Raw genomic sequence first — 49,322 nt, 5'->3', positions numbered from 1 at the left:
ACCCATGGCAGCATAATTCAAGCCGAATGGCCTCCGGCAATCCCGGGGCGGTTCATTTCTTGCTGCCAGCGATCAGGTAAATCGCCTCAAGCCAAAGGTGCATCGCAACCTTGCTGTCCTCAATGATGGTGCCGATGTAAACGGTGAAGGGCTTGCGGCAGCGGTAGCACTTCCAAACGCTGACGCGGATTCTTTTGCCCTTCGGCTTGCCGACGCGATCAAGGCTGCCGCAATGCGGGCATACCCTCCGGGCCACATGCGCGCTTCAGCGTAGGCAAAGGCGGCTTCTTAGTTTCGGAAATGCGGGGCAGAAAGGGCAGACGACATGAGGTGAGTTCCAAGGGTGTGCTCACTCTTTGTTTTCAATTTAGGTACATAAAATTTAGTTGCGCCTCTTCAAAGGGGGGCCGGGAGTGGTGGTTCTCGGCAGGCACCGTACCAGCCTTATATCGCTTCGCGCAGCACCTCCCTGAGGCCGCTCGCCGCGATCAGAGCCTCTTGGCCCTGTGCCACGATCAGCCCGATCCGGCGGCGATAGTTGTAGTCCTTGAGCGGCACCGCCACCGTCCCCGGCCCGGCGAGCGATACCGGCCCCGTTGTCACTCCGGCGCCTGCCGCCACCAGCGAAAGGCAGCGGTCCTCGTTGGCGCTGCGCAAGGCAAAGTGCGGCCGCACCCCGCGCGCGGTGAAGAAGCGGCTGGTCTCGGCGAGGATCTCGCAGGATCGGCGCGCGATCATCGTCTCGTCCGCCAGTTCTTCGGGCAGAAGCAGCGGCTGCCCGGCCAAACGGTGTGCGGCGGGCAGGATCATCGCGTAGCCTTCCTCTCGCAGCAGTTCGCCTTCGTCCGCGCTGCGCAGCGTGGTGACGATGGCATCGAGTCGGTGCTCGGCAAGACGGCGGCGCAAGTCCGCATCGGGCGCATCGGTCAGCGTGAGCAGCGCCTTGCCCGCCGCCTCCCCGGCATAATGCGCCGCAATCGCCGCAGTGGTCCGCGTGGCGAGCGATGCCAGCACCCCCAGCCGCAGCGGCGGGGCAGGGGGCGGCGTTTCCAGAACACCGCGCTCGGCAAGGCTGAACTCGCGCTCGATCGCGCGGGCGTGGATGAGGAACCGGTTGCCCGCCTCGGTCAGCCGCAGCGCCCGCCGCTCGCGCAGGATCAGCGGCGTGCCGAGCGAGCGCTCCAGCTCGGCGATCCCCGCCGAAAGCGTCGGCTGCGAAACATGCAGCCTGGTCGCTGCCGCGGTGAACGAGCCGGTATCGACAAGCGCGATGAACTGGCGGACGAGGCGGCGGCTCAGCATAGGTTTTGCCTATACTACTGCCCGGCAAAATTCAATTTTTCCGAAGAGGCGCTTTCCCATAGACTGCCCCCGGGAATGAGGAGTCTGACCAGAAATGCGCGCCACGCCCGAGCTTGATTTCGCCCTGCCTGAAAGCGCCCTGATGATCCGCGAGGCAGCGGGCCGTTTCGCCGACGAGAAGATCGCGCCGCTTGCCGCCAAAGTGGATGCGCAGGACTGGTTCCCGCGCGATCTCTGGCCCGCGATGGGCGAGCTGGGCCTTCACGGCATTACCGTCGAGGAGGAATGGGGCGGGCTGGGCCTCGGCTATCTCGATCACGTGATCGCGGTCGAGGAAGTGAGCCGCGCCTCGGCTTCGGTCGGCCTCAGCTACGGCGCGCATTCCAACCTTTGCGTCAACCAGATCCGCCGTTGGGGGAATGACGAGCAGAAGGCCAAGTATCTGTCCAAATTGATTTCGGGCGAACACGTCGGCAGCCTTGCGATGTCGGAAGCGGGTGCTGGCTCGGATGTCGTCTCGATGAAGCTGCGCGCCGATGCGGTGCAGGGCGGCTTCCTCCTCAATGGCACCAAATTCTGGATCACCAACGCGGCCTATGCCGATACGCTGGTGGTCTATGCCAAGACCGCGCCCGAATCCGGCAGCCGGGGTATCACCGCGTTCCTGATCGAGAAGGACATGGCGGGGTTCAGTATCGGCCAGAAGATCGACAAGATGGGCATGCGCGGCTCGCCCACTGCAGAGCTCGTCTTCAACGATTGCTTCGTGCCGGAAGAGAACGTGATGGGCCCGCTTCACGGCGGTGTCGGCGTGCTGATGTCGGGCCTTGATTACGAGCGCGTGGTGCTCGCGGGCATCTCGCTCGGGATCATGCAGGCCTGCCTTGATACGGTCATCCCCTATGTCCGCGAGCGCAAGCAATTCGGCAAGCCGATCGGTGCGTTTCAGCTGATGCAGGGCAAAGTGGCGGACATGTATGTCGCGCTGCAATCGGCGCGGGCCTATACATACGCCGTGGCGCGCGCCGCGGATGCCGGGCAGACCACGCGCTTCGATGCGGCGGGCGTGATCCTGATGTCGAGCGAAAACGCCTTCCGCGTGGCGGGCGAGGCGGTGCAGGCACTGGGCGGCGCGGGCTATACCAAGGACTGGCCGGTGGAACGCTATCTGAGGGATGCCAAGCTGCTCGATATCGGCGCGGGGACGAACGAGATCCGCCGCATGCTGATCGGGCGCGAACTGATCGGGGCGGCGTGATGGGCAAGAAGATGACCCCTCCGTCAGCCGCTTCGCGCCTGCCACCTCCCCATTTGTGCTTCGCAAAAATGGGGAGGACCAAGACAGCTAAACCTTGTCGATCCTCTCCATTTTCACGAAGTGCAAATGGGGAGGTGGCGGCCCACAGGGCTGACGGAGGGGTATCCGGCGAAAGGGCACTGGTTGCATGAGCGCCCCCGTCCTTCCCACCAATCTCGACGTTTCCAGCCCCGAAGCGCAGGCCCGCGCCGCGCACAACCGTGCGCTCGCGGAAGAACTGCGCGCCCGTGTGGCCAAGGCCGCGCTAGGCGGTGATGAAAAGTCCCGCGCCCGCCATGTCGCGCGCGGCAAGCTGCTGCCGCGTGATCGGGTGGAGCGGCTGCTCGATCCGGGCTCGCCGCTTCTGGAACTCGGCCAGCTCGCGGCCAATGGCATGTATGGCGATGAAGTGCCCGGCGCCGGCATGATCACCGGCATCGGCCGCGTTTCGGGCCGACAATGCATGATCTTCGCCAACGACGCGACAGTGAAGGGCGGCACCTACTTCCCGATGACGGTGAAGAAGCACTTGCGCGCGCAGGAAATCGCTCGGGAAAATCGCCTGCCCTGCATCTATCTCGTCGACAGCGGCGGGGCGAACCTGCCCAACCAGTCCGAAGTCTTCCCCGATCGCGACCATTTCGGGCGGTTCTTCTTCAATCAGGCCAATATGAGCGCGCAAGGCATCCCGCAGATCGCCAGCGTGATGGGTAGCTGCACCGCGGGCGGCGCCTATGTGCCCGCCATGAGCGACGAGAGCGTGATCGTGCGCGAGCAGGGCACGATCTTCCTCGCGGGGCCGCCGCTGGTGAAGGCCGCGACGGGCGAGGAAATCAGCGCCGAGGCGCTTGGCGGCGGGGACCTCCACGCGCGCAAGTCCGGCGTGGTCGATCATCTGGCGGACAACGACGAACATGCGCTGACGATCGTGCGCGATATCGTCAGCCACCTCGGGACAAAAATAGGGACAGTCCCCATTTTTCAGACGCCGCGCCCGCCCAAGTATGACGCCGAGGACCTCTACAGCATCGTGCCCGAAGACGTGCGCGCGCCGTATGATGTGCACGAGGTGATCGCACGGATCGTCGACGGCAGCGAGTTTCACGAGTTCAAGGCGCTCTACGGCAGTACACTGGTCTGCGGCTTTGCGCATATCTGGGGCATGCCGGTGGCGATCCTTGCCAACAACGGCGTCCTCTTCAGCGAAAGCGCGCAGAAGGGCGCGCATTTCATCGAGCTTGCCTGCCAGCGGCGCATCCCGCTGCTGTTCCTGCAGAACATTTCGGGCTTCATGGTCGGCGGCAAGTATGAGGCCGAGGGCATTGCCAAGCATGGCGCCAAGCTGGTGACGGCCGTCGCCACCGCGCAAGTGCCCAAGCTGACGGTGCTGATCGGCGGCAGCTTCGGCGCGGGTAACTACGGCATGTGCGGCCGCGCCTACGATCCGCGCTTCCTCTTCACCTGGCCCAACGCGCGGATCAGCGTGATGGGCGGTGAGCAGGCGGCGAGCGTGCTGGCGACGGTCCACCGCGATGCGGAGAAGTGGACGCCGGAGGAAGCCGAAGCCTTCAAGGCCCCGATCCGGCAGAAGTATGAGGACGAGGGCAATCCCTATTACGCCACGGCGCGGCTGTGGGATGATGGGGTGATTGATCCGGTGCAGACAAGGGATGTGCTGGGGCTGGCTTTGGGCGTGTGTCTTGAGGCACCGATTGCGGAGGTGCCCCGGTTCGGGGTGTTCCGGATGTGATGCCCATGATCACCCTCCTCTCCGCCCTTGCGCTTGCCGCCCAGCCGCTCCCCAAGGCAGAGCGCCTGCCGCCGCCCGATTTCGGCGACAAGGAGATAACCGCCGTCGTTGATGCACTCCTCGCTACGCTCGAAACCGGCGATGCGCCGACGTTCCTCAAGCTCGTCTATCCCGAAGGCCGCGTCACCGGGCGCGGCACTTTTCCCGGCGGGGCGACGGGCCTGCGCAGCCGCAGCTTCACCGAATATGCCGCGCGGATGACGCCGGGCTCGGGCTTTATCGAGCGGATCACCAATCCTGTCATCGAGCAGGACGGCGATGTTGCGATGGTCTGGGCGCCGTTCACCATCACGATGGGCGGGAAGCTCGTCAGTTGCGGCTATGATCACTTCGATCTGGTGCGCGAAAATGGCGCGTGGAAGGTGATGAACCTTACCTTCTCCTCGCGCACGGAAGGGTGCGGCGCATGATCCGGTCTCTCCTCATTGCCAATCGCGGCGAGATTGCCTGCCGCATAATCCGCACCGCGCGCGCGATGGGCATTCGAACCGTGGCGGTCTATTCCGATGCCGATGCCAAGGCGCTTCATGTGCGGGCTGCGGACGAGGCGGTGCATATTGGCCCGTCCCCCGCGCGCGAAAGCTATCTGGTGGGCGAGAAGATCATCGCCGCCGCCAAGGCGACCGGTGCGGAGGCGATCCACCCCGGCTATGGCTTCCTTTCGGAAAACGCCGGGTTTGCGCAAGCCGTGATCGACGCTGGCCTCATCTGGGTCGGGCCGAAGCCTGCCAGCATCACCGCCATGGGCCTCAAGGACGCGGCCAAGCAGCTGATGGCGGCGGCGGGCGTGCCCGTCACCCCGGGCTATATGGGCGAGAACCAGGATCCGGCCTTCCTTGCGGAACGCGCTGCCGAGATCGGCTATCCGGTGCTGATCAAGGCCGTCGCGGGCGGGGGCGGCAAGGGGATGCGCAAGGTGGAGGCAGTGGCGGATTTTGCCGATGCGCTTGCTTCCTGCCAGCGCGAGGCGGCCGCCTCGTTCGGCAATGCGCATGTGCTGATCGAGAAGTACATCCAGCGCCCGCGCCATATCGAGGTGCAGGTCTTCGGCGATACGCATGGCAATGTGGTGCACCTGTTCGAGCGCGACTGCTCGCTCCAGCGCCGTCACCAGAAAGTGATCGAGGAAGCCCCCGCGCCGGGCATGGACGAAGCGACGCGCGAGGCGCTTTGCGCGGCGGCGGTGAAGGCGGCCAAGGCGGTCGATTATGTCGGTGCGGGCACGATCGAGTTCATCGCCGACGCTAGCGAGGGCCTGCGCGCGGACCGCATCTGGTTCATGGAAATGAACACGCGCCTGCAGGTGGAGCACCCCGTCACGGAGGAAATTACCGGCGTCGATCTGGTCGAATGGCAACTGCGCGTGGCGAGCGGGGAGCCGCTGCCGAAGCGGCAGGACGAGCTCAGCATCAACGGCTGGGCGATGGAAGCGCGGCTCTATGCGGAGGATCCGGGACGCGGGTTTTTGCCGAGCATTGGGCGGCTGGAGGTGTTGGACTTCTGCGGTGATGCGCGCATCGAAACGGGTGTCGAAGAAGGTTCGGATATCTCACCATTCTATGACCCGATGATCGCCAAACTCGTTACGCATGGGACTTCGCGCAATCAGGCAATTGATTTGCTTGTGGGTGAGCTTGAAGGCTCTGCGGTCTGGCCGGTCAGAACAAACCTGGGCTTCCTCGCAAGCTTGCTGCGTGATCCGCAATTTCGCGCGGCTGATCTTGATACCGGACTCATCGAGCGCAAGCAGGAAGTCTTGACGCAGCAACCCGAACTGAGCGACCGCGCGTTGAGCGATGCGTTGAACTGGTTCGTGCGCGACAGCACCGATTTCGACCGGAATGCGAAACCGTTTTTGGGTTTTCGTTTGAATCGTCCACGCCAAAGGGAATATCGGCTGGCCGTGAATGGCGAGGTGAAAGCATTCCAATATAGTCCGACACCCAAAGGCCAGTATTTCGAACACGGGTTCCGGGAAAGCAGCGAGCCGCACGCGCAGTTCGTTTCCATCGCTGCCCACATGCTCAAGATCACGCTCCCCCGTGTCGATGGCGGCGGTTCGCACCATGCCGGGGATGGCGCCATCCTCGCCCCCATGCCCGGCAAGGTCATCGCGGTGGACGTCTCGGCAGGCGACACCGTCACCAAGGGCCAGAAGCTGCTCGTGCTCGAAGCCATGAAGATGGAACACGCGCTCACCGCGCCGTTTGATGGCACGGTGGCGGAGCTGACCGTGGCGGTGGGCTCGCAAGTGCAGGTGGAAGCCTTGCTGGTGCGGGTGGAAAAGGCGGAATAACCGATTTCCGTTCGTGTCGAGCAAAGTCGAGACACCACACACCGCGCTTGGTGTCTCGACTTCGCTCGACACGAACGGTTTGGGGATGAAGGGATTGGGAAAATGGCCGGGCGCTACTTCGATGAATGGCAGGTGGGCGACAAGCTGACGCACGAAATCCGCCGCACCGTCACCGAGACCGACAACCTGCTGTTCTCGGTCATGACGCACAATCCCCAGCCGCTGCATATCGATGCCGAGGCCGCCCGGGCCAGCGAGTTCGGGCAGATCCTCGTCAACGGCACTTTCACGTTTGCGCTGATGGTGGGGCTCTCGGTAGGGGATACCACCGTGGGCACGCTCGTTGCCAATCTCGGCTACGACAAGCTGGTTATGCCGAAACCAGTGTTTCTGGGCGATACGCTGCGTGCGACCAGCGAGGTGGTGGAGCTGCGCGCCAGCAAGTCCCGCCCCGATGCAGGGGTCGTTACGTTTGCGCACGAGGCACTCAACCAGCGCGACGAAGTCGTCTGCCGGTGCCTGCGCATGGCCTTGCTGAAAAAGAAGCCCGCCTAGCTCGCCGCGAAGAGCAGGCGGCCGGGCCCCAGCGTCTCGAGCACTTCGCTAATCACCCGCGGGTTTACGGCAAAGCAGCCCTGACTGCGGCCGATGCGGCCTTGCACCGCGACGAGCGCGGGATCGACGTAGCTCGCCGCGTGGATCACGATGCCGCGCTCCAGTGCGCGGTCGTTCTCCGGGTCGAGCCCGATCAGGCGGCGCGAGCGGCCGTGGCGGCCATAATAGACTTCTCCCGTAACGAAGCTGCCGCAGGAGGAAGCGTCCGATCCGACGCGGTTGGAGAAGTGCTCTGCCCAGCCGCGGTTGGCCGGGTCCGAGCCCTTGCCATGAGCGACAAGGTGCGGGGCCGATGCCGTGCCGCCGGCGAGATCGACGATATGGAAGCGCGCTTCCTTCGAAGGCACGGAGAAATCGACAATGCCGATCCGGTCGCGGGCGGTGATCCACGCGCCGTGGCGATCGAGCGCGGCCAGCGCGCGCGGAACCAACGGCAGCACACCTGATGCGGCGATGCTGGCGCCGCCCTCTGCCGCTGCGGCGTCGGGCACGGGCACGGTACCCCAGAACGTACCGCCAGGAAGCTCGGCCTCCTGCGCATGCGCGCGCCCATGCGGCAGCACGAACGCGGCGGCGGTGGTTCCGGCAATGGCGCCGAGGAACTGGCGCCGTTTGATATCCATTGTTGTTGTCGACCCTGTTGATGTGGGCGGTCCTACTTGCAGCTAAGGCAGGCATTGGTTGATGATCCAAGCCCCGAAACGGCCGTGTTGCGACGAAGCGTGGCCTGCGTGCCACTGGCCGTTGTCAGCGCGGCGCAAAGGGCTCGCGGGGCACTGCCATCACCGGCACCGCGTCTTTCGCCAAACCTCCGTCACTGAGGATATATCGAAAGATAATGTCTTAACGCAGACTGACTGGCGCGCTGTGAAGACTAGATATTTCGTGTATTATATATTCTCGGGGATTTTACGCCACAGTATTGCGAACATCCCGGAAAAACGCGGATATTTGGTTACGCACCGTGTAAAAATGTCAAAAAAATGTCATTTCACATGCCTAGAGCGGCCTTATCCGGGACCAGGTCCCCCTATCCGAGGTTAGCCATGTCTTTCACATATACCCTTCGCACCGGCCTGCTGGCCGGGGTGGGCGCAGCCGCGCTCGTCGTGACTCCCGCCTTCGCCGCTGCGGCTCCACAGGCCGCCGAAGCCGCGCCTGCGCCTGCGCCTGCCGCCGGTCTGCCGGACGGCGTTCCCATCGAGGAAATCGTCGTCACCGCCACCAAGCGTGAAACCAACCTCCAGAAAACCCCGATCTCGATTTCGGTGGTCGGCGCCGCCGACGTCAAGAACCGCCACGTACAGAGCCTGATCGACCTCGCCGATGGCGCCGTGCCGAGCTTGCGCGTCGCCACATTCGAAGCGCGCCAGTCCGCGCTCACCATTGGCCTGCGCGGCATTGTCCCGGGCGATGCCAACCAGCCCGCGCGCGAGCAGGGCGTCGGCGTCTATCTCGACGGCGTCTATCTCGGCCGCCAGCACGGCCTCAATGCGGGCCTGTTCGATATCGAGCGCATCGAAGTGCTCAAGGGCCCGCAGGGCACGCTGTTTGGCCGCAACACCGAAGGCGGCGCGCTGAGCATGGTGCTGAAGGCCCCCACCGGTGAATTCGGTGGCCGCGCCACGGCGGGCTTTGGCAACTACGGTTCCTATACCGGCCAGGTCCACCTCGATCTCCCCGCGATCAACACCGGTCTCGGCAGCCTCGCGTTCAAGCTCGACGGTGTGATCATGCATCAGGACGCGACGACGAAGAACCCGCTGGCAGGCCAGGTCGGATGGAACCAGTTCCACCGCTACGGCGGCCGCGTCGCCGCGCGCTGGAAGCCGGTCGATGGCCTCACCGTCGATCTCGCATTCGACAAGAGCCGCGACGAGAACACTCCGTTCTACAGCCAGCTGCTGAACTACAACCCGCTCGGCAAGCCGGTCGGCACGGTCTACGACAGCACCAAGAAGGCCTGGTATACCGACAGCACGCTCACCACCAAGGGCATCGCCCCGCTGCCGGGCATGGTGAAGTACGGCTTCGACCGGCTTGATGTCGCCGATATCGGCGTGCCGCAGCAGGTCTCGATCGACAAGACGCAAGGGTTCAGCTCGACCATCAAGTACAAGGTCAGCCCCTCGCTCGAGCTGCGCTCGATCACCGCTTGGCGCACCGTGAGCGATGCCCAGTGGGACAATTCCGGCGGCGCGCACCGCACCCCGGTCTACGTGCCGAACGCCAACTTCAGCCGCTACAGCCTTGCCACGCTCGACCAGCGCCAGTTCAGCACCGAACTGCAGGCGGTGGGTTCGATCTCGAACATCGATTACGTGCTCGGTCTCTACTACTTCAGCGAGCGCGCCAACGACGCGGCGCGGACGCCGAACACCAACAAGTGGGTCTCCGATCCGGTGACGCAGCTTGCCACCGGCTACACGATCAATGACCCCAGCCAGTATCCGCTTGCGCCCACCGCGCGCGCCAGTATTGCCTATGCCAAGAGCTATGCCGCTTACGGCCAGGCAACCTGGACGCCGATCAGCCCGCTGCACCTTACGCTTGGCGGGCGCTACACCTCGGACCGCAAGAATGGCTCGCTGTTCACGGTCAACGGTGCGGCGACCGACTTCACCTTCAAGCAGAACAACGATCGCTTCGATCCGCTGGCGGTCATTGCCTACGACGTGGCGCCGGGCGTCAACGCATATGTCAAGTACGCCACCGGCTACCGCGCCGGTGGTGCCAGCTCGCGCAGCCTCAACTACCGCGCGTTCGGGCCGGAAGAGGTGAAGTCCTACGAACTGGGCCTCAAGACCGAGCTGTTCGACCGCAAGGTCCGCTTCAACCTCGCGGGCTACATCATGGACCGCAACAACAGCCAGGTCGATTTCAACTTCTTCGTGCCGCAGCCTGATGGCACCGTGCGCAACACGCTGGAAACCGTGAACGCGCTCGGCACCACCAAGATCCGCGGTGTGGAAGCAGACCTCAGCGTGCGCCCGGTCGATGGCCTCGCGCTCGGCCTGTCCTATGTCTACACCCACACCAAGGTGCCGCCGGCGCGGAACACGGTGCAGGAACAGCTCAACCAGCAGATCGATCCGACCAACACCGCGCAGGTGTTCCAGGATGTCTACATCGTCTACACGCCCGAGAACGCGCTTTCGGGCACGATCGACTACGACTACCCGATCGGCGGCGCCGGGACGACGCTCAAGCTGCACCTCGACGCCAACTACGCCGACGCGGCCTACACCTTCGACAACGAGCCGGTGAAGGCGGACAAGACCTTCGTCGTGAATGGCCGTATCGCTCTTGCCGATATTCGGATGAGCGACGCGGGCCAGAAGCTCACGATCTCGGGCTGGGCACGCAACCTGCTCAACAACAGCTTCGTCTATCGCCGCTCGAACGCGAACGAGGCGGTGCTGGGCGACTACGGCAACTTCAATGCGCCGCGCACCTACGGCATTGAGGCGACGATCAACTTCTGATCGCATTGCCCTGTCACAAAGACGGCGGCCGGGTCTTGTAACCGGCCGCCGCTTTTTTGTGCGCCTGCCGCGCGCTCAGCGGCGGTCGAAGCCAATCCTCCCCGCGCCGAAGGCCGCAACCTGCAGCAGGCCGCCGGCCATGGCGATGTTCTTGAAGAAGTGGACGAACTGGTTCTGGTCCGCGAGGTTCGCGTGGAAGCCGAGCGCGGCGACGACGCTGAAGCCTGCCAGCATCAGCGCCACGAAGCGCGTGCGAAAGCCCGCGATCAGTGCAAGGCCGCCGCCCACCTCGATCAGCGCGGCCGCAACCAGCGCGGCAGGAGCGAAGGGCAGGCCTGCGCTGGCGATATAGCCGATCGTGGCGGCGGGATTGGCGATCTTGTTGAGGCCGCTCATCACGAAGATCGCGGCAATCAGCACACGGCCAGTGACGGCGAGCAGGTTCTGCGCGGTGGCGGGTGAGGTGGGGGCGGCGGCGGTTGCAGTGGTGGTGGTCATGGCGTCTATCCTTTGTGTTCCGTGGCGAGCCGGGCGAGGGACCGTCGGGTCTTGCTGGGAGCGGGATAGACGCTGTGGTTCATCCGTAAAATCCGGATAAGATGAAACCATACATTCGATTTTATCGAATATCGCGGCGGACGCGCCAGTCAGGCCGCCGGGCGCTGGGTGCGAAAATCGGCGGGGATGGGGCAGTCGGTGCAGACGCTGTCGTCGCACAGACGGCACAGTGTGCAGCGCTCCAGATCGGTGTTCGGCAGGCCCGCCAGCATCTTGTGAAGCAGCCCTGCGAGTGCGTCCTGCTCTGCGCTCGTGAGCGGCGCGAGCAGGGGCTTGATCGCGGCGAGGCGGCCCTTGAGCAGCGTCTCGCGCAGGGCGCTGCCTTCAGGCGTAAGGTACAGCGCAATGGCCCGGCGGTCCTGCCCCGGCCGACGCTCGACAAGGCCATCGGCCACAAGACGGTCAACAAGCCGCACCGAGCCGGGGTGCGAAAGGCCAAGAGTACGGCGGAGCTGATCGTTGGAGGGGCCAAGACCGTAGCCGATGACTACCAGCGCGGCGGGTGTTTCGCCGGAACGGCGCAGGATGTCGCGTGCCGCTTCGCCGATGCGGTCGGCAACAGCTAGCCCCACGACGCCGAGAAGGTTGGCAGTCCGGTCAATCATGCAAAGGATGATATGTGCGCAGCGCACAAATTTCAACTTGACGATTATGTGCGCGCCGCACATATTTTCGGCCAGGCGACCCGACCTTTCCGAGACTCGCCATGGAGAGTGCCATGAAGCCCCAGACCCGGACCTCGCTCACACCCGAACACGCCGATTTCTACGCGCGCTTCCAGTCCTTCTGGCTTGCCCCTTCGGGCCCACGCGTGGCGGAACTGATCGCGCCGGAGGCCACCGTCCATTTTACCGGCATCGGCACGTTCTCTGGCGCCGAATACATCGACGTCATGTCCGGAATTCTGGGCTCGATGGTCGAATTCAGGCTTACGCCGCTCGATTGTGCGGGCGAGGGCGACATTCTTTATATATTCTGGCGGGCCTCCGCACAGATCGGTGATGAAACCCGGATCTGGCAAGGGGTCGACCGCATGCACATCGCGGGAGGCCTGGCGATCGAGGAGCACGTGATCTTCGATTCCGCCGTGCTCACGCCTGCAAGCTGACGTAGCAACGCCTGGCCGCCGCGCGCCTCAGGCCGCGCGGCGCGGGCCGGGCCTGGTATTGTTGTCGCGCACCAGGCGCTCGTAAGTCGCGAAGAGTTCCGCGAAATGGTCGTCCATCGTGCGGGGCGGGGGGATGTCCGCGCGCGGGCCGTCCAGCCCGGTTTCGCGGGCGATGCAGTATTCGACGATTGTTTCGGCTGCCGCCGCTGCATTGGCGGATTCGTAGATCCATCCGCCTGAAGCGCGCGCCTGGTCTGCAGCGCCGCCTTCGTCCGGCGCGATCAGCGGCAGGCCGCTGGCCCGCGCTTCGGCGGCGACCATGCAGAAGGTCTCCGCCTCGCAGCCGTGCACCAGCGCGTCGGCGCTCGCCATCACGCGGGCAAGCTCGGCGCGATCGGTGATCGGGGCGAGGATGCGGATATGCGGGTTGCCCGCGATGCGCTTCTCGATGTTCTTGTGGTCTCGGCCTTGACCGGCGAGGACCAGCCCGACCGGACGGCGCGTGCCGGCGGCAGTGACTGCATCGACCAGCATCGGCCAGCGCTTTTCCGGCGCGAAGCGGCCCACGCCCATCAGCAACGTTGCGTCTTCGGGCAGTTCGCAAAGCTCGAGCAGACCCTTGCGCAAGCGCGCGTCACGCGAGGCGGGCGAGAACACACCCGGATCGACGCCCATCGGATTGGTGGTGACACCCGCGAGCCCGCCTTTGGTGAGCCGGTCCGAAAGCCCCTGACTTGCGCTCACGATCATGTCGAATTGCGTATCGAGCTTGCGCAAGTGGCGCCAGTAGCGGTCGAACGCCTTGTCGATCACCGGGCGCGGCGCCACGCCGTCGAACCAACGGTAGGCATAGGCGGAGAGCGGATCGGCGTGCATGATCAGCGCGCGCGGCGCTGGCCCCGGCCATTCGCCGACCAGGCTCGCGCTGCGCCAGGGCGAGGAGGCCTCGACCATATCGGGCGCCTCGCGGTCGAGCGCTTCGTAAAGCGCAGGCACGTCGTTGAAATAGCGGTAATTGAAGTCGAGCGGGAAGACCGTGCTTTTCAGCCAGACGATCCGGGCGTTGGGCCCGCGCTCTTCCACGCGGGTTTCCTCGCCCGGCGCGATGACCACGACCTCGTGGCCCATTGCCGAGCCAGCCTTGAGCTTGCGATCAACGTAAGTGCGGACACCGCCGCCCTTGGGCGCGTAAAAAGCGCAGACATCGACGAGCTTCATCACGACCTCTTGAGCGGCCCGAACGAGAACAGGCCGGTACGGTAATTCATGACAATGCGCAATGTGGTAAGACCGCCCCCCGCATTGACCGCAACCGATGCCGCCCGCGGCTTGGACCAGCCGAGCTTGGGATTGGCGGAAAAACCAAAGCCGTCGTGGCTGAGGCTGAACTTGCGGTCGGCATTGCGATCATGCAGCACGGTGACGGCATAGGTTCCCGGCCCGGGCAGGCGCACGCACAGGCGCGGCGTCGGTTCGGACGGCACCGCCACTTCGACGCGGCGGAACGTCTTGCCAGCCATCACGAGCACGTTGTCATCGGCCAGGAAATCCGCGTCGTTGGCCGGATACACCTCAAGCTTGAGTTTGCCGGCGCGGTCCTTGAGGCCGATCAGATCGACAAGGAGTGCCGGACCGCTCTCGCCCGGGCGGCATTGGCCCTCGGCCTTGCCGAGGTCGGGACTGGATGGGATCGGTGCCGCTGCCGTAAGCAGCGCAAATGCACCGCCAAGGAAGATGACCCTATTCAAGCGTTCTTCTCCTTCTGCACCAGATCAAGCAGCATCAAACCAATGAACAACACTACATGGGTTGCCACGATGAGAAGCGATATCATGGCAATCATGTCGCTTGTCTGAACCTGACTGCCGACGAGCAGCGTAGAGATTCCGGCAAACGCAATGTCTTTATTGGGAATGAGCGGCAGGCGGGACAAGAGGAGCCGAACAGTTGCAAACAGAAGCCACGAACCCATGCCAACGCTCGGCAGGATGAGGTGCCAGGCCAGAGCCGAAAGGCCGGTATTGGCGACGATGCGCAAGGTGTGGACGACGAACACGAAGCCGAGATCGGCCTTGGGAAGGCTGAGCAGGCCGTTGCGGAAGAACATGATGACCAGCGAGGTGACCAGCACTACGCCGATCGAGGTGGCCAGCACGTGGCCATCGGCGGAGCCGCCCCCGCCGAGCCCAAGCTTGCTGATGATCGGCCAGGTGAAGATCAGCAGCAGCACGGTCATGATATTGCCCGCAAGCGCCGAAAGGATCGCCACGTCCTTGACCGCGCCGAATGGCGAGCCTTCCATCTTCACATGGCGGCGCGCCCAGTCGTAGAAATAGACCTCGCCGACGTAGCCCAGCAGCAATTCGTTGCCGATCAGCTTCTTCAGCAGCGGGAAAATGCCCGAAAGCGGAATGCCCCAAAGTTTGCGGAAGATGATCCAGTCCGCCACCGGCCCCGCGAAATAGCTCGCGGCGAGCACCAGCCAGATCCATGGGCTCGTCGGCACGATCGACCAGACTTGGCCCCAGTCGATCTTGCGCAGTTGCCACAGCACCGCGACAAGAATGGCGAGCGAGATCGCCGGACCCACCCAGCCGCTCCACTTGCGCAGGCTGCTTTCGAGTGGCGCTGTGCTCGGCAGCGCCGTGGGCAGCATGCTGGGCAGCTCTGGAGACAGGGCAGCTTCGGTCAGGGCTTCGGGAGGAACCATTGCGGAAATATCCTTCGGTGGGCCCGCATCGCCATCGGGGTTAAGCACGGGCGAGGCCCTCCATCAGCGCGCGATAGCGATGCGAAGCTATCTCCACGGTGAACCGCCGTGCTTGCTCGCGTGCCTCGCGCTCGTCAAATTGCAACTTGGCAATGCTCGCCATGGCTGCGGCAAGCGCGGCGGCATCGCCCACCGGCACCAGCGTGCCGAAGCGGCCATTCCCCAGCATGTCGTCCATGCTCACGCTGCAGCGCGTGGCGACTACGGGCAGGCCGGCAGCGAGCGCTTCGGCCACGACTGCGGGAACCCCTTCATAATCCGAGGAAAGTACCAGCGCATCGGCTGCGGCAAGTTCGCTGTCGAGCGGACTGACATGCCCCGGCAGGCGCACCTTGCCGGCAAGGCCCAGCCGCGCGATCTGCCCCTCGAGCAGGCGGCGCGCGGACCCTTCGCCAATGATGGACAAATGGTCATCCGGCCCTGCCATGCGCGCGAATGCATCGAGCAGCAGGCCGAAATTCTTCTGCGCCGCGAGCCGCCCGATGGCGAGGAAGCGCCGTCCTGGCCCGCGCGGTGCGGCGAGTGCGGCGGCGCGCGCGGCGGCAAGGCGCTGGATATCGGCCTCGCCCAGCGAGGGATCATCTATCACCGCAATCCGCGCGCCCGGCGCCCCCATCAGCGCGGCGATCTCCGCGCGCATCGGCGGCGCCATGCCCACCAGGCGGTCGAGCATGCGGCCCTGAATGCGCAGCCACGCGCGGTAGAACGGCCGCGCCGGGGCGGGCAAATCGGCGCGTGTCAGGTCGTTGCTGATCTTGGCCGCGACCGGCGGGCAGGCCTTACCAAGCAGCAGCCGCATCATCACCGCGACGATCGTGTAGGAATTGCCCGCGCAAAACAGCACATCGGGCCGGATGCGGCGGATCGCACGGGGCAGGTGGAGGATCATCCACAGCGTTTCCCAATGCGCGCTCGGAATGCTTTCAGGGCCCAGCACTTCGGGCTCGAGCCCCGGCCATTCGCGCTTCATCGCGCCTGCCGTGCGTCCCATCACCAGCCGCGCGTCGAGCCCCTGCGCCGCCCAGGCAGCATGAAGCCGCAGCGCCACGCGCTCCACGCCGCCAGGCTCGAAGCTGTGGAGGAACGTGAGGATGCGCAAGGGCCGCTGCCCCGCCGCCGCTTCGGGCACGGGCGCGGCAACAGCCAGCGCGGCGGAGGGCGCGTTCACGCCGCCTCTCCGGCCAGCGCGGCGTAACGCGAAGGCGTGTGCGTGCGCACGAAGCGCGCGAGGGTGCGGTCGATGCTGCCGAGCAATGCGGGGACCGTGGTGTCGCCGGGATGCACCGCAACGCGGATCGTGCGGGTGAAGGGGAGGGCGGCCCGGCCCAGCGCTGCGGCAAACAGCGAGCTGGCTATGCGCGCCTTGCTGCGGCTCGCCCACGTGATCACCGGCCCCTTGGCGAGCACTTCCCCGCTTGCCGGGCGCCAGACTTTCATGTGATCCTCGGCAAGAGCGAAGCCCAGTTCGCGCATCGCCGCATGTGCGCCTTCGCCGTAGAGCCAGGCGGGGGCAATGAACCCCGCCACCGGCCGCCCGATCACATCCTCCACCAGCGCGCGCCCGTCGCGCATCCGCGCCAGCGCTTCCGCCTGCGGCAGGTTGAGGAACTCGCCCTCGCCTGCGGTCATGTGCTTGCCCTTGATCGCGGCAAGCCCTTCTGTGGCGGGTGTCTCGTCCTTGTGGCTCCAGCCATGGAGGAACATCTCGATCCCCTGATCGGCCCAATCGCGCAGACGGCGGCCGAAAGCGGCGTTTCCGGCCAGCGGCGAGGCGCGCCAGTGATCGGGAATGACCAGCATGGCAAACTTCGCCTCGCCCACGTGGCGCGCGAGCCGCTCGGCCAGAAGGTCGACCTCGCGTTCGAAGCGCGGGGACACGTCATGGATCGAGACGAGCAGGCTGCGCTTGGGCAGGCGCCTTCCGGTGCCGGACGAGAGGGGCTCTGCCGAAGTCATGCGCGCGCCGGTATCATCACATGCTGCACTGCCGCAAGCTGCACCTGCCGGTGGCGCGCGGGCAGAGGCACAGAACGCAGTCGTGACATGGCGACGTTGATCTCCGGCGCGGGCCTGTGCGGGCTGCCTTCCTGCGCGCACATGGCAATCGGCAGGGTGATCTGCAAGCGGGGATGCGGCCAAACTATGGCGGGATCGGCGCTGCCCCCGATCTTGCGACGGGCTGGCGCAGAGACGCGACCAGCGCCGCTTTGGCAATGTCATTCGGACCGCCGAAATCCACGCGCACTTCATCGCGCGGCTATTGTCTATCAAATATGTTGAGTTAATTTCGGCGGTGTCGGGACGTGTACCGAGTCGACCGGCCAGTTCCTCTGCGGAGATAGACAATGGCCATGAATAGCAACACCTTGAAACGATCGGAGAGCCCGGTCATCCTTACTGTTCCGGGGCTTGGCAACAGCGGCCCGGGCCATTGGCAGACCGATTGGGACGCGCGTCTCCCCGGCTGCCGCCGCGTCGATCTGGGCTTGTGGGAAGACCCGCACCGCAACACCTGGGTCAACAAGCTTAACCTCGCCGTGCAGCGAGCCGAAGGCCCGGTGGTGCTCGTCGCGCACAGCCTCGGCTGCCTCGCGGTGGCGTGGTGGGCGGAATACGAGCAGCCCGGCGGTCCCGTGTCGGGTGGCAAAGTCATCGGCGCCCTGCTGGTCGCCCCGCCCGATGTGGAGGACCGCCCGATCGACCGGCGCCTCACCCGCTTCGCACCGGTCCCGGCCGGTGCGCTGCCGTTCCCCTCGATCCTCGTCGCCAGCCGCAACGATCCCTACCTGACCATGGCGCAGGCCCGCGGCCTTGCCCGCCGCTGGGGCGCGCGCCTCGCTGATGCGGGGGAGGCAGGGCATATCAACGCCGCCTCGGGCCTTGGTGACTGGACCTTCGGCCGCCTTCTGCTCAACACCCTGCTGCCCGAGCCGCTTCCCGTGGCGCAGGACATGCCGCGCGCCCAGCCAGCCGCGCGCGAGGAATTCGATCCGGCGCTAGTCTGGCAGCGCGCCTGACCGGATCCCGGGCCTGCCGCCCTCCTCGGGCCCGGCACAAGGAGCGGCGCGGTCGACCCGCAATCCCATCGACCGCGCCGCTTCATCACCTGCTTGCCAGGCAAACCCTGCCGTTGCCGGGTCCTCCCAGCGCGCTGCATCCATCGCTGCACCGCCGAGTGCGCGCCAGGTGCCATCTTGCGGAAACTGCGCCAGATCGCGGGCCGCCCGCCACACGGCCAGCGCGGCGACATGGTCTTCCAGCGCCCTGTCGCGGTTCGCCCAGTCGATCCACGTTAGCGCGTTGTCCTGCGCATAGGCGTTGTTGTTGCCCTGCTGGCTGCGGCCGAACTCGTCGCCTGCCGTCAGCATGATCGTGCCTGTCGAGACGAACAGCGTGCCCAGCATCGCCCGCGCCAGCGCTGTGCGGCGGGCGAGCACGGCAGGGTCCAGCGACGGCCCCTCAACCCCGTTGTTCCAGCTGAAGTTCTCGCCATGCCCGTCGCGGTTGTCCTCGCCGTTCGCATGGTTGTGGCGCTCGGCATAGGCCAGCGTGTCGGCCAGCGTGAACCCGTCATGCGCCGCCAGAAAGCTCACGGCGCGGCAGTCCTTCCCGAACACATCGGAAGACCCCGCAATCCGCGTCGCCAAGGTGCCGACACCGCAATCCCCCCGCCAGAACCGCCGCACATCGTCGCGGTAGCGGTCGTTCCATTCGAGCCAGTTGGCGGGAAACCGGCCGAGCTGATAGCCGCCGGGGCCAATATCCCATGGCTCGGCAATCATGACCCGGTCGGCCAGCCAGGGATCGGCGGCCATCTCCGAAAAGATCGGTGCATCCGCCGCAAAGCCCGGCCCGCGCGCCATGACGGTGGCGAGATCAAAGCGGAAGCCGTCCCCCCCGCAGTGGCGCACGAAATGGCGCAAGGCCTCGATCACCAGCCCCCGGACCGCCGGCTGCGCGAAATCGAGCGTATTGCCGCAGCCGGTATCGTTGATCAGGCTGCCATCGGGTGCGTGGGCATAGGCTGCGTTGTCGAGCCCGCGAAACGACAGCACAGGGCCCAGCACATCGCTCTCGCCGGTGTGGTTGAACACCAGATCGAGGATTACGCCGATCCCGCGGGCGTGGAGCGCCGCCACCGTCTGACGTAGTTCGGCCACGCCCCCCGGGCACAGCCGCGGATCGAGCGCCATCGGTACGACCGGATTGTAGCCCCAGGCGTTGCGCAGCCCCAGCGGCGGGAGATGCCGCTCGTCGATCCACGCCGTGATCGGCATGAGCTCCACTGCGCTGACATGCAGCTTCTCAAGATGCGCGAGCACCGCCGGATGCGCCAGCGCCGCCACTGTCCCGCGCTGCGGCTCGGGCACTTCCGGGTGCAGCATGGTCAGGCCGCGCACGTTCACTTCATAGATGAGCCCGCCGCGCCGGAACACCGGCGGGCGCAGGGGCACATCGGGCAGCGCGCCTGGCATCACCGCACGCGGCATCAGCGGTGCGGTATCCACCCCATATTCCGAAAGCGCCGGACTGTACTGAAACGGCCGGTCCAGTTCGACCGCGCGCGGATCGACCAGCAGCTTGGCGGGATCGAACCACAGCCCCCTCTCAGGCGCCCATTCCCCCTGGGCGCGCAGGCCATAGCGGGTGCCCGGGGGAGGGGCCTCCACGACCCAGTCCTCCCCCCGCCGTGCCATGGCCACGCGGGTTTCGGCCTCGCCGTCGAACCGGCAGAGCATGACCGCCTCGGCGCGCGGCGCGCGCACCGAAAGCAGCGTCATGTAATCACGTCTGGCGCCGTCCGCCCGGTCCGCGCGGCAATCCCGGCAATTGCCTCTGCCGCCGCGATCAGATCACCCAGCATCGCATCGGTATCGGCATCGAGCACGCCGCCCGCCGCCTCGTAGCGCTCCAGATAGAGCCGCAGGGTCGCGCCTTCGGTGCCCGTGCCCGAGAGCCTGAGCACGATGCGCGAGCCGCCCTCGAACAGCACGCGCAGGCCCTGATTGGCGCTGAACGAGCCATCGACCGGATCGGTATAGGCAAAGCTGTCCGCCGCGGCGACCGTGAGCGGCCCGAACGCCTTGCCCGGCAGCGCGGGGAAGGACGCTTCCAGCGCCGCCATCAGCGCTTCGGCCACGTCCTTGGGCAGCGCTTCGTAGTCGTGCCGCGCGTAGTAATTCCGTCCATAAGTCGCCCAGTGTGCCCGCGCGATTGCTTCCACGCTCTCCCCTCGCGCGGCGAGGATATTGAGCCAGAGCAGCACTGCCCAGACCCCATCCTTCTCGCGCACATGGTCCGAACCGGTCCCGGCGCTTTCCTCGCCGCAGATCGTTGCCTTTCCGGCATCCAGCAGCGTGCCGAAGAACTTCCACCCCGTCGGCGTTTCGAACGCCGGAATGCCCAGCGCCTCCGCCACACGGTCCGCCGCCGCGCTGGTCGGCATCGAGCGCGCGATCCCGGCCAGCCCCCCGGCGTAGCCCGGCGCAAGGTGCGCATTGGCCGCCAGCATCGCGAGGCTGTCGGACGGGGTGATGAAAATGCCCTTGCCTACGATCAGGTTGCGGTCGCCATCCCCGTCCGAAGCTGCCCCGAACGCGGGAGCATCGGGCGAGAACATCAGGTCGAACAGCACCTTGGCGTGAACCCGGTTGGGGTCTGGATGGTGCCCGCCAAAGTCTTCCAGCGGCACACCGTTGTGCACTGTGCCGGGGCGGAACCCCAGCCGCTTTTCCAGCACTTCGGTCGCATAGGGCCCGGTGACCGCATGCATCGCATCGAAGGCCATGGTCAGGCCGTTCGCCGCCGCCGTGCGGATTGCCGGGAAATCGAACAGCGTTTCCATCAGGTCTGCCCAGTCGGCGACGCTATCGATCACCTCGACCGTCATACCCGCCACGCCTTGCGTGCCCAGCGCATCGAGATCGACGTCCGGCGCGTCCACCGTCAGCCAGCGGTCGATCACCTTGGTCCGGGCAAAGATCGCGTCCGTAATCGCCTCGGGCGCGGGGCCGCCGTTGGCGATGTTGTACTTGATGCCAAAGTCCTCGTCCGGCCCGCCGGGGTTGTGGCTGGCAGACAGGATCAGCCCGCCGCTCGCGCCGTACTTGCGGATCACATGGCTGGCGGCCGGGGTCGAAAGGATGCCGCCTTGCCCGACAAGAACCCGGCCATAGCCGTTGGCCGCGGCAATGCGGATCGCGGCCTGGATCACCGTGCGGTTGTGGTAGCGCCCGTCGCCGCCGATAACCAATGTGGCACCCGCCTCGGGAGAGACTGCATCGAACACCGATTGAATGAAGTTCTCGGCGTAGTTGGCTTGCGCAAACACCCGCACCTTCTTGCGCAGGCCCGAAGTGCCCGGCTTCTGGTCGGTGAACGGCGTGGTCGGGATTGTCTGGATCATGGTGTTTCCACTAGGCTCGCGTAAAGCTCTGCATAGGCCTGACCGCTGCGTTCCCACGCAAAATCGGCTTTCATTCCGGCGCGCTGCAAGCCGCGCCAAGTCTCGGTCTGGTGAAATAGCTGCACCGTGCGGGTCAAGGCGTCAGCCAAGGTCTGATAGCGCACGCTGTCGAACTGCACCCCCGTCGCCGCACCTGCGTTGCGTGCGGCAAGGTTTGCGTCGATCACCGTATCAGCGAGGCCTCCGGTGCAGCTGACCACAGGAACGCAGCCATAGGCAAGGCCGTAGAGCTGTGTGAGGCCACACGGTTCGAACCGGCTTGGCACAAGGATCGCATCACCGCCGCCCAGCATGCGATGCGAAAGCGCCTCGTCATAGCCGATGCGCACCGCGATCCGGCCGGGATGGCGGGCCGCCGCCGCGTGAAATCCGCTTTCCAGCGCCGCATCGCCCGAACCCAGCAGCGCCAGCCGTCCGCCGATGCCGACAAGATGGTCAGCCGCTTCGAGCAGCACGTCCATGCCCTTTTGCCAGGTCAGCCGGCTGATCACCACGAACAGCGGGCCATTCCCAGGCTGCAGGCCAAATTCGGCCTCGAGCGCAAGCGTGTTGGCCGCGCGCCGCGCCAGTGTCCGGGCGGTATAGGTCGCGGGAAGCGCCGGGTCGCTCGCCGGGTTCCAGACCGTCGGATCGATGCCGTTGACGATGCCCGAAACTTCCGCCTCGCGCCCGCGGATGAGGCCCTCCAGCCCCATACCGAAGCCGGGCTCGCGGATCTCGCGCGCGTAAGTCGGACTCACCGTGGTGATCGCGTTCGCTGCGGCAAGCCCTGCCTTCAGGAAGCTCACCCCGCCGTGATACTCCACCCCGTCGATGGCAAAAGCATAAGGTGGCAGCTCCAGCCCGGCGAAAATGTCTGCGCCATAGTGGCCCTGGAAGGCCATGTTGTGGATCGTGATGACCGAGGGCGGGGTCGCGCCAGCCGGGGCAAAGCGCATATAGGCCAGCGTCATCGCCGCCTGCCAGTCGTGCGCATGGACGAGATCGAACGCGATGCCCTTGACCGCGCCCGCCGCCACATCCGCCGCTGCGCGGCCAAAGGCGGCAAAGCGCCGCCAGTTGTCCCGCCAGTCACGCCCCGTGGCATCGCCATAAGGCCCGCCCTCGCGCGCGAAGAGCCCCGGCGCATCGAGCACCAGCAGCGCGTGGCCGCCGATCTTGCCGGCCAGAAGCCGTGCCGGTTCGCCCAGCAGGCTGTCCCACTTGTGCAGCGCCTTGGGCCGCTTGGAAAGCGCTGCGAGCACTGCCGGATAGCCCGGCAGCATTGTCGTCAGCACTGCCCCATGCGGCGCCAGCGCCTCCGGCAGCGCGCCGACCACGTCGGCAAGCCCGCCGGTCTTGACCAGCGGCACCGCCTCCGAAGCGACGGAGAGGACGTTCAGGGTCATGACTGGCCCACCCGCAACCCCTCACACAAGCGGCAGGCGAGATTGAAGCGCAGGTCCCTCCAGTTCCCCTCCCGCATGCGGGAGGGGTTAGGGGTGGGCAGCAGCAGGCGCGCTTTTGTCATTTCAGCCGCTCGATCATGGCCTTGTTGATCAGGCACACCCCGTTCTCGGTGCGGCGGAAGCGCTTGGCGTCGAGGATCGGGTCCTCGCCGACCACGAGCCCTTCGGGAATGCGCACTCCTGAATCAAGGATCACGCGGGAAAGCCGCGCGCCGCGCCCGATGTTGCAATAGGGCAGGATCACGCCCTCATCGACGCTGGAGAACGAGCCCATCTTCACGCCGGTGAAGAGCAGGCTGCGCTTGGCCAGCGCGCCCGAAACGATGCAGTCCTGCGAGATCAGCGAGGAAATCGCCATGCCGCGCCGCCCGTCCTGATCGTGAACGAACTTGGCCGGCGCCGCCACGACCTGGTCGGTCCAGATCGGCCAATCCCGGTCGTACATGTTGAGCTTGGGGACCACGTCGGTCAGGTCGAGGTTCGCTTCGAAGTAGGCGTCCACGGTGCCGACATCGCGCCAGTACTCGCCGATTTCCTCGGCTGCGCGGATGCAGCTGTCGGTGAAGCGGTGCGCCACCGCCTTGCCGTTCTGGACGATGTAGGGGATGATGTCCTTGCCGAAATCGCGGCTCGATTCCGGGTCGGCGGCATCGCGGCGCAGCTGTTCGAACAGGAACTTCGTGTCGAACACGTAGATACCCATCGAGGCGAGCGAGTTGGCCGGATCGCCGGGGATCGATGGCGGATTTTCGGGCTTCTCGACGAAGTCGGTAATCACGCTGTTCGCATCGACCGCCATGACGCCGAAACCCTTGGCCTCTTCGCATGGCACAACCAGACAGCCGATCGTCACGTCGGCGCCCGTCGCGACATGCTGTTGCAGCATGCGCTCGTAGTCCATCTTGTAAATGTGATCGCCCGCGAGGATGACCATGTACTTGGGCGCATGGCTCGCGATGATGTCTATGTTCTGATAGACCGCGTCGGCGGTGCCCTCGTACCACATCGCTTCCGAAATGCGCTGCGAGGCGGGGAGGATGTCAAAGCTCTCGTTGCGCTCGGGCCGCATGAAGTTCCACGCGCGCTGCATGTGGCGGATCAGCGAGTGCGCCTTGTACTGCGTCGCCACGCCGATGCGGCGGATGCCCGAATTGATCGCGTTCGACAGTGCGAAATCGATGATCCGGCTGACCCCGCCGAAATAGACCGCGGGCTTGGCCCGGTTGTCGGTGAGCTCCGCCAGGCGGCTGCCGCGCCCGCCTGCAAGAACATAGGCCATGGCATCACGCGCCAGCGGTTGTCCGTAGGTATCCCTCATTGCCACACTCCCCCTCTGCATTGGCCACTGTTGCCTGGCCCGTTATTGTCGCTACGCTTTCCCGTTACCCTTCAAATACGAGCATCATCGTGGCGAGCGGCGGCAGCACGACCATGGCAGCGCCGTGCTGCGCCGTCACCGCGCCCAGGTTGCCCTGGCCCGATCCGCCATAGATCGCCGCATCGCTGTTGAGCGCCTCGCGCCATGTTCCGTCGCAGGGCATGGGCAGGCGGTAATGCCCGTGCAGCGTCGGCGTCATGTTGCTGACGACCACCACCGGCGGCGCACCCGGCGCCTTGCGAACCCAGGCGAAGACCGAGGCAAGCGCATCGTCGACGACCAGCCAATCGAAACCCTCGCCCTCGCAATCGCGCGCGTGGAGCGCTGGAAGGGTGCGGTAGGCCGCGTTGAGGTCCTTGACCCAGCGCTGCACTCCGGCATGCTCGGGCAGATCAAGCTGTTCCCAGTCGAGCCCGCGCGCCTCGCTCCATTCGCGCCCTTGCGCAAACTCCTGACCCATGAACAGCAGCTTCTTGCCGGGATAACCCCACATCAGGCCGTAGTAGGCGCGCAGGTTGGCAAACTTCTGCCAGGCATCGGTGCCGCTCATCTTGCCGAGCAGCGAGCCCTTGCCGTGGACCACTTCATCGTGGCTCAGCGGCAGCACGAAGTTCTCGCTGAAGGCATACATCAGCCCAAAGGTGATCTCGTCGTGATGGTGGCGCCGGTGGACGGGATCGCGCGCCATGTAGGCGAGCGTATCGTGCATGAAGCCCATGTTCCACTTGAAGCCGAAGCCCAGCCCCCCACGCGGCGGGCCGGAAGCATCGGTCGGTTGGGTCACGCCCGGCCAGCTCGTCGATTCCTCCGCCACCGTGATGAAGCCGGCGTGGCTTGCATAGACCGCACGGTTCATCGCCTGGAGAAACTCGACCGCTTCCCAGTTCTCGCGCCCGCCTTCTGCATTGGGGATCCATTCGTCGGCCTTGCGCGAATAATCGCGGTAGAGCATCGAGGCCACCGCATCGACGCGCAGGCCATCCACGTGATAGCGCTCGGCCCAGAACAGCGCGTTGTTGACTAGGAACGAAAGCACCTCGCGCCGCCCGAAATTGTAGATCGCGGTCTGCCAATCGGGATGGAAGCCGAGGCGCGGATCGGCGTGCTCGTAGAGCTCCGTGCCGTCGAACCGGGCAAGGCCATGCGCATCGACCGGGAAGTGCGCCGGCACCCAGTCGATCAGCACGCAGATCCCGGCCCGGTGCGCGCCGTCGATAAAGCGCGCGAAGCCCTCCGGCTCCCCGAAGCGCGCAGAAGGCGCAAAGAGGCCGGTGGTCTGGTAGCCCCAGCTCGGATCGTAGGGATGCTCGGAAACCGGCAGGAACTCGATATGGGTGAAGCCCATGTCCACTGCATAGGGGATCAGCCGATCCGCCAACTCGTCCCATGAATAGAATTCGCGGCCATCCCCCGGCTTCTGCCAAGAACCCGGATGCACTTCGTAGATCGAAATCGGTACTCGCCGCGGGTCCGCCGCGGCCCAATGCGCGCGGTGCGCGTCATCACCCCATTCGTGCGCATCGGGCGCGCCAATCACGCTCGCCGTTGCGGGCCGCAGCTCTGAACGGAACGCGAAGGGATCGGCCTTGAGCGGCTGCACCGCACCTCCCGGGCCAACAATGCGGTACTTGTAAGCGCGCCCTGCCTCGATATCCGGCACGAACACTTCCCACACACCGATATCCGCGCGCCGGCGCATCGGGTGACGCCGGCCGTCCCAATCGTTGAAATCGCCAACCACTGAAACGAGCTCGGCATTGGGCGCCCAGACCGCGAAATGCACGCCTGCCGCGCCTTCATGCGAAATGACATGCGCGCCCAGCTTGTCGAACAGGCGGAGATGGGTGCCTTCATTGATCAGGAAATCGTCCAGCGGCCCCATCACCGGCCCGAACGAATAGGCATCGGTCTGCCACCATTCGTGCGGCCCTGCCGTGCAGCGATACTTCACCGGCTGGCGCGGCCCGTTGACCACGCCTTCGAACAGCCCGCGATCATCGATCCGCGTCAGCGTGCCCAGCGCCTCGCCGCCCAGCGAATGCGCTTCGGCCGTCTCCGCCCCCGGCAGCACCGCGCGGGCAAATGCGCCGCCCGGCCCTTCATGAATGCCCAGCAGCGCGAAAGGATCGGCATGGGTCCCGTTCAGCAGGGCTTCGAGCGCGGCGGGGGAGGGCTTCATGAGACTGCACCAACTCCCCAGATATCGCGGGCATACTCCCCGATCGTCCTGTCGGAGGAGAACCAGCCGACATTGGCGATGTTGCGGATCGCCTTCTCGCGCCAACCGGCCTGGTCTTCCCAGAGCCGGTCCACCCGGCGCTGCGCCGCGTGATAGGCATCGAAATCGGCGGCGACCATGAACCAGTCATGATCATAAATCCCGCCCATGAGCCCGGCATAGCGCGTCGGGTCGTCGGGGGAGAACACCCCCGTCGCGATGGCCGAGACAGCTTGCTGCAATTCGCGGCTCGCCTCGATAACAGCGCGCGGATTGTAGCCCCCGGCACGCTTTTCGGCGACTTCGTCTGCGGTCAGGCCGAAGATCACGATATTCTCGTCTCCGACATGGTCCTTGATCTCGATATTGGCGCCATCGAGCGTACCGATGGTGAGCGCGCCATTGAGCGCAAACTTCATGTTGCCGGTGCCCGAGGCTTCCATCCCCGCTGTGCTGATCTGCTCCGAAAGGTCCGCCGCCGGAATGATCCGCTCGGCCTTCGAAACGTTGTAATCGGGCATGAACACCACCTTCAGCAGCCCGCCCACCGAAGGATCGGCATTCACCCGCCGCGCGATGTCACTCGCGAGTTTGATGATCAGCTTGGCGTTGTGATAGCTTGAAGCCGCTTTGCCACCGAAAATCTTCACCCGCGGCACCCAGTCGCGCTCGGGATGGCTGCGAATCTGATCGTAGAGCGCCACGGTCTCGATCAGATTGAGCAGCTGCCGCTTGTATTCGTGGATGCGCTTGATCTGCACGTCGAACAGCGCATCGGGATCGAGCCGCAGCCCCATGGTCTGGCGCACATAACTGGCGAGCGCCACCTTGTTGGCCCGCTTTACTTCGGCGATCCGCTCGCCCAGCGCCGCGTCCCCCGCCAAGGCGTCGAGGTCGGCCAGTTGCGCGGCATCATCGAGAAACGCCGGCCCGATCGCATCGGTGATCACGCTGGTGAGCCCCGGATTGCACTGCTGGAGCCAGCGCCGGGGCGTCACGCCGTTGGTCTTGTTGTTGATCCGGGTGGGATAGAGCCCATGGAGGTCGGCAAAGACCGTCGATTTCATCAGCTCGGTGTGCAGCGCCGCCACGCCGTTTACGCTGTGCGCGCCCACGAAGGCCAGGTTCGCCATGCGCACCCGCCGCTCTCCGGCCTCGTCGATCAGACTGATGGCCGAAATCGCGCGGTCATCGAGCCCGCCCTTGCGGGCCTCGCGCAGCACGCGGCTGTTGATCGCGTAGATGATCTGCATGTGCCGGGGGAGCAGCCGCTCGAACAGCGGCAGCGGCCACGATTCCAGTGCCTCGGGCAGCAGGGTGTGGTTGGTATAGCCCACCGTGCGGCGCGTCAGGTCCCAGGCCTCGTTGAAATCGAGCCCATGGACATCGACCAGCAGCCGCATGATTTCCGCCACCGCCACCGCCGGGTGCGTGTCGTTCAGCTGGATCGCCGCCTTGTCGGCAAGGGTGGTGATATCGCCGTGCGTCTGCACGTGGCGGCGCACGATGTCCTGGATCGAGGCGGAGGTGAAGAAATACTCCTGCCGAAGGCGCAGTTCCTGGCCGGCCGGGCTGGAATCGGCCGGATAGAGCACGCGCACCAGCGTTTCGGCCCGCACCTCCTCGGACAGCGCCCCGGCATAGTCGCCCGCATTGAACGCATCGAGGCGAATGGGATCAAGCGCACTCGCGGTCCACAGCCGAAGCGTGTTCACGCGTTTGCCGCGCCAGCCCACCACCGGCGTATCGACCGCCGAGGCCTCGACCTGCTCGGCCGGAACCCATTCGACCCGATCGCCCCGGTCCACCACCTCGCCGCCGAAGCCGACGCGGTAGGCGCTTTCACGCCGGTCGAATTCCCAGGGGTTGCCATGGCTCAGCCAGGTTTCGGGCAGTTCCACCTGCCAGCCATCGTCGAGCCGCTGGCGGAACATGCCGTTCACATAGCGGATGCCATAGCCGTAAGCCGGGATATCGAGGCTGGCGAGGCTCTCCATGAAACACGCGGCCAGACGGCCAAGCCCGCCGTTGCCCAATGCGGCATCGGGCTCGAGATCCTCGATCACCGAGAGATCGAAGCCGTAGGAGCGCAGCGCCTTCTCCATCTCGCGGGTCAGGCCCATGTTGGAGAGCGCATCGCGCAAGAGGCGGCCGATGAGGAATTCAAGGCTGAGGTAATAGACCCGCTTGCCCGAAGCCTCGTAAGTGCGGTGGGTGGATTCCATCCACTGGTCGATCACCTTGTCGCGCAGCGCGAGGACGGTGGCGGTGAACCAGTCGTGCGGGGTGGCGGAATGGACATCCTTGCCCACGCGGTGGCGAAGCACGTCGAGGATATGGGCTTGCATGCCCTCGCTGGTGGCGGCTTCGGGCGCAGCCGCAGCACCCCCAGCTCGCTGGTCATTCTGGTCGAGGCGCACGGATTGTCACTCCCCCATTCCGGACGCTGAAAGGCACGGGCTTCTGCGGCGGCCCTCGCCCTTGCGTCCCGATGCTGTCCGGCCTCCCCCGGGTTCTCGCCTGGCAGACTAGGCGAGGGAAGGCGCCTGCGGCAAGCCATCACATGCGGCCACTGTGGCCTCAGTGGGACAGGTGTCCAATGGAATACGATTGCGGGCCCGCAATCGTCATCGCCGGTCAGTGCCGGTTCAGCGCTTCTTGGCCGCGATCGCCTCGATCTCGATCAGGAAGTAAGGCCCTGCCAGCGCCGCCACCTGAAAGGTCGAACGGGCCACGGTGTTGGGATTGTCGCTGGTCTTGAAGAACTGCTTGAAGCCCTCGTTCGCCCCGGCAAAGTCCATCTTGCCAAGCTTGGGATCGGCGGCGACGAACAGCGTCAGCTTGATGAGGTCGGACATGGCGTAGCCGCGGCTCGCGAGCAGCGCCTTGATCTTGTTCAGCACGCTGATCGTCTGGGTCTTCGTGTCGCCAAGATCGTCGATCGATTTCACATCGGCAAAGGACTTGGTCGGATCAACGGGCGAGGCGAGCTGGCCCGAGAGATAGAACAGGTCGGTCCCGGCCTGCACATCCGCACCATCAAGAATCAGCGCCTGGGGATTGGACTGGATGCGCGTCACCTGCGCGGCCGCGTTCGACATGGGAGCAAGCGCGGCAAGAGCAATCGCGGGCAGAAGCAGCAGGCGCATCGAGGTTTCCTTTTCTCTGGGCGGACCACAGGGGGCGAAGAGGGACAACGCCCGGTTCGGGGCGCCCCCTTTGCATATGCCAAACCGCGCCGCAGCAAAAGCGCGTCTCGGAAAAAGGGACGAGCCTGCGCAGTGCCCATGCCCAATTGTTCAGGACCCGCCATTGCGGCTTGCCCGGCATGTCACTTTGTGTACGCTGCGTTGCACAATTGTTTGACGGCTGTCTGGCTGTGGACACGGCGAGAGTCGAGGTGCGGGCTTGCTGAACTATCGCTTTCTATCCCTGATTGCCGGCGGCGTGTCGCTCGCCGCCGCGCTGGCCTTCGCCGCGCCCGGCGCGGCGCAGGACCGTGGCGGCGCCTCGACTGTAGAGGTCTCCGGCGAGGGCAAGGAGCTTTACGAGCAGATATGCCAGGCCTGCCACATGGCCGATGCCAAAGGCGGGGGGCAGGCCGGCGCGATGATCCCGGCGCTGGCGGGCAATCCGCGTCTGGCGAGCAAAGATTATCCCAGCATAATTCTCCTGAAGGGCCGGGGCGGCATGCCCTGGTTCACCGACATGCTTACGCGTCCGCAGATCGCTGCGGTGATCAATTATGTTCGCGGCCATTTCAACGATTACCACGACGAGGTGACCGTGGCCGATCTCGACCGGATCAGCACGGCCAACCCGCCCGTTCCTGATTGCAACTGCGGCCACTAGGCCGCGCCTCGAAGACCGTTGCTCGCAGGGACCGCGCTATTCCGCCCGGACCTGCTGTGAAAGGGCTACAATGACCGACCCGGTATTGCCGCAAACCCGCCGCGATCTTCTCACCATGATCGGCAAGGTGGGCGGCGGCGCCGCGCTTTATCAGGCGATGACGGTGATGGGCCACGCGGCGGAATCGCAGTTCACCGGCCCGCCGAAGCTATCCGGTGCGAAGCCCGGCGCTTCGGTGCTCATACTCGGCGCCGGCCTTGCCGGCATGCTTGCGGCCCATGAGCTGACCAAGGCCGGCTACAAGGTCCAGATCCTCGAGTTCCAGAACCGCGCGGGCGGGCGCAACATGACCCTGCGCGGCGGCGACACCGTCAACGAACTCGGCTCGGTTCAGACAGTCGGCTTCGCGCCGGGCAACTACCTGAACCCCGGTCCCTGGCGCATCCCCCACCACCACCGCACCGTGCTGCATTATTGCAAGGAACTGGGGGTTCAGCTCGAACCCTATATCCAGAACAACACCAACGCCTTCGTCCACCGCAAGGCGGCCTTCGGCGGCAAGCCGCAGCGCTACCGCGACGTGGTGACCGACTGGAAGGGCCACGTCTCCGAACTTCTCGGCAAGGCGCTCAATGCAGGTGCGCTCGATCAGGCGGTCACGGCCGAAGACAAGGCCAGGCTGCTCGAGGCGATGCGCAGCTGGGGCGTGCTCGACAAGAACATGGCCTACGTGAAAAGCGAGAAGCTCGGCGAACAGCGCGGCTGGGAGCGCCCGCCGGGCGGCGGGGTCAATGGTGCGCCGATCCCCAATGATCCCTTCGGCCTTTCGGACACGCTGGACAGCAAGATCTGGGAAGCGCTGGGTTTCTTCTCCGAACATGTGATGCAGCCTGCGATGTTCCAGCCCAAGGGCGGCATGGACCATATCGGCAAGGCGTTTCAGGCGCGGGTGGGCAAGCTCATCCGCTATGGCACGCGCGTCACCAGGATCGCGCAGGACGAGAATGGCGTGACTGCGAGCTGGACCGACGCAAAGACCGGTCAGGTCGGCGAGACCCATGCGGACTGGATGGTCTGCACCATTCCCGCCACAGTGCTGGGCCAGATCGACATTCAGGTCTCCGATGCCAAGAAGGCCGCCCTAAAAGCGCTGCCCTATGGCAACTCGGTCAAGATCGGCCTCGAAATGAAGCGCCGTTTCTGGGAAACCGAGGACGCGATCTATGGCGGAACTTCGTTCACCGACGCGGCGATCGGGCTCGTCAGCTATCCCAGCCACGGCGCGTTCAGCGATGGCCCCGCCGTGCTGCTGGGCGCCTATCCCTTCGGCCTGGGTGCCTATATTCTAGCCGGGATGACACCCGAAAAGCGCATCCAGGCCGCGCTGGATCAGGGTTCGGTGTTCCATCCCAAGCACTACAAGTCCGAGTTCCTGAACGGCGTTTCGGTCGCATGGAGCCGCATGCCGTGGATCCTCGGCTGCTGCGCCACATGGACCGAGGAAAGCCGCGAGGCGCATTATCAGAATCTCGTCGCGATGGACGGGCGCATCGTCCTCGCGGGCGAGCATTGCTCATACTACGGCTGCTGGCAGGAAGGTGCGCTGCTCTCCTCGCTCGATGCGATTGGGCGGCTGCAACAGCGGGCGAGCGCGGCCTAACTCCGACCAGTTCCGTTCGTCCCGAGCGAAGCCGAGAACTCCCGCGCGCCAGGCCTCGAATTCGCTTGGGACGAACGGAAGCGGGGAGGAGCAAACCTGCCGAACCGGTCTGGACGCCGCGCGCCGGTTCCGGCATCGCAGCCGGCGGGAGAACAACTGCCGATGACCACGCCGCCCGAGACCATGACCGTCCTCGAAGTGTCAGCGCTCGCGCCCGATCTTGCCGGTGTCGGCCTTGCCGAACGCCCGGTACCGCAAGCCGGACCCGGGCAAGCGCTCGTCCGCATCGAAGCCACCGCGCTCGGCTTTCCCGATCTGCTGATGACCGAGGGGCTCTATCAGGCAAAACCGGCACTGCCCTTCGTTCCCGGAATGGAAGCCGCCGGCGAAGTCGTCGCGGCGGGGGAGGGGAGCCGCTGGCAGGCGGGCGACAAGGTAATCGTCGCGACCCTGACAGGCGCCGTGGTGCAATACGGCGTGTTCGCCGATGCCGCGCTGCTGCCGCTGCCGACCGGCATGTCCTATGCCGAGGGCGCCGCCCTGCGCGCCGCCTATATCACCGCTTACACCGCGATCGCGCGCATCGGCCGGGCTGAGCCTGGCGAGACACTGGTGGTCCACGGCGCGGCAGGCGGGGTCGGGCTTGCAGCTGTCGATCTCGGCAAGGCGCTCGGCCTCACGGTCATCGCCGTCGCTTCCAGCCCGGAAAAGCGCGAGGCCATCGCGCGCCTCTATGCCCCCGACCACATCCTCGCCGGCCCCACCGGCGTGCGCGAGGCCATCCTCGAACTCACCGGCGGGCGCGGGGCCGATCTGGTCTACGATCCCGTCGGCGGCGACGTGTTCGATGAGGCATGCCGCTACACTGCCTTCGGCGGCCGGCTGCTCGTCGTCGGCTTTGCCGGCGGACGTATCGCCGAAGTGCGCACCAACATCCCGCTGATCAAGGGCTTCTCCGTGGTAGGCGTCCGCGCGGGTGAATACGGCCGCCGCTTCCCCGAGCGCGGGCGCGAGGATGTGGCCGCAATCCTGAGGCTGGCGGGCGAGGGCCGCATCCGCCCGCACCTCCATTCCGCCGTACCGCTGGCCGATTGGCGGGAGGCCTATATGGCGATGCGCGAGCGCCGCGTCGTCGGGCGCACGGTGATCCTGCCGCATAGGTGAAGGGCAGGGGCCTGCCAACTCCTGCGTTCGTTAGTCCCGCCTCGGCGGTGATGACGAGGTGAGGGGGAACCGAACCGAAAAAAAAGGGCCACCCGTTGCCGGGCGGCCCTTGGAAAGTTTGGGAGAGGATGCCTGAAAGGCCCGTCCGATGTGCCCCTCACCCCGAGTCTTCGCAAGTGCGAAACATGGCGGAGCAATTGCATTAATTGCAATTAACGGACGGAAAAGCGCGGTTTCAAGCGATTTCATCGGGCAAATTTTGCATTCTAATCAATTGCTGCATTCGTATGCGAAAGGCCGTGACGGCCCGTTAACGGCAGTGCAGCGGGATAAGGCAAACATCCTACACTTTGGTGCAAGTTTTGCGTCCAAACCGGTCGGATCGGTCGATGGTCCTGTTTTTGACCCTCCGCTACTTGCCCTGCGGCATGGCGTTGCACCGACTCGCCAAGTGTTATACAACATAACCGAACAAGCCGTCGTACCGCCTGAGAGGAAGTGCCGTGACCGAGCAAACCCCGATTGCCCCCAAGCCTGACCGCGCCGAGGAGGACACTGTTGCCTTCTGCGTCGAAGACGGCATTGCCTGGGTGGCCTTTAACCGGCCGGAAAAGCGCAATTGCATGAGCCCGAAGCTCAACCGCCGCATGAAGGCGGTGCTCGAAGAGCTGGAATTCCGCGACGACGTGCGCGTTCTCGTGCTGACCGGAGAGGGCGAGGCCTGGACCGCTGGCATGGACCTCAAGGAATACTTCCGCGAGACCGAAGCGCTTGGCCTCGGCGCGATCCGCAAGTCGCAGCGCGAAAGCTATGGCTGGTTTGAACGCCTGCGCTGGTATGAAAAGCCCACGATCGCAATGATCAACGGCTGGTGCTTCGGCGGCGGCTATGGCCCGCTGTTCGGCTGCGACATCGCCATCGCCAGCGAGGACGCGCAGTTCGGCCTCTCCGAGATCAACTGGGGTATCCTCCCCGGCGGCGGCGCGTCGAAGGTCGCGCAGGAACTCATGCCGTTCCGCAAGGCGATGTACCATGCGATGATGGGCGAGAACCTCACCGGCAAGCAGGCCGAGGAGCAGGGTCTCATCACCGAAGCCGTGCCGGCCGACAAGCTGCGCGAGCGGGTGCTCGAGATCGCCAATGTGCTCAAGAAGAAGGACAGCCACGCGCTGCGCGCCACCAAGTGGACGATGCGCCGCATGGTCGACATGACCTACGACAACGGCCTCGAATACCAGATCCGCGCACAGGAAGCGCTCCACAGCTTCGGCGGCGCAGCAGCGCGCAAGGAAGCCACGCGCCAGTTCCTCGACGAGAAGAGCTTCAAGCCGGGGCTCGAGACCTTCGACGCGAGCAAGGTGGAACGCTGAGGCGGCCCACCCCCGACCCCTCCCGCAAGCGGGAGGGGGGAAGAAGGAGGAGGGGCGTTGAAAGCCCTTCCCGCTGTAGGAGGGCTCGCACGCTTGAGCCCCTCCCGCAAACGGGAGGGGTTTGGGGTGGGCAAGCGGCCATAGCCACCCCCGCCCACAAAACCCCTTGCGCCGTCCCGCAGACCTCGCCAGCGTGACAGGGCACCAGGAGCTCCTTCACGCCATGACCCCCATCCGTCTCGTCCTCGCCTCCGCCCTCACGCTTGCGCCGCTGCCAGCGTTCGCCGCCAAGCCCGCGCCCGCGACGCATCCAGTGGCTGAAGCCCAGGCGCTCGAACTGGGTCAGCGCATCATGGCAATGCGTTCGGTGCGGGGGCCCGGCAACGAGACCCCCAAGGTTGCCGCCGCGCTGCGCGATGCGCTGGTCGCCGGAGGGTTTGCCGCCACCGATATCGAGATCGTTCCGGTCGACGACACCGCCTACCTCGTCGCGCAGTGGAAGGGGAGTGATAGCAAGCTCAAGCCCCTCATCCTCTCCGGCCATATGGATGTGGTCGAAGCGAAGCGCGCCGATTGGCAGCGTGATCCGTTCGTGCCGGTCATCGAGGACGGCTACCTCTATGGCCGCGGCGCCACCGATATGAAGATCGATGTCGCGCTGATGGTTTCCTCGCTGATCGAATTGAAGCGCCAGGGATATCGCCCCAAGCGCACCATAGTGCTCGCGCTTTCGGGTGACGAGGAAACGCTGATGAAGACCGGCCAGATGCTCGCCGAGCGCTTCGCCGGGGCCGAAATGGTGCTCAACGCCGATTTCGATACCAACGGCCTGCTCGACGAGGCGACCGGCAAGCCTCTCATGTACGACTGGCAGGGTGCCGAAAAGGCCTATGCCGATTTCGAGCTCGAGGTGACCAACCCCGGCGGACACAGCTCCAAGCCGAGCCTCGACAATGCGATTGTCCAGCTGTCACAGGCGCTGGTGCGAATCGGCGCCTATCGCTTCAAGCCCGAGGTCAACGACCTGACCCGCGCCTACTTCGAAACGTCCGCCCCGCTCCAGTCCAATGCGGCGCTGGGCGCGGCGATGCTCGCTTTTGCCAAGGACCAGACCGACGCGGACGCCATTGCTGCCTTGCGCAAGGCGCCGCTGCTCTACGGAATGATGGGCACGACCTGCATTCCCACGACAATCGTCGGCGGCCACGCTGTCAATGCGCAGCCGCAGCGCGTCACTGCCGTGGTCAATTGCCGCATCTTCCCCGGCCACACCAACGAAGAGATCATGGCCGAATTGAAGTCTGTCGCCGCGGTACCGCAGATGACCATCCGCGACATGACCGAAGGCGCCATCGCCACCGCAGCCTCGCCGCTGCGCCCCGATGTGAAGGCCGCAATCGAGCGGTCGATCCACAAGGTCTACCCCGGCATCCCCGTGATCCCGGCAATGAGCCTCGGGGCGAGCGACAACATGTGGTATCGCCACAAGGGCGTGCCGAGCTACGTCGTCAGCCCGCTGTTCATCAAGCCGAGCGACTATCACAGCCACGGGCTCAACGAGAAGGTGCCGCTCGCCAACATCCCGCCAGCTATCACCTACTACACCGCGCTGGTCACCGATCTTTCGAGATAAGCGTATCGAGGAAGCGGCGCGCGATGTCGCCCGCTTCCTCGGCGCTGAAGCACCCTGGCGATAGGCACAGCTCGAGCCACAGCCCGTCGACCAGCGCCGTTACCGCAATGGCAGCGCGGCGCTGCTCGTTTGGCGCGACGCCGCAATCGCCCAGCAGCGCTTCCAGCCGCGCGCGCGAGCCTGAATATTGCTCGTCATGCTGCGCAGCGATTGCCGGCCGCGCGGTGACGAGGCTCCAGAACGCGATCCAGGTGGCAAGGAGTTGGGGATCGGCGATCGCCGGCGCAAAGCTCGCGGTCACGAAGGCATCGAGCCGGGCGCGCGGATCATGGCCCGCCTCGTCAACCGCGCGGTCCAGCGTTGCGGCCACCGCGCCTTCGACTTGCTCATAAGTCGCTGCGACAAGCGCCTCGATCCCGCTGAAATAGTGGCTGACAAGCCCCGGCGAGACGCCCGCCTCCACTGCAATCGCCCGAACGCTCGCGCCCGCCGCACCTGCGCGCGCGAGTACCCGTGCGCAAGCCTCGATCAGCGCAAGGCGGCGCGCATCGGGGTGGGTCCGGCGGAAGGCCGGCTGGTGCGGGGAGGGCGCTTTCATCTTGCATATCCTACGCCTTGTTGTACGATCGTCCAACAAGCATTTTTCGCGGTGGAGATTCGTGGGCATGGGCGATCAGACGGCCTTCGCGGCACTAACAGCCAGCGAGCACGACCCCGATGCGGACTGGAGCCTGCCCGGCTGGCTCTACACCGATCCCGAATATCACGCGCTCGAGATGGAGAGGGTGATCCGTCCCTCGTGGCAGATCGTCTGCCATGTGAACGAAATCCCGAACGCAGGCGATTGGCGCACGATCGACTATATCGGCGAAAGCGTGATCGTGGTGCGCGGCGATGACGGCGAGGTGCGCGCCTTCACCAACGTCTGCCGCCACCGCGCGATGCGGCTGGTCGAAGGCACTGCGGGCTGCGCCAAGAAGCTTGTCTGCCCCTATCACGCCTGGGTCTACGAGACCGACGGCCGCCTCACCGGCGTGCCGATGAAGTCCGACTATCCCGCGCTCAAGCTGGAGGACAACGGCCTCGCCCCTGTCGCGCTCGAAATCTGGCGCGGGTTCGTGTGGGTTTGCCTGAAGCCCGGCCTGTTTCCCACGCCCGGCGAAATGATGGCCCCGCACGAGGCCGAAATCGCACCCTACCGCTTCGAGGACATGCAGCCGATGGGCGCGATGCGCCTGCGTCCGCGGGGTGTGAACTGGAAGAACGTCGGCGACAACTACTCGGACAACCTCCACATTCCGGTCGCGCACGACGGCCTCGTCCGCATCTTCGGCAAGTCCTACCAGATCGCGGCGGACGACTGGGTAGATCGCTTGAAGGGCGATCTGGTCGACAAGCCTTCGGCCAATTTCTGGGAACGCTTCTACCAGGCGCACTTGCCCCACGTGGAGGAACTGCCGGAGGAAAACCGCCGCCGCTGGCTCTACTTCAAGCTCTGGCCGAACATCGCCTTCGATATCTATGCGGACCAGATCGACTTCATGCAGTGGCTGCCGATCAGCCCCACCACCTGCCTGCTGCGCGAAATGGCCTATGCCTTGCCTGATGACAGCCGAACGATGAAGCTCGTGCGCTATGCCAACTGGCGCATCAACCGCGTCGTCAACAAGGAAGACACCTGGCTGATCGAGCGGGTGCAGCAAGGCATGAATTCCGAGACCTACGGCGCGGGCCCCATCGGCAAGAGCGAGGTTTGCCTGCGCAGCTTCGCCCGCAAGATCCGCGCACTGACGCCAGAGGCAAGACTGCACAAGGCGCCGCCGGCTGGGTGGAGCAAGGCTTAAGGATCAGGCCCACCCCCGACCCCTCCCGCAAGCGGGAAGGGGGGAAGGAAGGGCATTGCATAAACCGCTCTCCAATTGAGGACGGGCGCAACATTAACTCCCCTCCCGCTTGCGGGAGGGGCCGGGGGTGGGCCTTCCCACACCAGACATCGGGAGCACTAGAATGACCAACCGCTACGACGCCATCATCATCGGCGGCGGCCACAACGGCCTCACCTGCGCTTTCTATCTCGCCCGCGCTGGCATGAAGGTGCGTGTGCTGGAGCGCCGCGATATCGTTGGCGGCGCCTGCGTCACCGAGGAATTCCACCCCGGTTTCCGCAACTCGACCGCAAGCTACACCGTCAGCCTGCTGCGCCCCAAGGTGATCGCCGACATGAAGCTGCACGAGCGCGGCTTCCGCATCATCGAGCGCACGATCAGCAACTTCTTCCCGTTTGAAAACAACTATCTCAAGCTGGGCGGCGGCGCCGGGCGCACCGAGGCGGAATTCGCGCGCTTCAACCAGAAGGACGCCGACGCCTACAAGCACTACGACGCGGCACTTGAAAAAGTGGCGCAAGTGCTGCGCGATATAGCCCTGAAATGCCCGCCCAATGTCGGTGGCGGCGTGCGCTCGCTGCTCTCGGCCGCGCAGCAGGGCTGGCCCATCGCCAACCTCAGCCTCGAAGTGCAGCGCGACCTGCTCGACATCTTCACCAAGTCTGCGCGCGATTTCCTCGATGGCTGGTTCGAGGATGACCACGTCAAGACCGCGTTCGGCTTCGACGCGGTGGTCGGCAACTATGCGGGCGTCTCCACCCCCGGTTCGGCCTATGTGCTGCTCCACCACGTCTTCGGCGAGGTGAATGGCAAGTTCGGCGCCTGGGGCCACTCGGTCGGCGGCATGGGCGCGATCACGCAGGCCATGGCCCGTGCCTGCGCCGAGTATGGCGTGGAGATCAGCTTGGAATCACCCGTTTCCAAGGTGCTGGTGAACAACGGCAAGGCGACCGGCGTGAAGCTCGAAAGCGGCGAGGAGCTCTACGCCCCCACCATCGCCGCCAATGTCGGCCCCGCGCTGCTCTATCGCCAGCTTGTCGACAGCAGCGACCTCGATGCCGATTTCAACCGCCGCATCAAGAACTACAAGACCGGCTCGGGCACGTTCCGCATGAACGTCGCGCTCTCCGAACTGCCCGATTTCACCGTGCTGCCCGGCAAGGAAAAGGCCGAGCACCACACCGCCGGCATCATCATCGCGCCGGGAATGGACTACATGGACCAGGCCTTCATCGATGCGCAGCAGTTCGGCTGGTCTAAGAAGCCGATCATCGAGATCAAGCTGCCCACCACCATCGACGACAGCCTCGCCCCTCCGGGCGGGCACATCGCCAGCCTGTTCTGCCAGCAGTTCGCCCCCGAACTTCCGAACGGGCAGAGCTGGGACGACGTGCGCGAGAAGGTCGCCGACCTCATCATCGATACAGTCAACGACCACGCCCCCAACTTCAAGGCCGCGGTGCTGGGGCGGCAGATCCACTCGCCGCTCGATCTCGAGCGCAAGTTCGGCCTCATCGGCGGCGATATCTTCCACGGCAACATGGGGCTCGATCAGCTCTGGGCCGCACGCCCGGTGCTCGGCCACGGCGATTATCGCTCGCCGATCAAGGGCCTCTACATGTGCGGCAGCGGCACCCACCCCGGCGGCGGCGTGACCGGCGCACCGGGCCACAACGCGGCGGCGGAAATCATCCGCGATCGCGGCACGCTGTGGAAGGTCCTCCACCGCGGAGGTTAATCCGGTTGCGGCGCGGCCCGTTTCGTCTAGCCTCGCATGATCGGGGCCGGACGGGGGGACGTTGATGCTGATTGCGCTGTTGATTCCGCTCGGTTTTGCGGCGCTGCTCTATTTCGGGGCGGTGCTGCTTGCTGCTATCCCGCAGCGTACAGTGCCTGCTCCCGAAGCGATGCTGCTCGGCGCCGTCACCAATTTCTTCGATACGCTCGGCATCGGCTCTATGGCGCCGACGGCGGCGTGGATGAAGTTCCGCCGCATGGTCCCCGATCGGCTGATCCCCAGCACCATGCTCGTGGGTCATTCGGGCCCGTCGATCGTGCAGGCGATCATTTTCATGATCCTGCTCGGGGTCGAGGTCGATCCGGTGCTGCTGGTCGGCTGCATCGCGGCGCTGCTTGGCGGCGCGCTGGTCGGTGCGCCGCTGGTGGCGCGCGCCGAGGTCTGGCTGGTGCAGGCGGTGGTCGCGCTGGGCCTTCTGATCGCGGCCACGATCTTCGTGATGATCAACCTTCATCTGATGCCCGGGGGCGGCACCGCGTCCACCTTGCCGCTGCCCTGGATGCTGCTCGCCTTCGCGGTCAATTTCACCCTCGGTATTCTCGTCAACTTCGGCATCGGCAATTACGCGCCCACGCTGATCATGTTCAGCCTGATGGGGATGGACCCGCGCTTTGCCTTTCCGGTCATGGCCGGCAGCGCGGGCATTGCCGGGGCGGGGGCCAGCATCAGCCATATCCGGATCGGCGAGATCGACTTGCGGGTCGTCACCGGCATCATCCTCGGCGGCATCCCGGCGGTGTTTGTCGCGGCCTTTCTGGTCAAGAGCATGGACGTTGCCGTTCTGCGCTGGCTGGTGGTCGCGGTGGTCTACTATGCTGCGCTGGTCATGGCGCGCTCGGCGCTGGTCGGCCTGCGCGCGCGATCCGCTAGATCGCCGCTATCAGCGACATGACGAACTCGAACAGGAACTCCAGCAGCACCGGCAGAAACTGGATGCCCACCTGCACAAAGATCCACAGCACCCACAGCGTCAGCGTGCCGGCGATGATCCAGTGCTGCTTGAAGTAATAGAGATAGCGCAGCCCCAGTCTCTTCAACCAACGCCGCTTCCACCAGCGCGCCTTCATTCCGCCGCCGCCAACTCCTGCCTGCCCCGCACCGCAAGGTAAACCGGCACCCCCGCGAGCACGAGGCCGAGGCCATAGCCGACCGCGCTTGCGCCAAGGCCCCATGTCGCCCAGCCGATGAACGCCGCGCCGCCCAGCGCCATCAGGATCAGCCCGCGCTCTTCAGGCAGCAGGCGGATCGCCGCCAGCATGCTCATGAAATAGGCCAGCATCCCTGCCGCAAGGCTCACCGAGGCGATGAACTGGAAGAGATCGCCAAGGCCCCGCCCATAATTGAGCAAGGTCACCGCGCTCAGCAGCAGCGAGGACACCACATGCGCGCGCACCGGCGTCCCCCGCGATCCGTCCTTGGCGAACCATTGCGGAAAGACCCCGCCGCGCGCCATCGCCTGCGGCATCTCGCCTTGCAGCAAAATGAAACCGTTGAGCGTGCCAAAGGCGCTGATCGCGGCAAACACCGCCACCACCGAAGCCATCCCGCCGCCAAACGTGCGCCCCAGAAAATCGGCGACCGGGGCAGGGGAGGCCGCCGCCTCGCTTGCGGGCATATAGGCCCAGAACGCCACACTGATCCCGAAATAGACTACGCCTGTCAGCACCACGCCGACCAGCGTTGCCAGCGGCACCACGCGCGCGGCGTTCTCCACCTTGCCGGCGGGCACGGTCGCGGATTCCAGCCCGAGGAAGCCCCAGAACGTCAGCCCCGCTGCCGTGGCAATCGCCCCGGGCGAGATGGAAACCTGCGATGCCGCCACGCGCGGCATGCCGCTTGCCGCGAACCACAATGCCAGCGCAATCAGCAGCACCAGCGGCATGAGCTTCAGCGCGGTGGTCACCACCGAAAACGTCCCCGCCAGCCGCACCCCGCGAATGTTGATCCAGGTCATCGCCCAGACGCAGCCGACGGCCAGCACCGCCGGCACCCCCGGCGTCTTGCCGATCCACGGCACCACGAGGCTGAGATTGCTCACCACCGCCACCGCGATCGCCCCGTTGCCCGCCCAGAGCATGACCCAGTAGCTCCACGCGGTGGCAAAGCCCGCGAACGGCCCGAACGCAGCTTGCGCATAGGCATAGGGTCCGCCCGAATAGGGCAACCGCGCGCCCATTCGCGCAAATGCTCCGGCAAGGCAGGTTGCCCCGGCAATGGTCACCATCCAGCCATAGAGCTGGTTTGTGCCCAGCGGCGCCAGTGTGCCGGGCAAGAGATAGATGCCCGAACCCACCATGTTGCCCACGCACAGCGCCAGCACCATCCAGAAATTGAGGCCGCGGGGTTTTGCCGTCATCAAGGATCCGTTCTTGAAACTCCTTCCGTTCGTGTCGAGCGAAGTCGAGACACCACGCGATGTGTCTCGACTTCGCTCGACACGAACGGGCCAGGGGAGCGCTGTGTCGAACATGCAGACTAACGCTTGATCGCGCCGCGTCACCGTGTTTCTTGAGCGCCGCAATGGCCAGTCTCCCCGCACATATCACCAGCTACGATCCCCGCCTCGTCCGCGCCGCAATGGCGATGAACGAAAACGTGCTCCACGAGGCAGAGCCGCTTTTGCGCGCGCTGCTCAAGGAAAACCCCTTCGACGTGCGCGCGATCCGCCTGTTTGCCGAACTTGCGGGCCGCATCGGGCGCTATCAAGATGCGGAAAACCTGCTGCGCCGCGCGATCGAACTGGCTCCCGATTTCACGCCGGCACGCGCCAATCTCGCCCTCGTGCTTTACCGCACCGAGCGCGTGACCGAGGCGCTGGAGGAACTCGCACGGGTGACGTCGGAGGATCCGGACAACCTCGGTGTCGCCAATCTCCAGGCTGCGGTCTTTGGCCGCATCGGCGAATTCGATGAAGCGCTGGCACTGTACGCGCAGGTCCTGAAAGAGGCGCCGCGCCAGCCCAAGGTTTGGATGAGCTACGGCCATATGCTCAAGACCGTCGGCCGGCTCGACGAGGGCATTGCCGCCTATCGCCGCGCGCTTGAGATCCAGCCGGGCCTCGGCGAAGTCTGGTGGAGCCTCGCCAACCTCAAGACCGTGCGCTTCACCGATGCGGACATCGCTGCGATGCGCTCCGCGCTTGCCGACACTGCAATCGCGCCCGAAGACCGCTGGCACCTCGATTTCGCGCTCGGCAAGGCGCATGAGGACAGGGGGGAGGCCGAGACCGCTTTCGCACACTATACTGCAGGCAATGCCCTGCGGAAAAAACGCATGCCCTACAAGGCGGCGGATACCACCGCCGCCGTCGATGCGGCCATTGCGGCCGCCACTCCGGAGTTTTTCGCGCGGTTCCTCGGGGCAGGCTGCCCTGCGCCCGACCCCATTTTCGTGCTCGGCATGCCGCGCGCCGGCTCTACGCTCATCGAGCAGATTCTCTCGAGCCACAGCCAGGTAGAAGGCACCAGCGAACTTCCAGACATCGGCATTCTCGCCCGCTCGGTCGAAGGCTATCCTGCAAGCCTCGCCGCACTCGACCCGGCCACGCTCCGCGACCTTGGTGCGCAATATCTCGACCGTACCCGCGTCCAACGCCACACCGCGCGGCCGCTGTTCATCGACAAGCTGCCCAACAACTGGCTCCACGTCCCCTTTATCCGCCTGATCCTGCCGAACGCGAAGATCATCGACGCGCGGCGCCATCCGCTCTCGTGCTGCTTCTCCAACTTCAAGCAGCATTTCGCGCGCGGGCAGGGCTTTTCCTATGCGCTCGAGGATATGGGCGCCTATTACCGCGACTATGTCCGGCTGATGGCGCATTTAGACCGCGCGGCGCCCGGCGCGGTGCACCGGGTGATCTACGAGCGCATGATCGAGGATACCGAAGCTGAGGTGCGCGCGCTGCTGGCTGCCTGCGGCCTTCCGTTCGAGCCCGCGTGCCTTGCCTTCTACGAAACGGAGCGCGCCGTGCGCACCCCCAGCTCGGAGCAGGTCCGCCGCCCGATCTACCGCGAGGGTACCGAAAGCTGGAAGCCGTTCGAGCCCTGGCTGGATCCGCTGAAAGCCGCGCTCGGCCCCGTGCTCGATGCCTATCCCGCTCCCCCGTCCGGCTGGTGAAGCCGCCCGAAATGTTACGTTGCAAATCGGCCACGCACCGCCACACAAGGCGACATATCGCTGAAACCCTGTTGAAATTGTCGGCAAGGCGTACCACGGTCCACGCCATCCTGGGGGCGTAAGGAAGTGGGAAAGTAATATGGGAGCAGCCTACAAGCGCGTTTCGCGCGGATTTCTCATGGCAACATCGGCCCTTGCTGCGCCGGTTGCCCTCGCGCAGCAAACCCCGCAGGCCGATGCGCAGAGCGCGGCAGACGCCGCCGCCGCGCTTCAGGGCACTGAAATCATCGTGACCGCGCAGAAGCGCAGCGAGAACCTGCAAAGCGTGCCGATCTCGATTCAGGCGCTCGGCACGCGCAAGCTCGACGAGCTCAATGTCTCCAGCTTTGACGACTACGCCAAGGTGCTGCCCAGCGTCAGCTTCCAGTCGTTCGGCCCGGGCCAGACGCAGCTTTCGTTCCGCGGCATCACCAGCGGCGGCGATGGCCTCCACGGCGGTTCGCAGCCCACCGCGGCGCTTTATCTCGATGAAGTGCCGGTCACCACGATCGCCGGCGCGGTCGACCTTCACGTCTACGATATCGCCCGGGTCGAGGCGCTGTCGGGTCCGCAGGGCACGCTGTTCGGCTCAAGCTCGCTGGCGGGTACGTTGCGCATCATCCCCAACAAGCCCGATACGAAGGGCTTCTCGGGCCGGATCGACGTTTCGGGCAACAAGGTCGGCAAGGGCACCGGCGGCGGCAGCGCCGAAGGCTATGTGAACATCCCCCTCTCGGACCGAGCCGCGCTGCGCCTCATGGCGTTCTACCAGCACGACGGCGGCTATATTGACAGCGTGCCGGGCACCCGCACCTTCACGCTGGGTGATGACAACCCCGCCACCAACGTCACCGTGAACAACGCGAGGTTCGTCAAGGACAACGTCAACAAGACCGATACCGCCGGCGGCCGCGCCGCGCTCAAGGTCGATCTTGACGACAACTGGACCGTCCAGCCCTCGGTGATCTACCAGCACCAGACAACGCGCGGCTCGTTCCTGTTCGATCCGCGCTACGGCGATCTCAAGGTTACCGACTTCGGCCCTTCGTACAACCGCGATGCCTGGGCGCTCGCCACGATGACCATCAACGGCAAGATCGGCAACTGGGACCTCACATACGCAGGCGGCTACTTCGATCGCCGCGTCGAGAACCTCGCCGACTACTCTGAATACTCCGTCGCCTACGACCAGTTCCAGGGCGGCTTCTACACATATTTTCAGGCGGCGGACGGCAGCTTCATCGATCCGACCCAGCAGGTCCATAACCACGACGACTACACCAAGCAGAGCCACGAACTGCGCATCAGCTCGCCGACCGGCGAACGCTACAAGCTCGTCGCGGGCGTGTTCTACCAGCGCCAGACTGACCGCATCGTCGCGGACTACTACATCAACGGCCTTGCCGGCATTCCCAACTCGCCGGCAGTGCCCAAGGCGGGCGACGACCTCTTCGCCACGCGCGCCTACCGCGTCGACCGCGATTATGCCGCATTCATCGATGGCTCGTTCGATATCACGCCGCAGCTCACGCTGGCTGGCGGTATCCGCGTGTTCCGGGTCAACAACACGTTCGTCGGCTTCTCGGGCTTCAAGTCGGGCACGACGGCAGCAAACTGCGTGCCTGTGGTCGCCGATGACCGCGTCTGCAACAACTTCGACCGTCAGGCGCGGCAGCATGGTGAAACGCACCGCGTCAACCTCACGTGGAAGATCGATCCGGACCGGCTGGTCTACGCGACCTATTCGACGGGCTATCGCCCCGGCGGCAACAACCGCCGCCCGAACGTGAACCCATACGTCGCCGATACGCTCACAAACTACGAGCTCGGCTTCAAGACCTCGTGGTTCGACCGCAAATTCCGCCTCAACGGCGCGCTCTTCTATGAAAAGTGGAAGAACCTGCAGTACGGGCTCAGCCCGGTCGGCTCGTTCGGCGTGACCAACATCTACAACGCTGGCGATGCGCGTGTGTATGGTGCGGAAATGGACTTCAACCTGCGGCTCGGCGGGCTCAACCTGTCCGGTTCGGGCGCGCTGATCGATGGCAAGCTGACCACCGATTTCTGCTCGTTTGACACCAACGGCAATCCTGATTGCACGCTCGGCGTGATTGCCGCGCCCAAGGGCACGCCGCTGCCGATCCAGCCCAAGTTCAAGGGCAACATGACCGCGCGCTACGAGTTCGACATGGGCAAGGCCAAAGCCTTCGTTCAGGGCTCGCTCAATCACCAGTCAGGCACACGCTCGTACCTTACCACGAACGAGGCGAACCTGCTCGGCCGGACCGATGGGTTCGAGACGTTCGACTTCTCGTTCGGCGCCAAGGTTTCCGGCTTCGATATCTCGGCCTATGTCGAGAACGCCTTTGACAAGCGCGGCATCCTCAGCATCAACACGGTCTGCACGCCGTCGATCTGCGGTGCTGGCCGGCGCTTTTACCCGATCAAGCCGCAAGTCTTCGGCATCAAGCTCGGCCACGATCTGTAAGAATACACTGCTACCTGGAAAGCCCTCTCCCCTTCAGGGGAGAGGGTTGGGTGAGGGGAACTGGCGCGGCATGGGGCCCCTCTCAACTTCGACTAGCGAGCAAGCTCGCAAGTCTACGTATCTCTCCCCTTAAGGGGAGAGAGCAAAAAGCACACAAATGCCCACTCAGGGCCGGTCCAGCACATACCCCAGCGAGCGTACTGTACGCAGCGGTTGACCCGCGCCCGCTTCGCGCAGGGCGCGGCGCAGGCGGCTAACCCAGGCGTCCACCGTGCGTTCGTCGATCGGCTGTTCCTGCTTGCCCAGTGCCGCGATCAACTGTGTGCGGCTGAACACGTGGCCCGGCTGCTCCATCAGATAGCGCAGCAGACGGAACTCGTTCGGCATCAGCGGCACCGGCCGCTCCTTCCAGCGGGCCTGCAGCGCGGCCAGATCGAGCGAGAGTTCGCCAAGCCGCAGCGCGCGTGCCGGTCCCTCGCGCTCGTTCAGCTGCACCGACAGCACCCGGTCGAGCACTGCAGAACGGTCGATCGGGCCGATGATGTAGTCATCCGCCCCCGCCCGGAGCGCCCGGCGCTTGGCGTCGGCGTCGTCCTCTTCCAGCACCATGGTGATATGCGCGGCCTCGGTCTGCGCATCGCAGCGCAGGCGGCGGCACAATTCCAGCCCCGACAGCTCGGGCAGCAGCCAGTCGACAAAGGCCCAGGGGCTGCCATCAAGCAACGGCATCGGCGCGGTCCAGTTCCAGCCGTGGAACACCACCCGCAAGTCCCCGTGAACGAAGCTGTCCTGCCCGCCGGGCAGCAGGTCGGTCAGAAGAATATCGATCTGCCGCATCGAGGCCGGTTCCCGAAACATGTGCCGTGTGGCTTTGATCGGCTCTTTGTCGTCTCTCTGTGACGGCACCATGACCATGTGACAATGGTTCGACGGGCCCACCCCCAACCCCTCCCGCAAGCGGCAGGGGAGAAAAAGGGGTGCCCATCCGCAAGCAGAAGGAAGTCGCGCAGCGCTTCCTCCCCCATCCCGCTTGCGGGAGGGGACGGGGGTGAGCCCTTCCCGTGTCGAAGGAGGGTGGGCCAGCGCGCCAGCGCTAAACCGGCAACCCCACGTAATTTTCCGCAATGCTCGCCTGCGCCGCATCGCTCGATGCGATGTAGTCGAGCTCGGCCACCTGCATCGCCCGCTCGAATGGCCCATCCTCGGGAAAGCGGTGCATCAGCTTGGTCAGCGACCAGCTGAACCGCTCGCACTTCCACACGCGGGCGAGCGCGCGCGCCGAATAGCCCGCCACGGCATCATTGTCCGCATGCTTGAAGTATCCGCGCAGCGCCTCCGCTGCATAATGCACGTCGCTCGCGGCCAGGTTGAGTCCTTTGGCCCCCGTCGGCGGCACGATATGTGCCGCGTCGCCGCAGAGCAGCAGGCTTCCGTGCCGCATCGGTTCGAACACATAGGAGCGCAGCGGCGCGATCGACTTCTCGATGGAGGGGCCGCGCGTCATGTTGGCCGCCGCCTCTGGTCCAAGCCGCACCGCCAGCTCGTCCCACAACCGTTCGTCTGACCAGTCCTCGATCCGCTCGGTCAGCGGCACATCGATGTAATAGCGGCTGCGCGTGTGGCTGCGCATGGAAGCGAGCGCGAAGCCGCGTTCGTGGTTGGCGTAGATCAGCTCGTGGTTGCACGGCGGCACGTCGGCCAGAATGCCCAGCCAGCCGAAGGGATAGACCCGCTCGTACTCGCGGCCCACGCTTGCGGGGATGGCCTTGCGTGAAGGCCCATGGAACCCGTCGCATCCGGCGATGAACCGCGCGGTCAAACGCTGGTCCACTTCGTCCTTGCGGAATGTCACCGCAGGCGCATCGCTTTCGATATCGTGCAGCGCCAGATCCTCGGCACCATAGATCACTTCAAGCCCGCGCTCGGGCGCCGCATCCATCAGGTCCTTGGTGATCTCGGTCTGGCCATAGACGGTTACCGTCTTGCCGGTGAACTTGGCGACATCGATGCGGATCAGCCGCTCGCCGTCAGCAAGGTTGAAGCCTTCCTCGACCAGCCCCTCGGCCTTTAATCGCGCGTCGAGCCCCAGCCGTTCCATCAGCCCCACGGTGACCTGCTCCAGCACGCCGGCACGGATGCGCGAGAGCACATAGTCCGGGGTCTGGCGCTCGATGACGACGCAGGCGATGCCCTTGGCTTTCAGCAGATGGCCCAGCAGCAAGCCGGCAGGCCCCGCACCGATAATGGCGACCTGGGTGTCCATGAATTCGTCTCCCCTGCGCCCGCAGCCGCTGCGGGTCCTTGGCCGATGGTTTGACAGAGCGAGGCTCCGGGTGGAATGCAGGCGCAGGACAAACAACTGGTACTTTCAGGACATGGCCGAGGCGATTCCCCGCTATGCGCTCTATGGCGAAGGTGCCGCCGATCCGCGCGGCGGCTTCGCCCATATCGAGACGATTGCAGAGCGCAGTGCCTTGCATGATTGGGAGATCGGCGTGCATCGCCACGATCATTTCGTGCAGGTCCTGCTGGTAGAGGAAGGACACGCCAGCGTAACCCTTGAAG

Annotated in this window: 41 protein-coding genes (1 of these 41 running past the window's edge); 19 read left to right on the top strand and 22 right to left on the bottom strand. The window is 65.3% G+C overall.

Features of this window, described 5'->3' with window-relative positions; all coding sequences use genetic code 11:
* Positions 1–444 precede the first annotated feature (444 nt).
* Positions 445–1,302, bottom strand: a complete 858-nt coding sequence (locus WCL10_RS05425; protein ID WP_336894606.1) for a LysR family transcriptional regulator — start codon at positions 1,300–1,302, stop codon at positions 445–447.
* Between the two features lie 94 nt (positions 1,303–1,396).
* Between WCL10_RS05425 and WCL10_RS05420 the strand changes: the two genes are divergently transcribed.
* The 5 genes from WCL10_RS05420 to WCL10_RS05400 all read left to right on the top strand — a co-directional run bounded on the left by WCL10_RS05420 (position 1,397) and on the right by WCL10_RS05400 (position 7,260).
* On the top strand, positions 1,397–2,560 hold the full coding sequence (locus tag WCL10_RS05420) for an isovaleryl-CoA dehydrogenase (RefSeq protein WP_336894605.1): 1,164 nt from the start codon (positions 1,397–1,399) through the stop codon (positions 2,558–2,560).
* Between the two features lie 187 nt (positions 2,561–2,747).
* On the top strand, positions 2,748–4,349 hold the full coding sequence (locus tag WCL10_RS05415; RefSeq protein ID WP_336894604.1) for a carboxyl transferase domain-containing protein: 1,602 nt from the start codon (positions 2,748–2,750) through the stop codon (positions 4,347–4,349).
* A complete protein-coding gene (locus WCL10_RS05410) occupies positions 4,349–4,819 on the top strand; it encodes a nuclear transport factor 2 family protein (RefSeq protein WP_336894603.1) in 471 nt (156 codons plus the stop codon). The genes WCL10_RS05415 and WCL10_RS05410 overlap by 1 nt, the downstream gene beginning before the upstream one ends.
* Positions 4,816–6,705: an acetyl/propionyl/methylcrotonyl-CoA carboxylase subunit alpha gene (locus WCL10_RS05405; protein ID WP_336894602.1), complete on the top strand. Its 1,890-nt coding sequence runs from the start codon at positions 4,816–4,818 to the stop codon at positions 6,703–6,705. Before WCL10_RS05410 ends, WCL10_RS05405 begins: the two co-directional genes overlap by 4 nt.
* Positions 6,706–6,807: 102 nt before the next feature.
* The gene (locus WCL10_RS05400) at positions 6,808–7,260 is read left to right on the top strand and encodes a MaoC family dehydratase (RefSeq protein WP_336894601.1); all 453 of its coding nucleotides are present in this window, start codon (positions 6,808–6,810) and stop codon (positions 7,258–7,260) included.
* On the opposite strand, the gene WCL10_RS05395 is transcribed toward WCL10_RS05400, so the two are convergent.
* On the bottom strand, positions 7,257–7,943 hold the full coding sequence (locus WCL10_RS05395; RefSeq protein WP_336894600.1) for a murein L,D-transpeptidase catalytic domain family protein: 687 nt from the start codon (positions 7,941–7,943) through the stop codon (positions 7,257–7,259). The two genes, WCL10_RS05400 and WCL10_RS05395, sit on opposite strands and share 4 nt — an antisense overlap.
* A 423-nt stretch (positions 7,944–8,366) precedes the next feature.
* Between WCL10_RS05395 and WCL10_RS05390 the strand changes: the two genes are divergently transcribed.
* A complete protein-coding gene (locus tag WCL10_RS05390) occupies positions 8,367–10,805 on the top strand; it encodes a TonB-dependent receptor (protein ID WP_336894599.1) in 2,439 nt (812 codons plus the stop codon).
* 75 nt (positions 10,806–10,880) lie between these two features.
* Here the strand turns inward: WCL10_RS05390 and WCL10_RS05385 are convergent, their stop codons facing one another.
* Both WCL10_RS05385 and WCL10_RS05380 read right to left on the bottom strand, forming a co-directional pair.
* Complete coding sequence (locus WCL10_RS05385) at positions 10,881–11,303, bottom strand: DoxX family protein (protein WP_336894598.1); 423 nt, start codon at positions 11,301–11,303, stop codon at positions 10,881–10,883.
* A 149-nt stretch (positions 11,304–11,452) separates the two neighbouring features.
* Positions 11,453–11,968 (bottom strand): MarR family transcriptional regulator, encoded by a 516-nt coding sequence (locus tag WCL10_RS05380; RefSeq protein WP_336894597.1) that lies wholly within the window; start codon positions 11,966–11,968, stop codon positions 11,453–11,455.
* A gap of 113 nt (positions 11,969–12,081) precedes the next feature.
* On the opposite strand from WCL10_RS05380, the gene WCL10_RS05375 reads away from it, so the two are divergent.
* The gene (locus tag WCL10_RS05375; RefSeq protein ID WP_336894596.1) at positions 12,082–12,471 is read left to right on the top strand and encodes a nuclear transport factor 2 family protein; all 390 of its coding nucleotides are present in this window, start codon (positions 12,082–12,084) and stop codon (positions 12,469–12,471) included.
* A 27-nt stretch (positions 12,472–12,498) separates the two neighbouring features.
* Here the strand turns inward: WCL10_RS05375 and WCL10_RS05370 are convergent, their stop codons facing one another.
* From WCL10_RS05370 to WCL10_RS05345, 6 genes are read right to left on the bottom strand one after another with little or no spacing between them, the layout of a single operon-like run.
* Positions 12,499–13,689, bottom strand: coding sequence for a glycosyltransferase (locus tag WCL10_RS05370; RefSeq protein WP_336894595.1), 1,191 nt, complete (start codon positions 13,687–13,689; stop codon positions 12,499–12,501).
* On the bottom strand, positions 13,689–14,219 hold the full coding sequence (locus WCL10_RS05365) for a DUF2141 domain-containing protein (protein WP_336894594.1): 531 nt from the start codon (positions 14,217–14,219) through the stop codon (positions 13,689–13,691). Before WCL10_RS05365 ends, WCL10_RS05370 begins: the two co-directional genes overlap by 1 nt.
* Complete coding sequence (locus WCL10_RS05360) at positions 14,216–15,181, bottom strand: hypothetical protein (RefSeq protein ID WP_336894593.1); 966 nt, start codon at positions 15,179–15,181, stop codon at positions 14,216–14,218. Before WCL10_RS05360 ends, WCL10_RS05365 begins: the two co-directional genes overlap by 4 nt.
* 40 nt (positions 15,182–15,221) lie before the next feature.
* Complete coding sequence (locus WCL10_RS05355) at positions 15,222–16,409, bottom strand: glycosyltransferase (RefSeq protein WP_336894592.1); 1,188 nt, start codon at positions 16,407–16,409, stop codon at positions 15,222–15,224.
* Positions 16,406–17,197: a polysaccharide deacetylase family protein gene (locus WCL10_RS05350; protein WP_336894591.1), complete on the bottom strand. Its 792-nt coding sequence runs from the start codon at positions 17,195–17,197 to the stop codon at positions 16,406–16,408. The genes WCL10_RS05355 and WCL10_RS05350 overlap by 4 nt, the downstream gene beginning before the upstream one ends.
* Entirely contained in the window at positions 17,194–17,364 is a 171-nt protein-coding gene (locus WCL10_RS05345) for a hypothetical protein (RefSeq protein ID WP_336894590.1), read from the bottom strand. Before WCL10_RS05345 ends, WCL10_RS05350 begins: the two co-directional genes overlap by 4 nt.
* Before the next feature lie 228 nt (positions 17,365–17,592).
* On the opposite strand from WCL10_RS05345, the gene WCL10_RS05340 reads away from it, so the two are divergent.
* Positions 17,593–18,258, top strand: a complete 666-nt coding sequence (locus WCL10_RS05340) for an alpha/beta hydrolase (protein WP_336894615.1) — start codon at positions 17,593–17,595, stop codon at positions 18,256–18,258.
* Here WCL10_RS05340 and glgX read toward each other — a convergent pair.
* From glgX to WCL10_RS05305, 7 genes are all read right to left on the bottom strand, one after another.
* Positions 18,238–20,022, bottom strand: coding sequence for a glycogen debranching protein GlgX (gene glgX, locus WCL10_RS05335; RefSeq protein ID WP_336894589.1), 1,785 nt, complete (start codon positions 20,020–20,022; stop codon positions 18,238–18,240). The two genes, WCL10_RS05340 and glgX, sit on opposite strands and share 21 nt — an antisense overlap.
* Positions 20,019–21,647, bottom strand: a complete 1,629-nt coding sequence (locus WCL10_RS05330; RefSeq protein WP_336894588.1) for an alpha-D-glucose phosphate-specific phosphoglucomutase — start codon at positions 21,645–21,647, stop codon at positions 20,019–20,021. Before WCL10_RS05330 ends, glgX begins: the two co-directional genes overlap by 4 nt.
* Complete coding sequence (glgA, locus tag WCL10_RS05325; RefSeq protein WP_336894587.1) at positions 21,644–23,095, bottom strand: glycogen synthase GlgA; 1,452 nt, start codon at positions 23,093–23,095, stop codon at positions 21,644–21,646. The genes WCL10_RS05330 and glgA overlap by 4 nt, the downstream gene beginning before the upstream one ends.
* Positions 23,096–23,213: 118 nt before the next feature.
* Complete coding sequence (gene glgC, locus WCL10_RS05320; protein ID WP_336894586.1) at positions 23,214–24,473, bottom strand: glucose-1-phosphate adenylyltransferase; 1,260 nt, start codon at positions 24,471–24,473, stop codon at positions 23,214–23,216.
* Positions 24,474–24,537: 64 nt separating this feature from the next.
* Positions 24,538–26,712, bottom strand: a complete 2,175-nt coding sequence (glgB, locus tag WCL10_RS05315) for a 1,4-alpha-glucan branching protein GlgB (RefSeq protein ID WP_336894585.1) — start codon at positions 26,710–26,712, stop codon at positions 24,538–24,540.
* The gene (locus WCL10_RS05310; protein ID WP_336894614.1) at positions 26,709–29,099 is read right to left on the bottom strand and encodes a glycogen/starch/alpha-glucan phosphorylase; all 2,391 of its coding nucleotides are present in this window, start codon (positions 29,097–29,099) and stop codon (positions 26,709–26,711) included. The genes glgB and WCL10_RS05310 overlap by 4 nt, the downstream gene beginning before the upstream one ends.
* Positions 29,100–29,399: 300 nt before the next feature.
* Positions 29,400–29,900: a Rid family hydrolase gene (locus WCL10_RS05305; RefSeq protein ID WP_336894584.1), complete on the bottom strand. Its 501-nt coding sequence runs from the start codon at positions 29,898–29,900 to the stop codon at positions 29,400–29,402.
* A 259-nt stretch (positions 29,901–30,159) separates the two neighbouring features.
* Between WCL10_RS05305 and WCL10_RS05300 the strand changes: the two genes are divergently transcribed.
* The 5 genes from WCL10_RS05300 (at position 30,160) to WCL10_RS05280 (ending at position 36,430) form a co-directional block, all read left to right on the top strand.
* On the top strand, positions 30,160–30,603 hold the full coding sequence (locus WCL10_RS05300; RefSeq protein WP_336894583.1) for a cytochrome c: 444 nt from the start codon (positions 30,160–30,162) through the stop codon (positions 30,601–30,603).
* A gap of 70 nt (positions 30,604–30,673) precedes the next feature.
* Positions 30,674–32,263: a flavin monoamine oxidase family protein gene (locus tag WCL10_RS05295; protein ID WP_336894582.1), complete on the top strand. Its 1,590-nt coding sequence runs from the start codon at positions 30,674–30,676 to the stop codon at positions 32,261–32,263.
* 162 nt (positions 32,264–32,425) lie between these two features.
* Positions 32,426–33,427, top strand: a complete 1,002-nt coding sequence (locus WCL10_RS05290; RefSeq protein ID WP_336894581.1) for an NADPH:quinone oxidoreductase family protein — start codon at positions 32,426–32,428, stop codon at positions 33,425–33,427.
* A gap of 503 nt (positions 33,428–33,930) precedes the next feature.
* Positions 33,931–34,797 carry a p-hydroxycinnamoyl CoA hydratase/lyase gene (locus WCL10_RS05285; RefSeq protein ID WP_336894580.1) on the top strand — a complete coding sequence of 289 codons (867 nt, stop codon included), beginning with the start codon at positions 33,931–33,933 and terminating at the stop codon, positions 34,795–34,797.
* Between the two features lie 223 nt (positions 34,798–35,020).
* Positions 35,021–36,430, top strand: coding sequence for a M20/M25/M40 family metallo-hydrolase (locus WCL10_RS05280; RefSeq protein ID WP_336894579.1), 1,410 nt, complete (start codon positions 35,021–35,023; stop codon positions 36,428–36,430).
* Here WCL10_RS05280 and WCL10_RS05275 read toward each other — a convergent pair.
* Positions 36,411–37,028, bottom strand: a complete 618-nt coding sequence (locus WCL10_RS05275; RefSeq protein ID WP_336894578.1) for a TetR family transcriptional regulator C-terminal domain-containing protein — start codon at positions 37,026–37,028, stop codon at positions 36,411–36,413. The two genes, WCL10_RS05280 and WCL10_RS05275, sit on opposite strands and share 20 nt — an antisense overlap.
* A 67-nt stretch (positions 37,029–37,095) precedes the next feature.
* Here WCL10_RS05275 and WCL10_RS05270 point away from each other — a divergent pair, with 67 nt between their 5' ends.
* The 3 genes from WCL10_RS05270 (at position 37,096) to WCL10_RS05260 (ending at position 41,006) form a co-directional block, all read left to right on the top strand.
* Positions 37,096–38,274: an aromatic ring-hydroxylating dioxygenase subunit alpha gene (locus WCL10_RS05270; RefSeq protein ID WP_336894577.1), complete on the top strand. Its 1,179-nt coding sequence runs from the start codon at positions 37,096–37,098 to the stop codon at positions 38,272–38,274.
* A gap of 163 nt (positions 38,275–38,437) precedes the next feature.
* Positions 38,438–40,054: an NAD(P)/FAD-dependent oxidoreductase gene (locus WCL10_RS05265; RefSeq protein ID WP_336894576.1), complete on the top strand. Its 1,617-nt coding sequence runs from the start codon at positions 38,438–38,440 to the stop codon at positions 40,052–40,054.
* A gap of 64 nt (positions 40,055–40,118) precedes the next feature.
* On the top strand, positions 40,119–41,006 hold the full coding sequence (locus WCL10_RS05260) for a TSUP family transporter (protein ID WP_336894575.1): 888 nt from the start codon (positions 40,119–40,121) through the stop codon (positions 41,004–41,006).
* Here the strand turns inward: WCL10_RS05260 and WCL10_RS05255 are convergent.
* Both WCL10_RS05255 and WCL10_RS05250 read right to left on the bottom strand, forming a co-directional pair.
* Positions 40,981–41,181, bottom strand: coding sequence for a hypothetical protein (locus tag WCL10_RS05255; protein WP_336894574.1), 201 nt, complete (start codon positions 41,179–41,181; stop codon positions 40,981–40,983). The genes WCL10_RS05260 and WCL10_RS05255 overlap by 26 nt on opposite strands.
* The gene (locus tag WCL10_RS05250) at positions 41,178–42,470 is read right to left on the bottom strand and encodes an amino acid permease (RefSeq protein WP_336894573.1); all 1,293 of its coding nucleotides are present in this window, start codon (positions 42,468–42,470) and stop codon (positions 41,178–41,180) included. The genes WCL10_RS05255 and WCL10_RS05250 overlap by 4 nt, the downstream gene beginning before the upstream one ends.
* Positions 42,471–42,634: 164 nt before the next feature.
* On the opposite strand from WCL10_RS05250, the gene WCL10_RS05245 reads away from it, so the two are divergent.
* Both WCL10_RS05245 and WCL10_RS05240 read left to right on the top strand, forming a co-directional pair.
* Positions 42,635–44,230, top strand: coding sequence for a sulfotransferase (locus tag WCL10_RS05245; protein ID WP_336894572.1), 1,596 nt, complete (start codon positions 42,635–42,637; stop codon positions 44,228–44,230).
* A gap of 178 nt (positions 44,231–44,408) precedes the next feature.
* A complete protein-coding gene (locus WCL10_RS05240) occupies positions 44,409–46,757 on the top strand; it encodes a TonB-dependent receptor (RefSeq protein ID WP_336894571.1) in 2,349 nt (782 codons plus the stop codon).
* Between the two features lie 165 nt (positions 46,758–46,922).
* Here WCL10_RS05240 and WCL10_RS05235 read toward each other — a convergent pair whose 3' ends face one another.
* On the bottom strand, positions 46,923–47,594 hold the full coding sequence (locus WCL10_RS05235; RefSeq protein WP_336894570.1) for a response regulator transcription factor: 672 nt from the start codon (positions 47,592–47,594) through the stop codon (positions 46,923–46,925).
* Between the two features lie 256 nt (positions 47,595–47,850).
* Positions 47,851–49,020, bottom strand: a complete 1,170-nt coding sequence (gene pobA, locus WCL10_RS05230; protein WP_336894569.1) for a 4-hydroxybenzoate 3-monooxygenase — start codon at positions 49,018–49,020, stop codon at positions 47,851–47,853.
* Positions 49,021–49,132: 112 nt separating this feature from the next.
* On the opposite strand from pobA, the gene WCL10_RS05225 reads away from it, so the two are divergent.
* Positions 49,133–49,322 carry the start of a helix-turn-helix domain-containing protein gene (locus WCL10_RS05225; RefSeq protein WP_336894568.1) on the top strand. The gene runs 674 nt beyond the window's last position, so 190 of the gene's 864 nt are visible here — the first part of the coding sequence; the start codon lies at positions 49,133–49,135; its stop codon lies beyond the right edge, outside the window.

Origin of the sequence: Novosphingobium sp. (assembly GCF_037133355.1) — a bacterium.
Classification (GTDB): Bacteria; Pseudomonadota; Alphaproteobacteria; order Sphingomonadales; family Sphingomonadaceae; genus Novosphingobium.
The sequence above is the reverse complement of the archived record's forward strand: the minus strand, read 5'-3'. Positions and strand labels throughout refer to the sequence as shown.

Coding starts and splice junctions, on each gene's coding strand:
- WCL10_RS05305 (WP_336894584.1), bottom strand. CDS start 29,900: ATGCGCCTGCTGCTTCTGCCCGCGATTGCTCTTGCCGCGCTTGCTCCC.
- WCL10_RS05375 (WP_336894596.1), top strand. CDS start 12,082: ATGAAGCCCCAGACCCGGACCTCGCTCACACCCGAACACGCCGATTTC.
- WCL10_RS05350 (WP_336894591.1), bottom strand. CDS start 17,197: ATGACTTCGGCAGAGCCCCTCTCGTCCGGCACCGGAAGGCGCCTGCCC.
- WCL10_RS05385 (WP_336894598.1), bottom strand. CDS start 11,303: ATGACCACCACCACTGCAACCGCCGCCGCCCCCACCTCACCCGCCACC.
- WCL10_RS05275 (WP_336894578.1), bottom strand. CDS start 37,028: ATGAAAGCGCCCTCCCCGCACCAGCCGGCCTTCCGCCGGACCCACCCC.
- WCL10_RS05260 (WP_336894575.1), top strand. CDS start 40,119: ATGCTGATTGCGCTGTTGATTCCGCTCGGTTTTGCGGCGCTGCTCTAT.
- WCL10_RS05295 (WP_336894582.1), top strand. CDS start 30,674: ATGACCGACCCGGTATTGCCGCAAACCCGCCGCGATCTTCTCACCATG.
- WCL10_RS05310 (WP_336894614.1), bottom strand. CDS start 29,099: ATGCAAGCCCATATCCTCGACGTGCTTCGCCACCGCGTGGGCAAGGAT.
- WCL10_RS05420 (WP_336894605.1), top strand. CDS start 1,397: ATGCGCGCCACGCCCGAGCTTGATTTCGCCCTGCCTGAAAGCGCCCTG.
- WCL10_RS05340 (WP_336894615.1), top strand. CDS start 17,593: ATGAATAGCAACACCTTGAAACGATCGGAGAGCCCGGTCATCCTTACT.
- glgX (WP_336894589.1), bottom strand. CDS start 20,022: ATGACGCTGCTTTCGGTGCGCGCGCCGCGCGCCGAGGCGGTCATGCTC.
- WCL10_RS05425 (WP_336894606.1), bottom strand. CDS start 1,302: ATGCTGAGCCGCCGCCTCGTCCGCCAGTTCATCGCGCTTGTCGATACC.
- WCL10_RS05410 (WP_336894603.1), top strand. CDS start 4,349: ATGCCCATGATCACCCTCCTCTCCGCCCTTGCGCTTGCCGCCCAGCCG.
- WCL10_RS05415 (WP_336894604.1), top strand. CDS start 2,748: ATGAGCGCCCCCGTCCTTCCCACCAATCTCGACGTTTCCAGCCCCGAA.
- WCL10_RS05395 (WP_336894600.1), bottom strand. CDS start 7,943: ATGGATATCAAACGGCGCCAGTTCCTCGGCGCCATTGCCGGAACCACC.
- WCL10_RS05380 (WP_336894597.1), bottom strand. CDS start 11,968: ATGATTGACCGGACTGCCAACCTTCTCGGCGTCGTGGGGCTAGCTGTT.
- WCL10_RS05360 (WP_336894593.1), bottom strand. CDS start 15,181: ATGGTTCCTCCCGAAGCCCTGACCGAAGCTGCCCTGTCTCCAGAGCTG.
- WCL10_RS05245 (WP_336894572.1), top strand. CDS start 42,635: ATGGCCAGTCTCCCCGCACATATCACCAGCTACGATCCCCGCCTCGTC.
- WCL10_RS05250 (WP_336894573.1), bottom strand. CDS start 42,470: ATGACGGCAAAACCCCGCGGCCTCAATTTCTGGATGGTGCTGGCGCTG.
- WCL10_RS05235 (WP_336894570.1), bottom strand. CDS start 47,594: ATGCGGCAGATCGATATTCTTCTGACCGACCTGCTGCCCGGCGGGCAG.
- WCL10_RS05370 (WP_336894595.1), bottom strand. CDS start 13,689: ATGAAGCTCGTCGATGTCTGCGCTTTTTACGCGCCCAAGGGCGGCGGT.
- WCL10_RS05265 (WP_336894576.1), top strand. CDS start 38,438: ATGACCAACCGCTACGACGCCATCATCATCGGCGGCGGCCACAACGGC.
- glgC (WP_336894586.1), bottom strand. CDS start 24,473: ATGAGGGATACCTACGGACAACCGCTGGCGCGTGATGCCATGGCCTAT.
- glgB (WP_336894585.1), bottom strand. CDS start 26,712: ATGAAGCCCTCCCCCGCCGCGCTCGAAGCCCTGCTGAACGGGACCCAT.
- WCL10_RS05390 (WP_336894599.1), top strand. CDS start 8,367: ATGTCTTTCACATATACCCTTCGCACCGGCCTGCTGGCCGGGGTGGGC.
- WCL10_RS05290 (WP_336894581.1), top strand. CDS start 32,426: ATGACCACGCCGCCCGAGACCATGACCGTCCTCGAAGTGTCAGCGCTC.
- pobA (WP_336894569.1), bottom strand. CDS start 49,020: ATGGACACCCAGGTCGCCATTATCGGTGCGGGGCCTGCCGGCTTGCTG.
- WCL10_RS05330 (WP_336894588.1), bottom strand. CDS start 21,647: ATGATCCAGACAATCCCGACCACGCCGTTCACCGACCAGAAGCCGGGC.
- glgA (WP_336894587.1), bottom strand. CDS start 23,095: ATGACCCTGAACGTCCTCTCCGTCGCTTCGGAGGCGGTGCCGCTGGTC.
- WCL10_RS05400 (WP_336894601.1), top strand. CDS start 6,808: ATGGCCGGGCGCTACTTCGATGAATGGCAGGTGGGCGACAAGCTGACG.
- WCL10_RS05280 (WP_336894579.1), top strand. CDS start 35,021: ATGACCCCCATCCGTCTCGTCCTCGCCTCCGCCCTCACGCTTGCGCCG.
- WCL10_RS05255 (WP_336894574.1), bottom strand. CDS start 41,181: ATGAAGGCGCGCTGGTGGAAGCGGCGTTGGTTGAAGAGACTGGGGCTG.
- WCL10_RS05270 (WP_336894577.1), top strand. CDS start 37,096: ATGGGCGATCAGACGGCCTTCGCGGCACTAACAGCCAGCGAGCACGAC.
- WCL10_RS05405 (WP_336894602.1), top strand. CDS start 4,816: ATGATCCGGTCTCTCCTCATTGCCAATCGCGGCGAGATTGCCTGCCGC.
- WCL10_RS05240 (WP_336894571.1), top strand. CDS start 44,409: ATGGCAACATCGGCCCTTGCTGCGCCGGTTGCCCTCGCGCAGCAAACC.